Annotated in this window: 49 protein-coding genes and 1 pseudogene (2 of these 50 running past the window's edge); 28 read left to right on the forward strand and 22 right to left on the reverse strand. The window is 71.5% G+C overall.

What is annotated here, in order from left to right; translation table 11 throughout:
* Positions 1-184: the end of an FBP domain-containing protein gene (locus ACFVX9_RS00515; RefSeq protein WP_387979611.1), read on the forward strand. It extends 302 nt beyond the left edge of the window; the window shows 184 of its 486 coding nt (coding positions 303-486); the start codon falls outside the window, past its left edge; the stop codon is at positions 182-184.
* Between the two features lie 189 nt (positions 185-373).
* On the opposite strand, the gene ACFVX9_RS00520 is transcribed toward ACFVX9_RS00515, so the two are convergent.
* Together ACFVX9_RS00520 and ACFVX9_RS00525 are read right to left on the reverse strand one after the other, a co-directional pair.
* Positions 374-1591: a hypothetical protein gene (locus tag ACFVX9_RS00520; RefSeq protein ID WP_387979613.1), complete on the reverse strand. Its 1218-nt coding sequence runs from the start codon at positions 1589-1591 to the stop codon at positions 374-376.
* A gap of 591 nt (positions 1592-2182) precedes the next feature.
* Complete coding sequence (locus tag ACFVX9_RS00525; protein ID WP_387979615.1) at positions 2183-3436, reverse strand: MFS transporter; 1254 nt, start codon at positions 3434-3436, stop codon at positions 2183-2185.
* 200 nt (positions 3437-3636) lie between these two features.
* On the opposite strand from ACFVX9_RS00525, the gene ACFVX9_RS00530 reads away from it, so the two are divergent.
* Entirely contained in the window at positions 3637-4503 is an 867-nt protein-coding gene (locus ACFVX9_RS00530) for an amidohydrolase family protein (protein ID WP_387979617.1), read from the forward strand.
* 12 nt (positions 4504-4515) lie between these two features.
* Here ACFVX9_RS00530 and ACFVX9_RS00535 read toward each other — a convergent pair whose 3' ends face one another.
* On the reverse strand, positions 4516-5418 hold the full coding sequence (locus ACFVX9_RS00535; protein WP_387979619.1) for an alpha/beta hydrolase: 903 nt from the start codon (positions 5416-5418) through the stop codon (positions 4516-4518).
* Between the two features lie 42 nt (positions 5419-5460).
* Between ACFVX9_RS00535 and ACFVX9_RS00540 the strand changes: the two genes are divergently transcribed.
* Positions 5461-5934, forward strand: coding sequence for a MarR family winged helix-turn-helix transcriptional regulator (locus ACFVX9_RS00540; RefSeq protein ID WP_380375771.1), 474 nt, complete (start codon positions 5461-5463; stop codon positions 5932-5934).
* A 528-nt stretch (positions 5935-6462) separates the two neighbouring features.
* Here ACFVX9_RS00540 and ACFVX9_RS00545 read toward each other — a convergent pair.
* Positions 6463-7557 carry an FAD-dependent monooxygenase gene (locus ACFVX9_RS00545; RefSeq protein ID WP_380375801.1) on the reverse strand — a complete coding sequence of 365 codons (1095 nt, stop codon included), beginning with the start codon at positions 7555-7557 and terminating at the stop codon, positions 6463-6465.
* On the opposite strand from ACFVX9_RS00545, the gene ACFVX9_RS00550 reads away from it, so the two are divergent.
* The 9 genes from ACFVX9_RS00550 (at position 7465) to ACFVX9_RS00590 (ending at position 20007) form a co-directional block, all read left to right on the forward strand.
* Positions 7465-8088, forward strand: coding sequence for a TetR/AcrR family transcriptional regulator C-terminal domain-containing protein (locus ACFVX9_RS00550; protein WP_387979621.1), 624 nt, complete (start codon positions 7465-7467; stop codon positions 8086-8088). The genes ACFVX9_RS00545 and ACFVX9_RS00550 overlap by 93 nt on opposite strands.
* Positions 8089-8196: 108 nt before the next feature.
* Positions 8197-9108 (forward strand): phosphotransferase family protein, encoded by a 912-nt coding sequence (locus ACFVX9_RS00555; RefSeq protein WP_387979623.1) that lies wholly within the window; start codon positions 8197-8199, stop codon positions 9106-9108.
* 240 nt (positions 9109-9348) lie between these two features.
* A complete protein-coding gene (locus tag ACFVX9_RS00560) occupies positions 9349-12012 on the forward strand; it encodes an aldehyde dehydrogenase family protein (RefSeq protein ID WP_387979625.1) in 2664 nt (887 codons plus the stop codon).
* Positions 12013-12026: 14 nt separating this feature from the next.
* Positions 12027-13715, forward strand: a complete 1689-nt coding sequence (locus ACFVX9_RS00565; RefSeq protein WP_387979627.1) for a thiamine pyrophosphate-binding protein — start codon at positions 12027-12029, stop codon at positions 13713-13715.
* A gap of 25 nt (positions 13716-13740) precedes the next feature.
* Positions 13741-15018, forward strand: coding sequence for a beta-ketoacyl-ACP synthase II (gene fabF / locus ACFVX9_RS00570; protein ID WP_387979629.1), 1278 nt, complete (start codon positions 13741-13743; stop codon positions 15016-15018).
* 10 nt (positions 15019-15028) lie between these two features.
* A complete protein-coding gene (locus ACFVX9_RS00575) occupies positions 15029-17011 on the forward strand; it encodes a condensation domain-containing protein (RefSeq protein WP_387979631.1) in 1983 nt (660 codons plus the stop codon).
* A complete protein-coding gene (locus tag ACFVX9_RS00580; protein ID WP_380375785.1) occupies positions 17008-18255 on the forward strand; it encodes an aminotransferase class I/II-fold pyridoxal phosphate-dependent enzyme in 1248 nt (415 codons plus the stop codon). Before ACFVX9_RS00575 ends, ACFVX9_RS00580 begins: the two co-directional genes overlap by 4 nt.
* A gap of 117 nt (positions 18256-18372) precedes the next feature.
* Positions 18373-18615 (forward strand): acyl carrier protein, encoded by a 243-nt coding sequence (locus ACFVX9_RS00585; RefSeq protein WP_063351933.1) that lies wholly within the window; start codon positions 18373-18375, stop codon positions 18613-18615.
* Positions 18616-18750: 135 nt separating this feature from the next.
* Positions 18751-20007 (forward strand): MFS transporter, encoded by a 1257-nt coding sequence (locus tag ACFVX9_RS00590; protein WP_387979634.1) that lies wholly within the window; start codon positions 18751-18753, stop codon positions 20005-20007.
* 736 nt (positions 20008-20743) lie between these two features.
* Here the strand turns inward: ACFVX9_RS00590 and ACFVX9_RS00595 are convergent.
* Positions 20744-20914 (reverse strand): hypothetical protein, encoded by a 171-nt coding sequence (locus ACFVX9_RS00595; RefSeq protein WP_380375789.1) that lies wholly within the window; start codon positions 20912-20914, stop codon positions 20744-20746.
* A gap of 182 nt (positions 20915-21096) precedes the next feature.
* On the opposite strand from ACFVX9_RS00595, the pseudogene ACFVX9_RS00600 reads away from it, so the two are divergent.
* A pseudogene (locus ACFVX9_RS00600) lies at positions 21097-21252 on the forward strand (transposase); the annotation flags it as partial.
* Between the two features lie 313 nt (positions 21253-21565).
* Here the strand turns inward: ACFVX9_RS00600 and ACFVX9_RS00605 are convergent.
* Entirely contained in the window at positions 21566-23848 is a 2283-nt protein-coding gene (locus ACFVX9_RS00605; RefSeq protein WP_387979636.1) for a DPP IV N-terminal domain-containing protein, read from the reverse strand.
* A gap of 89 nt (positions 23849-23937) precedes the next feature.
* Between ACFVX9_RS00605 and ACFVX9_RS00610 the strand changes: the two genes are divergently transcribed.
* Complete coding sequence (locus ACFVX9_RS00610; protein ID WP_380375793.1) at positions 23938-24606, forward strand: TetR/AcrR family transcriptional regulator; 669 nt, start codon at positions 23938-23940, stop codon at positions 24604-24606.
* Positions 24607-24820: 214 nt separating this feature from the next.
* Here ACFVX9_RS00610 and ACFVX9_RS00615 read toward each other — a convergent pair whose 3' ends face one another.
* Positions 24821-26176 carry a hypothetical protein gene (locus ACFVX9_RS00615; protein WP_387979639.1) on the reverse strand — a complete coding sequence of 452 codons (1356 nt, stop codon included), beginning with the start codon at positions 26174-26176 and terminating at the stop codon, positions 24821-24823.
* Positions 26177-26694: 518 nt separating this feature from the next.
* Positions 26695-27267 carry a hypothetical protein gene (locus tag ACFVX9_RS00620; RefSeq protein ID WP_380375797.1) on the reverse strand — a complete coding sequence of 191 codons (573 nt, stop codon included), beginning with the start codon at positions 27265-27267 and terminating at the stop codon, positions 26695-26697.
* Positions 27268-27492: 225 nt separating this feature from the next.
* Between ACFVX9_RS00620 and ACFVX9_RS00625 the strand changes: the two genes are divergently transcribed.
* Positions 27493-30411 (forward strand): BTAD domain-containing putative transcriptional regulator, encoded by a 2919-nt coding sequence (locus ACFVX9_RS00625; RefSeq protein ID WP_387979641.1) that lies wholly within the window; start codon positions 27493-27495, stop codon positions 30409-30411.
* Between the two features lie 13 nt (positions 30412-30424).
* On the opposite strand, the gene ACFVX9_RS00630 is transcribed toward ACFVX9_RS00625, so the two are convergent.
* From ACFVX9_RS00630 to ACFVX9_RS00640, 3 genes are all read right to left on the reverse strand, one after another.
* A complete protein-coding gene (locus ACFVX9_RS00630) occupies positions 30425-31219 on the reverse strand; it encodes a hypothetical protein (protein WP_380478732.1) in 795 nt (264 codons plus the stop codon).
* A gap of 180 nt (positions 31220-31399) precedes the next feature.
* A complete protein-coding gene (locus tag ACFVX9_RS00635) occupies positions 31400-32875 on the reverse strand; it encodes an ATP-binding protein (protein WP_380478734.1) in 1476 nt (491 codons plus the stop codon).
* Entirely contained in the window at positions 32868-33542 is a 675-nt protein-coding gene (locus ACFVX9_RS00640) for a response regulator transcription factor (protein ID WP_380380060.1), read from the reverse strand. Before ACFVX9_RS00640 ends, ACFVX9_RS00635 begins: the two co-directional genes overlap by 8 nt.
* A 131-nt stretch (positions 33543-33673) precedes the next feature.
* Between ACFVX9_RS00640 and ACFVX9_RS00645 the strand changes: the two genes are divergently transcribed.
* The gene (locus tag ACFVX9_RS00645) at positions 33674-35128 is read left to right on the forward strand and encodes a DUF2079 domain-containing protein (protein ID WP_387979644.1); all 1455 of its coding nucleotides are present in this window, start codon (positions 33674-33676) and stop codon (positions 35126-35128) included.
* Positions 35129-35319: 191 nt separating this feature from the next.
* Here the strand turns inward: ACFVX9_RS00645 and ACFVX9_RS00650 are convergent, their stop codons facing one another.
* Positions 35320-36744 (reverse strand): MFS transporter, encoded by a 1425-nt coding sequence (locus ACFVX9_RS00650; RefSeq protein ID WP_380478826.1) that lies wholly within the window; start codon positions 36742-36744, stop codon positions 35320-35322.
* Between the two features lie 229 nt (positions 36745-36973).
* On the opposite strand from ACFVX9_RS00650, the gene ACFVX9_RS00655 reads away from it, so the two are divergent.
* Entirely contained in the window at positions 36974-37492 is a 519-nt protein-coding gene (locus ACFVX9_RS00655; RefSeq protein WP_387979913.1) for a MarR family winged helix-turn-helix transcriptional regulator, read from the forward strand.
* Between the two features lie 9 nt (positions 37493-37501).
* On the opposite strand, the gene ACFVX9_RS00660 is transcribed toward ACFVX9_RS00655, so the two are convergent.
* Both ACFVX9_RS00660 and bla read right to left on the reverse strand, forming a co-directional pair.
* Positions 37502-38563 (reverse strand): MBL fold metallo-hydrolase, encoded by a 1062-nt coding sequence (locus ACFVX9_RS00660; RefSeq protein WP_387979646.1) that lies wholly within the window; start codon positions 38561-38563, stop codon positions 37502-37504.
* Between the two features lie 111 nt (positions 38564-38674).
* Entirely contained in the window at positions 38675-39610 is a 936-nt protein-coding gene (gene bla, locus ACFVX9_RS00665; protein ID WP_387979648.1) for a class A beta-lactamase, read from the reverse strand.
* A gap of 115 nt (positions 39611-39725) precedes the next feature.
* Here bla and ACFVX9_RS00670 point away from each other — a divergent pair, with 115 nt between their 5' ends.
* Positions 39726-40673, forward strand: coding sequence for a LysR substrate-binding domain-containing protein (locus ACFVX9_RS00670; RefSeq protein ID WP_363367787.1), 948 nt, complete (start codon positions 39726-39728; stop codon positions 40671-40673).
* Positions 40670-41632, forward strand: a complete 963-nt coding sequence (locus ACFVX9_RS00675; protein ID WP_387979650.1) for a serine hydrolase — start codon at positions 40670-40672, stop codon at positions 41630-41632. Before ACFVX9_RS00670 ends, ACFVX9_RS00675 begins: the two co-directional genes overlap by 4 nt.
* 49 nt (positions 41633-41681) lie before the next feature.
* On the opposite strand, the gene ACFVX9_RS00680 is transcribed toward ACFVX9_RS00675, so the two are convergent.
* Complete coding sequence (locus ACFVX9_RS00680) at positions 41682-41891, reverse strand: hypothetical protein (protein WP_387979652.1); 210 nt, start codon at positions 41889-41891, stop codon at positions 41682-41684.
* Positions 41892-42019: 128 nt separating this feature from the next.
* On the opposite strand from ACFVX9_RS00680, the gene lysS reads away from it, so the two are divergent.
* Positions 42020-43681, forward strand: a complete 1662-nt coding sequence (gene lysS / locus ACFVX9_RS00685; protein WP_387979654.1) for a lysine--tRNA ligase — start codon at positions 42020-42022, stop codon at positions 43679-43681.
* Between the two features lie 87 nt (positions 43682-43768).
* On the opposite strand, the gene ACFVX9_RS00690 is transcribed toward lysS, so the two are convergent.
* From ACFVX9_RS00690 to ACFVX9_RS00720, 7 genes are read right to left on the reverse strand one after another with little or no spacing between them, the layout of a single operon-like run.
* A complete protein-coding gene (locus ACFVX9_RS00690; protein WP_387979656.1) occupies positions 43769-44308 on the reverse strand; it encodes an AAA family ATPase in 540 nt (179 codons plus the stop codon).
* A 27-nt stretch (positions 44309-44335) separates the two neighbouring features.
* Positions 44336-45181: a class I SAM-dependent methyltransferase gene (locus ACFVX9_RS00695; RefSeq protein ID WP_387979658.1), complete on the reverse strand. Its 846-nt coding sequence runs from the start codon at positions 45179-45181 to the stop codon at positions 44336-44338.
* Positions 45178-46944 carry an amino acid--tRNA ligase-related protein gene (locus ACFVX9_RS00700; protein WP_387979660.1) on the reverse strand — a complete coding sequence of 589 codons (1767 nt, stop codon included), beginning with the start codon at positions 46942-46944 and terminating at the stop codon, positions 45178-45180. The genes ACFVX9_RS00695 and ACFVX9_RS00700 overlap by 4 nt, the downstream gene beginning before the upstream one ends.
* Positions 46941-47594, reverse strand: coding sequence for a hypothetical protein (locus ACFVX9_RS00705; protein ID WP_387979662.1), 654 nt, complete (start codon positions 47592-47594; stop codon positions 46941-46943). The genes ACFVX9_RS00700 and ACFVX9_RS00705 overlap by 4 nt, the downstream gene beginning before the upstream one ends.
* Positions 47587-48126, reverse strand: coding sequence for a dCTP deaminase (gene dcd, locus ACFVX9_RS00710; protein ID WP_387979664.1), 540 nt, complete (start codon positions 48124-48126; stop codon positions 47587-47589). The genes ACFVX9_RS00705 and dcd overlap by 8 nt, the downstream gene beginning before the upstream one ends.
* On the reverse strand, positions 48123-48626 hold the full coding sequence (locus tag ACFVX9_RS00715; protein WP_387979666.1) for a deoxycytidine deaminase: 504 nt from the start codon (positions 48624-48626) through the stop codon (positions 48123-48125). The genes dcd and ACFVX9_RS00715 overlap by 4 nt, the downstream gene beginning before the upstream one ends.
* Positions 48623-49837, reverse strand: a complete 1215-nt coding sequence (locus ACFVX9_RS00720) for a cytochrome P450 (protein WP_387979668.1) — start codon at positions 49835-49837, stop codon at positions 48623-48625. Before ACFVX9_RS00720 ends, ACFVX9_RS00715 begins: the two co-directional genes overlap by 4 nt.
* A 313-nt stretch (positions 49838-50150) precedes the next feature.
* Between ACFVX9_RS00720 and ACFVX9_RS00725 the strand changes: the two genes are divergently transcribed.
* The 8 genes from ACFVX9_RS00725 to ACFVX9_RS00760 all read left to right on the forward strand — a co-directional run.
* Positions 50151-51008: a helix-turn-helix domain-containing protein gene (locus ACFVX9_RS00725; protein WP_387979670.1), complete on the forward strand. Its 858-nt coding sequence runs from the start codon at positions 50151-50153 to the stop codon at positions 51006-51008.
* Entirely contained in the window at positions 51005-51304 is a 300-nt protein-coding gene (locus ACFVX9_RS00730) for a DUF397 domain-containing protein (protein ID WP_387979672.1), read from the forward strand. Before ACFVX9_RS00725 ends, ACFVX9_RS00730 begins: the two co-directional genes overlap by 4 nt.
* A 154-nt stretch (positions 51305-51458) precedes the next feature.
* A complete protein-coding gene (locus ACFVX9_RS00735) occupies positions 51459-52811 on the forward strand; it encodes a helix-turn-helix domain-containing protein (protein ID WP_387979674.1) in 1353 nt (450 codons plus the stop codon).
* The gene (locus ACFVX9_RS00740) at positions 52808-53695 is read left to right on the forward strand and encodes a phosphotransferase enzyme family protein (RefSeq protein ID WP_387979676.1); all 888 of its coding nucleotides are present in this window, start codon (positions 52808-52810) and stop codon (positions 53693-53695) included. Before ACFVX9_RS00735 ends, ACFVX9_RS00740 begins: the two co-directional genes overlap by 4 nt.
* A 295-nt stretch (positions 53696-53990) precedes the next feature.
* Entirely contained in the window at positions 53991-54380 is a 390-nt protein-coding gene (locus ACFVX9_RS00745; protein WP_387979678.1) for a roadblock/LC7 domain-containing protein, read from the forward strand.
* A complete protein-coding gene (locus tag ACFVX9_RS00750) occupies positions 54377-55843 on the forward strand; it encodes a hypothetical protein (RefSeq protein ID WP_387979680.1) in 1467 nt (488 codons plus the stop codon). The genes ACFVX9_RS00745 and ACFVX9_RS00750 overlap by 4 nt, the downstream gene beginning before the upstream one ends.
* 36 nt (positions 55844-55879) lie before the next feature.
* Entirely contained in the window at positions 55880-56392 is a 513-nt protein-coding gene (locus ACFVX9_RS00755; RefSeq protein WP_387979682.1) for a LuxR C-terminal-related transcriptional regulator, read from the forward strand.
* Between the two features lie 220 nt (positions 56393-56612).
* Positions 56613-57671: the 5' portion of a LuxR C-terminal-related transcriptional regulator gene (locus tag ACFVX9_RS00760; RefSeq protein ID WP_387979684.1), read on the forward strand. The gene runs 465 nt beyond the window's last position; only the first 1059 of its 1524 coding nucleotides appear in the window; the start codon lies at positions 56613-56615; its stop codon lies beyond the right edge, outside the window.

Here is a 57671-nt window from a genome sequence, read left to right on the forward strand (position 1 = left end):
CGGGAAGGCCGGCAAGCAGGGCAACTCCGTCGGCGCCTACATGTGCAGCGACCTCGCCTGCTCGCTCTACGTGCGCGGCAAGCGGGAGACCGGCACCCGGCTGCACGAGTCGCTCACCGTCGAGGAGAAGATCCGACGCACCGCGGCCAACGTCGCCGCCTTCGTCGCCAAGGTCACCGCGTGAGCCGCGGCGGGGCCTCACCCCGGGACGTCGTCCTCGCCCCGTGCCGGCTCCTCGCATCACCGGACACCGGGCCCGCTGCGGCGGGCCCGGTGTCCGTCTGAGCCGCACCTCACCCACGCTCCGGGATCAGGACTTCCGGCAGCCGTTGCGAGCCGTCAGCGCCCCACTGCCCACGGGCCGGCGCCGGTACTACATGCAGGCACCGGGGTAGGGGTTGGGCTGGTGTCCGGTAGTGAGGGGGGTTGCGGTGGTGGCGGCCGTGTCGAGGGTGTGGAAGAGGGCGCGTGCGGCGGCGCCGGTCACGGACATCTGGGTGGCGGCGGTGAGTTCGCTGCCGGTCATGGGGTTGTGGCCGGCCTGGACGAGGGCGCTCACGCCGTCGGCGCCGAAGGCCTTGACGGTGCCTTCGAGGTCGAACACCGGGATGGTGGTGGCACCGAGGCCGGTGAGCATTCTGATGTCGTTGACGACGGTGGTGAGGTTGTCGTACGGCGGGATCCCGGCATTGCCGATGGTGACCTGTCCCGCGGTGCCGAAGTAGCGCTGGATGTCGGTGAAGTAGGACGCCACGTAGCCGGATCCCAGGTCGATCCCGAAGGCGCGGTAGGCCTGAAGGAAGTACTGGTCGTAGCCGGTCGGCGGGAACGCCGTGATGCCGAGCGCGGCCTGCAGGGCGATGCTGCCGTTGTCGAGGTCGTCCAGCGCGTAGGGCACGGGCGAGCCCGAGATCCGCATTCCGTTCTGGTGCGCCCAGGCGATGGTGTCGGCGTAGGTGTGGATCGCGCGGCACTGTGCGGCGGGGTCGAGGCTATTGGCGTTCAGCAGGGCGTTGAAGCCGGTCAGGTCCTTCTGGGTGAGGGCCTGGGCCACGGCCTGGTCGCCGGTGGGGGATTCCAGGTCGAGTACGGCCTGGGAGAACTGGAGGTCGTGGGCGAGCGACCAGACGTGGAAGTCCTCGACGGCGCTCTGGACGAGGGCGGCGTTCTGCTCGGTGTCGAAGGTGCCGTCCGACAGCGGCACGGTGATCCAGGCGCTGACCGGCACGCCGCGGGTGTTCGCCTGCTCGACCAGGGCCAGAGCGTCGGTGCGCTGGTTCTCGCCCGGCAGCGCGGGGCCGAAGTCCGAGCCGTACACGAGGTCGAGGTAGAGCGGGCTGTGGCCGGCGGCCAGGGTGTTCCACACGGTGTCGGTGAACGCGCTGAGGTCCCGCGGACAGGTCAGCGGGTCCACCGCCAGACACGGCTGGACCTCCTGCCCCGCCCAGAACGCCACCTGCGCGGCGAGGCCCCGGCCGGCGGGTACGGCGGCGGCCCCGGCCGGCGCTGCGCCGGCGCTTGTGAACACCGAGCAGACGAGCGCGCTCGCGGCAACAAAAGCGGACGCCCTGGCGGACAGTGGATTTCTCATGGGTCTTCCTGTTCGCGGTCGTTGTCGGCGACGTGCGCCGTCACCGTCGGGCAGCGACGTCGAGAGAGGCGGGACTGGTCCGAGCGGGGCGGGCCCCTTCGCGACGGAGTCGGGGAGCGCGTCGCGAAGGACCGCTCCGGCCCCGGTGGAGGCGACCTCGGACGGGTCGGATCCCCGCGTGGCCGAAGAGGCGTCCACCGTTTTCACGTCCGGGCCGGGAGGCCCGGCCTGCCGGTGGGCGGGGCTCAGACCTCGATGAGGCCGAACCGCCCTCCGCTGCCATCGGCCAGGCAGACCAGCAGGTAGAACGGCTGGCGGTAGTGCCCGGTAGGGCCACCACACGATTCCTATCCCGACCTGGCCGCTCCCGCCCTCGCCAGGCACCTAACGGGTGACTACTCTCCGCAACATTGGATTGAACTGCCCCACGCTTCACGGAGTTCGCCGTCGTGCCATCCTGAAGCCCACGGAAACCGTCCCGGCTGCGCGAACCGGCCCGACGGCTTCTCGCTCTGCGGGACACGGCGGCCGCCACGGGACGGTTGCCTGGTGTACGGGGAGGAGGAACACGCCCGGGCCGAAGGGGTGTGGTCAGCCGGCGATGTGCTCCGGACGGGCGGCGGGGGCCGGGTCGTGGGGCAGTTCGCGGTTGCGGGTCTCGGGGAGGCAGGTGGCGGCGATGGCCGCCAGCGCGTAGGCGAGCCCCGCGAAGAGGGCGATGCTCGCCGCGAGTCCGAGGCGTCCGGAGAGGTAGCCGACGAGGGCGGGGAACGCGGCGCTGACGATGCGGCCCAGGTTGTAGCAGAAGCCCTGCCCGGTACCCCGGACGCGGGTGGGGTACAACTCCGCGAACAGGGCGCCCAGTCCGCCGGGGATGCCGGCCGAGAAGAACCCGAGCGGCGCGCCCGCGATGAGGGTGCCGAGATCGCCGAGTGGCAGCAGCAGGTAGGGAACGAGGGTCACGAGGCAGCACAGGGCGAAGAGGACGACGTTGCGGCGGCGGCCGATCCGGTCGGAGAGCCACCCGGATGCGAGGTAGCCGAGGAACGAGCCGGCGATGAAGACCGCGAGGTGCCCGCTGCCGCTCATCACCGACAGGTGCCGGGTGGTGTGGAGGTAGGTGGGCAGGAAGGTGGTGAGGGCGTAGTAGCCGCCGTGGCTGCCGAGCCCGAGTAGCGCGCCGAACACGGTGACCCTCAGCAGGCCGGGGCGGAAGATCTCCGTCGGCGACGCCTTCTCCCGCCGCCGCTGGTCGGCCGTGGGGTCGGCGATCCCACGGCGGAGGGCGAGCACCAGCAGGGCGGGCAGCACGCCGAGCCAGAACATCGCCCGCCACGCCCAGGCCTGCGGCAGGACGGTGACCAGCACCGAGTAGGCGGCGAGGGTGAGGGCCCAGCCGACGGCCCACCCGCTCTGCACCGCCCCGAGGGCCCTGCCCCGGTACCGCGTGGTCACGTACTCGCTGATCAGCACCGCGCCCGCGGCCCACTCACCGCCGAAGCCGATGCCCTGCAGGCAGCGGAAGGCCAGCAGGGACTCGAAGCCGTTGGCGAAGCCGACGAGCGCGGTCGCCACCGCGTACCAGGCGATGGTGAAGCGCAGGACGGCCACCCGGTCCCACCGGTCGGAGGCCGCCCCGGCCAGCCAGCCACCGAGCGCGGTGCTGATCAGGGTGACCGAGGAGGCCAACCCGCCCTGGCCGTTGGTGAGATGCCACAGCGCGGTGAGGGTCGGCAGCACCAGGCCGTAGATCTGCGCGTCGGCCCCTTCCAGCGCCCAGCCGCCGAAGGTGGCCCAGAACGCCCGTCGGCCCGCGGGCGTTGCCGAGCGGTACCACTGGCGCATGCTCGCTCCTCACCTGAGGTCCGTGCGGTGCCGGAGGGAACCAACGACCGGCGCGGCGCAGCGGCAGCGCCTCCGCGGCGCCGACCGACCTGAACGTGAGCACGTCAGTACGTCGTCGAACATGCAGGCCAATATGACAGTCGGTCAGGTGAAGGTCCAGGGGGCCCCCGGACCAGAGGCCCCCGGCCTACCATCCGCGGGTGATCTGCGAATCGGCCACGTCGGTGGAGTTGGCCGCGTCGGTGGAGTCGGTGGACACCCACGCCCACGTATTCCACCGCGGCCTGCCCAGGGCCGACCGCCCCCGCTACGTGCCGGAATACGACGCCCTCCCGGCAACGTACCTGGCACTGCTCGACCGGCACGGCATCGGCGGCGCGGTCCTCGTCCAGCCGAGCTTCCTGGGATCGCGCAACGACTTCCTGCTCGACTGCCTGGCCCGGCACCCCGCCAGGTTCCGCGCCGTCATCGTGCTGGACCACGACCGGCCCTGCCGGCCGGACGCGCTCGCCCCGCTCGCCCTCGACGGCGTCGCGGGCATCCGCCTCAACCTGATCGGCCGCCGGGTGCCCGACCTGGCCGGTCCGCACTGGCGGCAGGTGGCCGCACTGCTGGCCGAGCGCGGGCAGCACCTGAAGGTACACGCGGCGGGCGAACAGTGGGCGGCGATCGCACCCGCCCTCCGCAGCTGGCCGTCTTCCGTGGTGATCGACCACCTCGGCCTGCCGGGCGCATCCGAGGGCGCCGACCGCGCGGTACTGGATCTGGCCACGCGCGACCACGTGTGGATCAAGGCCTCCGCGCCCTACCGCTGCGCCCCCGACGCGCCCGGCCGCATGCTGCGGCGCGTGCTGGAGGAAGCGGGCCACCAGCGCCTGCTGTGGGGCAGCGACTGGCCCTGGACCCGCCACGAACACAACAGGACGTTCGCCGACTGCCTCGCCTGGCCGGCCGCGCACGTCGACCCGTCGGTCCTGCACGCCGCCGTCACCGTGAACCCGGCCCGGCTGCTGAACTGGCCCCCCCGGCGAGGAGGGCCTGGAGGCCGGCAGGCAGGCGGCCGGTGAGGGCGCGGGGCGTCAGGGAGTGGCGATGCGCTGGGTGAGGAAGAGGGCGGCGCGGTCGAGTGCCTGGTCGGCTTCGTCCAGGGTGCCGCCGGCGAAGGCCTGGAAGACGTGGGGGGCGTCGGCGGTGATGTCGAGGATGACGTCGACTCCGGCGTCGCGTGCGCGGGTGGCGAGGCGGGTGGAGTCGTCGAGGAGGATCTCGTTGGCGCCCACCTGGATGAGGAGCGGGGGGAAGCCGGTCAGGTCGGCGAAGAGGGCCGGGCTGAGGAGGGGCTGCTCGGGGTCCTGGCCGGCGAGGTACATGGCCCCGGTGTGCGTGACGGCCTCGCGGGTGAAGATCGGGTCGATGCCCTCCTTGGTCGTCATGCTCTCCCCGCTCCGGGTGGCGTCCAGGCCCGGGGAGAAGACCACGATCGCGGCGGGCAGCGGCAGGCCCGCGTCGCGGGCGGCGAGGGCGGTGGTGACCGCGAAACCGCCGCCGGCGGAGTCCCCGGCGAACGCGATGGCGGACGGGTCCAGGCCGCTGTCGAGGAGGGCGCGGTAGGCGCTCAGGTTGTCTTCCAGGCCAGCCGGGAACGGGTGCTCGGGGGCCAGCCGGTAGTCCACCGAGTACGCGTCGAGCCCGGTCTTCGAGACGAGCTGCGCGGTCAGCGACAGCGCGGTCTCGGGAGAGCCGAAGACGAAGCCGCCACCGTGGAAGTACAGGATCGTGCCCGGGCGCGCGCCGTTGTCCGGTGTGACGTGCAGGGCGGGCCGGCCGCCGAGCGCGGTCTGATCGGTGCGGACGTCGTCCGGCACGATCATCGTGTCCATGAGCGCCCTGAACCCGGCGCGCAGCTCCTCGACGGAGCGTTGGCCCTCCGGTCGGGGCCGGCGGAGCATCGCGTCGATCTTGGCGAGCTGTTCCTTGCTCATCTGCGTTCCTCCTATGAAATGGCTTCCTCTACACTATATGCTGTGGAATATACATCGGATGGCGCCGCCGACCTCCAGGGATTCTTCGCGGATCTCGTCCGCTGCGAGACACGCCTGTACAACGCGCTGAACGACCGCCTGCGCGAGCGGCACGGCATCGTGACGTCGCAGTTCGAATTCCTGCGGTTCCTGCGCGAGCACCCGGGGGCCCGGGTGGCCGACCTCGCCGCGGAGTTCGCCATCGGAGCCGGCGCGACCAGCAAGGGCGTCGACCGCCTGGAGAAGCAGGGCTGGATCGTCCGCCAGGCCAACCCGGCGGACCGCCGGTCCTCACTCCTGGCCCTGACCGACGACGGCTCCCAGCTCCTCGCCGCCGCCGAGGCGACCTTCACCGCGGGCCTGAGCGAACTGGTCGAAGGCACCCTCGACCAGTCCACGACGGCAGCCGCCGCCCTGGCCCTCCGCCGGCTGCGCTCCGCGCTCGAACGCGACCAGATCGGCACCCCCACCGGCTGAAAGCCCAAGCCCGGTCAACTGTTCGCCTACGCGCGGCCCGGCGGCGCCGCGCCCTTCCGCCGTCACCTTCGGCGAAGGCCCTGCTGGGGTTGCCTCCGCGGCCGGCAAGGCGCAGGCTGGAACTGTCCCCTGGAAGCCGTGTAGGGCGAGAGCCCCACGGAAAGCAGGGAGCTCGGGAGCATCACCGCCCCATCCGGAGGAGCGGCCCCACCCCGAGCAAACCCGGGTGAAACGAACCGTCCGATCCGACTGCGCACGGACGGAGGCCCCAGCGGGGGTCGCTCTCGGAACAACATCACGCCGCGTCGTACGCGACGCTCCGTCCGGCCAGTGAGCACGGACGGCACCAACGCAAGCATTGCAGGCGTCAAGAACGAGAGTGTAAGTCGCAGGAGCAGTAGAGGCCCCCTCCTGGTAGAGGGGGCCGACGCCTGCGCCGGGCAGGCCTCGACGCACCGCGCGAACAGCGGCACTCGCGGCTGCTTCAAGCCGTCCCCTGTCGGCCTCGGTGTCCGTTCGGGGCAGGGCTCAGCCGTCCAGTGAGAGTGCGTTCTTGGCGTGCGCGACGGATTCGTCCGAGGCGGGCCCGCCGGGGTTCTCAGTGGCCAGGGCCTGGTTGAGGGTGACCAAGGGGCGCATCCGCCGCTCGTAGCGGGCATATGCGGCGCGGTGGTCGCCGCCGGCCCGGGCAAGGCAGTCGGCCAGCACGTGGGCGCCCACGAGGGCCAGGCTGGTGCCCTGCCCCGAGAGAGGGGAAGGGCAGTAGCCGGCGTCTCCGAGCAGGGTCACCCGGCCCCGCGACCACGGGTCCATGCGGATCTGGGCCATGGCGTCGCAGTAGAAGTCGGGGGCCTTCCGGGCGGCCTCGGCCAAGCGGGTCCCTTCCCATCGCATCGACGCGAGCTTGTCCACGACGAGCTGCCGGAGGGCGCCGCCGCCGCGGAGGTCGTGGGTGAGGGGGGCGGACTCGAAGCCGAAGGCGATCCTGAGTTCGGTGTTGTCGCGTACGGGCATGATGCCGAAGCCCGCGTCGCCGTCCCGCAGCCACACCTGCCAGTTGTCCAGGGCGAGGAAGTTGTCCGCGCTGAACACCGAGAGGCAGCTGCCCAGGTGGTGGGCGAAACGCTTCTCCGGCCCGAAGGCCAGGCGCCGTACGGTGGAGTGCAGGCCGTCAGCCCCGACCACGAGGTCGAAGCTGCGGGACGGTCCGTGCGCGAAGTCGACACGCACGCCGGTGTCGTCCTCGTCGAGCGCGGCGATGCTGTCGCCGAAGAGGTACTCGACGCCTGCGCGCGTGTGCTCGTACACCATCCTCACCAGGTCCTCGCGCAGCACCTCGATGTCTTCGCTGTCGAGCCGTCCGCTGCTGAAGGTCGCCTCGGTGGAGCGGTCGACCTCGCGGCCGTCGGGGCCGAGGATCGACATGCCGCGCATCCGGGTCCGTACGCGGCTCGCCTGGTCCAGCAGGCCCATCCGCTCCACGACTTCCAGCGCGACACCGCGGATGTCCACGGCCTGTCCGCCGGGGCGTTGGCCTGGAGCGCGTTCGACGACAGTGGGCGCGAAGCCGTGGCGGCGCAACCAGTAGGCGAGGAGTCCTACCCCGCGGACGCCCCCGAGGATTGGCGTACCCGCATCGAACTGGGCGCCCGGACCCTGTGGAGCCTGTACCGGCAGCACCCGTGGCTGGCCCAACTCGGCTCCCTCACGCGCCCGCTGATCGTGCCCAATCTGATGGTCCACGGCGAGTGGGTGCTGGGCGCCCTCGACGGCCACGGACTCGACCCCACGACGCTGTTCGACATCCACGTCCTGCTCTACAGCCATGTCCAGGGCCTGGCGGTGCACCTGGAAATGGAGGCGCACGCCGAAGCCGCCACGGGCCAGTCGGAAGACCAGTGGATGGACAGCCTCGCCCCCGCCCTCCAGGAACTGGTGGAATCCGGCCGCTTCCCGGCCTTCACCAAGGCGGTCGGAGCCTTCGAGGACGGCTACGACCTGCGTCTCGACGCGCTCTTCGAATTCGGCCTCAAGACACTCCTCGACGGCCTGACTTCCATCGTCGAAGGCCAGGAAGCTGTCACGGACGGTACCGCCGCGATCGGGGGACCTCACCGTCCGGCGGCATCGCGGCGGCCTGCGGCTGACCGTTGACCGTCATGCCGCCGAAGTCCTTTGCGCGTGCTGCCGCCCGGATGATGAGGTGGAACGGTGACCGACCATGACGAAGCGTCAGCCGTCCGACCGTTGACACTGGCTTGGGTGAGCCGGCACCTGAAGGCCGGCGAACGGATCGTCGGAATCGAGGCGCTGCACGGCGGCATCACCGCCGAAATGCGGAGGCTGACCATCGGCACGCGGGACGGAGGCACCCGCGACCTGGTGCTGCGGAGTTTCGTCGACCCGTCCTCCGTGGAGCGCGCCGAGGACTGGCTGGGCAGGGAGGCCGGCGCCCTGACCCTACTGGCGGGGACCGGCGTGCCGGCTCCCGCGCTGGTCGCGGTTGATCCGAGCGCCGCGCAGTGCGAGTATCCGTCGCTCCTCATGACACATCTGGCGGGCCGGACGGTCCTCGACGACGAGGGGGTGGAGGCGCGTCTCCCCCTCCTGGCCCGTCAGCTCGTGGCGATCCACGCGCTGCGACCGGCCGAACGGCCCCGGGATTATGTGACGTTGACGACCGCCGACACCGTCGTGGTGCCGAAGGACGCCGACGCGGCGGCATGGGCCGCGGCGATCGACGTGATCCGCAGGCCAGTGCCGCCCGGTGAAGGGCGGTTCCTGCACCGGGACTTCCAACCCGGCAACGTGCTGTTCGACGTACCGCCCCCGGGGCCGGCTGGTGCGCGAATCACCGGCGTCGTCGACTGGGCGGCGGCCTCCTGGGGCCCGGCGGATCTCGACGTGGCGCACTGCTCCACCAATCTCGCGCTGCTGCACGGCCCGGCGTGGGGTCAGCGGTTCGCCGAGGCGTACGAGGAGGCCGGCGGGGTGCTGGCCGCGACCGCGAGCGAGCGGCTGTACTGGCGGGTGCGGGACGGACTGGCGTGCTCGGAGGAGGTGCGGTCGGTGGCGCAGCCCTGGCGGGAGGCAGGGAGGACGGAGCTGACGACACGAGCCGTGGAGCAGCGGCTGGACACCTACGTCACCGCCCTGGTGGATGCCCTGGGCTGAGCCGAGGCGGGCCGGAGCGCGGCCCGGGGTGGCGGGGCCAACCTCGCCCTCAATAGCCATATAAAATTATTTCTATTGAGAATACCTCAATCCTCATATGCCCCTTTCGTCACTGCACACCCAATCACCCTGCACAGGTAGCGGAATTTCGTCGAAGCACTCGACACCGTTCTGCAGTTATGGGACAGTCAATTTGAACCACCTGGTTTTGAGGAGCACAAGTTGCCCGTTTCCAGGAGAATGATCTCGCCCGACGGGCGCATCTGGGAGACCGACGAAATCGTGGCCCGCGTATTCGCCGCCACCGAACTTCTTGCACGCCGTGGCGTCGAACCCGGTTCGCGGGTGATGATGAGCGGGGCCAATTCCCCGGAATGGGTCGTCGCGCTGCTCGCGCTCATTCACCTCGACGCTTCGGTGGTCCTGGCCGATCATCGCGCCACCCCGTCACAGCGGTCGAAGATCCGCGCCCAGGCGCGCGTGGTGCTCGAAATCGGCGACGGTACGGGCCGCACCGCCGCGCCGCGCCCCGCTTCGGACACCGCGGCCGTGCCCGATGTCGCGAGCTGGGCACGGCGCCAGGACGCCGCGATCTCCTGGTCGTCGGGTACGACCGGCAGCCCCAAAGGCATCGTTCGCTCCGGCCGTTCGATTCTGGACAACCTCGCGCTCAGTGCGGAACGCATGGGGTACCGGCCTGACGACGTCTTCCTGCCCATCCTGCCGTACTCCCACCAGTACGGTCTGTCACTGGTCCTCTGCTGGTGGCTGGGCGGAGGCACGCTCGTGGTCTACGGGCCGACCACGCGCCTGGACCATGCGCTCGCGGTCGGCGTCGACCACGGCCTCTCCGTCGTCGACGGGGCCCCGTCGACCTACTACAGCCTGCTCAACCTGCTCGACCGTCGCCCGGCCCTCGTGAACGCGCTGGAGACGGTACGGGCCTGGTGCGTGGGCGGCGCGCCGCTGGGGAGCAGCCTGGCGGTCCGGTTCCACGCCCGCACGGGCCGGCACCTGCTCGACGGCTACGGAGCGACCGAGGCCGGAAACATCGCGCTGGCGCCCCCGACCGATCCGGTCGGGTGCGGCACGCCGCTGCCCGGTGTGGTCGTCGAAGTCCACGACGACCACGGCAGGCAGCTTCCCCACGGCCGGCTCGGCGAGCTCGTCGTCCGCAGTGACGGCCTGATGACCGGCCACCTCGGCGCCGACGGTGAGATCGTTCCGGTTTCGAGCCCCGTTCACCGCACCGGCGACATCGGCCTGGTCGACGACGCCGGCCGCGTCTTCCCGGTCGGGCGCAAGCACGCCGCACACCGTGACGGTCACACGCTCTATCCCGACCACCTTGCCAAGCTGGCCGAGTCGGCCGGCGCGCAGACGGAGGTCGTCGCGGTCCCCGACGCGCGTCTGGGCTGTCGCCTGGTGTTCGTGATCGCGGACCCGGACGCTCACGAGCCCGCGCACTGGAAACGGCTGCTGCGCCCTGTGCTCGCCCGCTACGAGCAGCCCGACCACATCGTCGTGCTTCCCTCGCTGCCCCTCACGAACACGGGAAAGCCCGACCGGGCCGTTCTGGAGAAGATCGCCATGAGCTCGCTGTCCGCATCGCCCAGGACGACCACCGACGGCACCGCGTCCGACCCGACCACCGACCCGACCACCGGTGCGGCCGCCGGTGCGAGCGGCTACCGCATCCCCTTCGCCGACCGGGTCGACGCGCTGCGCGCAGTGCGCCGGTACGTGGCCGACAACGAGGACGCGGTGATGGGAATCCTCACCGAGATCTCGCCCCACCACACCGCCGGCGCGGAGATCCGCTCGTTCCTCGCCACCCTGGACGGAGCTGAGGAGGAGATCCGTCGCGTCCGGCCCGGCTGCGTGCCTCGGGTCGCGGTCTTCATGCCCTCCAACATGCCGCTCCATTCCTACGCGCTCTACATGCTCATAGCATCCCTTTACAGCGAAAGAATCACCTTTCGGCCGTCCTCCGAGATCAAAAGCCAGGTGCAGCGCCTGCACGACCTGCTGGCACCGGTTCACGGCCTGCCCATCAGCCTTTCCGAGCTCAGTCAGCGCAAATTCGTGACAGGGCCGGTACGCGAGGCGGACCTTGTCGTCTTCACCGGCAATTACGTCAATGCCGAGACCATCCGCGAGGGGCTGGCGGAAGACCAACTCCTCCTCTTCTTCGGTAACGGCATCAACCCCTTCGTGATCGCACCCGACGCCGATCTCACCCGCGCCGTGCACGACCTCACGAGGATCCGGCTCTACAACTCGGGCCAGGACTGTTTCGGTCCCGACGTCGTGTTCACGCCGAAGGGCCGCACCGAGGACTTCGTCGACCTGCTGTCCGCCGAACTGGCTTCGCTGCGATTCGGACGGAACGGCGACCCCGCCGCCGACTACGGCCCGATCTTCTACGACTCGGCGCTGGTGAACTGCTCGGGCTACCTGGTGCACCACGCACGTCGCATCCGGCACGGCGGGCGCATCGACCTGCCGTCCCGCAAGATCGAGCCGACCGTGCTGCTCTGGGGCTTCGACGACAAGATCCCCCTCGAAGAGATGTTCGCCCCGGTGTTCAACGTCGTGGCCTATCCCAGCGCGAGGCTGTTGCGTGAACGGCTGTCGAACCCCTACTTCAGCGAGCGTGCGCTGGGAGCGATGGTCTACGGGAACGATCCGCAGACGGTGGATGTCCTGGCCAGGCGTCACCAGACCTGTGTCGACCACACGCTGCTCGACGCCGAGGACGGCAACCGCCCGTTCGGCGGATTCGGGATGCGGGCGAACTACATCTCCTACGGCGGCGAGCGGCACGCCGAACCGCTGCTCATGTCGCAGGCCGTGGCACAGACCCTCCCGACGGCTGCCCCCGTCACGGTGAGCAGGAAGTGAGCCAGGTGAGCCAGGTGAGCAAACGGTACGCCGACGCGTGGTCCGCGATCGTCGACCTGCTGGTGGCCAACGGGGTGGACACCTGCTTCGGGTTGCCCGGCGACGATCTGGAGCTGCTTCGCGCCCTCGACGCCGCCGGACTGGACCTCGTGCCGTGCCGTGACCAGCGCAACGCGATGTACATGGCGACCGGTTACGCACTGCAGTCGGGCCGGCTCGCCGTGTGCGCACTGGGCAAGGGGCCGGCTGTCACACACGCGGCCACGGGACTGCTCGAAGCGCGGGAGTCCGGTGCACCCGTGCTCGTGCTCGCCGCCGGCGTGCCGGAACGCCGCCGGGGCAGCGGCGGATTCCAGGAACTCGACCAGGTCGCCGTGACAGCGCCGCTCGTGCGGTGGGCACACCGGGTGGGGCATCCGGACCGGGTCGTCCCCGCGACGGTGACGGCGTTGACCCGGGCGTTGGGGCCGCCACCCGGACCCGTGTACCTGGAGGTACCCGATGACGTCCGCACGGCGGAGGTCCTCGTCACCGGAGCGTGGCCGACGCTGCCCGAACCACTGGTCCTCGAATCCGTTCCCGTGACGCCCGGGCCGGCCCTGGCGGCGATCCGCGAGAGCCGGCGTCCGGTGGTGCTGGTGGGCGGCGGAATGCGGCACCGCAACGGCGGCGGCGTGGTCGAGCGCTTCGCCGAACGCCTCGGCGCGGCGCTCTTCACCACCGCGTCCGGCCGCGGTGCCGTCGACGAGCACCACCCGCTGTTCTGCGGCGTGGCGGGCCTCTACGCCGCGGCCCCCGCCCGCGAACTGTGGTCGTCCTGCGACCTGGTGGTATCGCTCGCCGGGCGGCTGGAGGAGACGGTCGTCCAAGGCGGGACACCCTGGCCCCCGGTCGCGGTGGTGCAGGTCAACGTGGATCCGGGCGGCCTGTCGGCCGAGTTCGCGGGCCCGCGGGTGCTCGGGGACGCCCGGCACGCCGTGCTCGGCTGGTCGCGGGCGCTGGAGGAAGGCGGCGAGGCCGAGCGCGCGGCCGCGACCGAGGTGTGGGCGAACAGGATCGCCGACGCCCGCAAGGCCATGTCGCTTGAGGTGGAGGCGGAACTGGCCCGCGCGGCGACGCTGCCGGGGATCCGCATCGCCGAGCTGCTCGCCGCGCTCGATGCCACCGCGGGCGAGCCCCGCGTGCTGGTCCAGGAGAACGGGCTGCAGGACATGTGGTCCTACGGCTTCCCCTTCCACGTCGGTGGCGGGTCCGTCGTGCCGTCGGAGCAGACCCCCTTGGGCTTCGGCGCGGCCGCGGCCATCGGGGTCAAGCGGGCCGCCCCGGACCACGAGGTCACCGCGTTCATCGGGGACGGCGCGTTCCTCGCGGCCCGCGCGGACATCGCCGTCACCGCTCCGGCCCACGGCGGCGTGCTGTACGTGGTGCTGTGCAACGGCGGCTACGGCTGGCTGGACGCCCAACGCGCCCGCCTCGGTCTTGACGCCGAACGCCACCCCTTCGCCCGCCCGGGCGCGCCGCCGCCCGTGGTGGACGGGCCGGACGTCCACTGTCGAGTGCTGCGCGACAAGGCCGCGCTGACCGCTGAGATCCTTGCCGCGCGGCGGTTCTGCTCCCGGGGAGGCACAGCCGTGCTCATGGTGCCGGTCGCGCCCGACGACATCCTCCCCTGCATCCGCGACGCCGAGGTGGTTCCCCAGTGACGAACGCAGCCGAGGTGGTTCCCCAGTGACGAACGCAGGAGAGCGGGGCGACGCCGGGCGCAGCCGGCCCCGGCGCCAGGTGGTGGTCACCGGGTACGGGGCGGTGACGCCGCTCGGCCACAGTGTCGGCGAGACCTGGACGGCGATGCTCGCCGGCCGCAGCGGCATCGCCACCGTGGACGCGATCGACGTGACCGGTCTCGGAGTCCGGATCGGCGGCCAGGTGCGCGGCTTCACACCCGGCCGCTACATGCCGCCGACGGTCAGCCGCCGCGCCGACCCGTACGCGCAGTACGCCCTCGCCGCGGCGCTGGAGGCGTGCGAGCACGCCGGACTCGTCGTCGACGACCGTCTGGCGCCGCGGGTCGCCGTGATCATCGGCAGTGGCTACGGCCCGGTCGGGGCGATCTACCGCGCCGCGGACACGCTGCGCGACAAGGGGCCGCGGGGCATCAGCCCGTTCACCCAGGTCACCACCGCCATGGACAGCGCTGCCTGCGAGATCAGCATGCGTCTCGGCACCCAGGGGCCCAGCCGGGCCCAGAGCACGGCGTGCGCCAGCGGCGCGGACGCGGTGGGCGCGGGGATGCGCATGATCGGCAACGGGGAGGCGGACGTCGTCGTGGTCGGCGGCGCCGACGCCTGCGTCACCACCGTCGACCTCGCGGGCAGCGGCAACGCCCGCGCGCTGTCCAGGCGCAACGACGACCCGACTGCGGCGTGCCGGCCGTTCGACGCGCACCGCGACGGGTTCGTGATGAGCGAGGGAGCCGCCGTGGTGGTGCTGGAGGCCGCCGAGGTGGCCGACCGGCGAGGGGCGACGGCTCTGGCCGAACTCGCGGGTTACGGAGCGAGTTCCGACGCTCATCACTGGACCGCCCCGCACCCGCAGGGGCGGGGCGCGTGCCTCGCCGTCGAGGCGGCGCTGCGCGACGCGGGGATCACGGGGGCGGACGTGGACTACGTCAACGCGCACGGCACCGGAACGGTGCTGAACGACGCCACCGAGACGGCCGTCCTGCGCAAGGTGCTGGGTGATCGTGTCACCCGGATCCCGGTCAGCTCCACCAAGTCGATGACGGGGCACATGATCGGTGCCGCCGGAGCGGTCGAGCTCGTGGCCTCGATCCAGGTCCTGCGCACGGGTGACGTCCCGCCGACCATCAACTGCGACGAGCCGATCGACCCGGACATCAACTTCGTGCCGCACCGGGCGCAGCACCACGAGCGGATGCGGATCGCTCTCAGCAACTCGTTCGGCTTCGGCGGCCACAATGCCGCTCTCGTGGTCCGAGCGGTGTGAGGGCCCGGCCGTGGACCGCCTCCCGGAGCCGACCCCGAGCGCCGCCGCCGTCACCCGCAGCGGGCCGCTGACCTGGGTCCAGCAGTGGCACTGGTTCGAACGCACCATTCCCGCAGCACGGCGGGTGAACCCGACGCCGCTCGCCGACCACTGCCACGTCCCGCCCCCGGCAACCCTCGCCGACGTCCACGTGGCACTCGCCTCCCTCACCGCCCGTCACGAGGCGCTGCGCACCACGGTCGACCCGCTCCGCCCGATCCAGCACGTCCACCACGCGGGCTGGGCCCCGCTGCCGGTCGACCACCTCGACGTCCCCGCCGTCGATGCCGGCACCCTGGAGGCCGCCACCGCGGCGCTGGCCGCCCGCCCGATCGATCCCGAGCGGAATCCGCCCTGGCTCGCCAGGGTGCTGCTCGTGGCGGGAAGGCCGCGTGCGGTCCTGCTGGCCGCCCACCACGTGCTGATCGACGGCTGGGGGCTGGCGGTACTGATCAACCAGTTGCACGACCAACTGCACGATCAACTGCGCGGCGTCGGCGCGCCGGCGGAGGCGCCCGTGCACCCGCTCGACACGGTCGCCGCCCAGCCCCTGGAACGCGCCCGCGCGGCGGAGCGCGAGTGGCTCGCGCGTCGCGCGAGCAATCCGACCGGCGTGCTGGCCCCGTTCGGCGGGGCCGACGACGGCGCCGGGCGCCACCGCCTCCAGCACCGCTCGGTGGGTGCGTACGACGATCTCCACCGCGTCGCCCGGCGCCATCGGGTCAGCCCGGAGGTCGTCGTGCTCGCGGCGCTGGCCCACGACGTCGCCGGCCGCACCGGTGAACACCGGTTCCTCGCGTCCGTGGTCGTCTCCAACCGGGCCCGGGCCGCTCTGCGCAACAGCGTCGGCGTCCGGGCCCTGACGGTTCCGGTGCAGATCGACCTCCGCCCGGGCGCGGCGTTCGGCGAGGTGGTCGCCTCGGTGGCCGCCGCCTCCGCCGCCGCCTACCGGCACGGTCAGTGGCGCCCCGCGGAACTGGTCGCCGCCGAGGCGCGGATGCACCGTCGCCTCGGTGTCGTGACCGTACCGACCATCGAGTACAACTGCTACTCGTGGCCGCGCGACTACCTGGTCCCCGGGTACCTGGTCCCCGCGCACGACACTTTGCCGGACGCGTCCGCCACCTGGATCCGCAGCGCGCCCGACGAGCCCTGCGACACGCTCTACGTCGACCTCAGCCTCGACGCGGGGTTCGTCACCCTCGATGTCACCGTCGGGGACCACCTGCTCGACGCCGGGCAGGCCGTGGCGTTGCCCGTCCGTCTGTGCGCCTTCCTGCGCGCGCTCGCCGGCGGTGCCGAGTGCCCGGTTCCGGCGCGCCCGCTGACACCGGCCGCCTCCGGATGGTGGCGCGCCCCGCAGGGGTGGGTGTGCCCGGCCAAGGTCGAGGACGTGCTGCGCGGCCATCCCGGAGTGCTCGACGTGACGGTGGCGCCCAGCGGGGACGCCGCGGGGCAAGGCGAACCGCACCTCGTCGCACACGCTCGCACCGCCCCCGGTGTCACCCCCGACGACTTGCACCGCCACGTCCTGGACCACCTCGACGAAGTGCCCGGCATCGCGGCCCCGGGCCGCTACGTCCTGTCCCCGGCCGGCCCCGGATCCGGCCGGTCCTCCACCCCCACCACCGACACGGGAACGCTGCGTATCCCGTCTCGCCCGCCCACGACAGACGCCGAACGGGCGCTGGCCGCCGCCGTGGCCGCTGTCACACCCGGCGGCCTGCCGGGCAGCCCCTCCGACAGCCCTGACGCCGTGGACATGAACCGTTGCCTGGCCGACCACGGAGTCACCCTGGTCGCCGTCCCCCGTCTGCTGGCGCTGCTCCACCGGTTCGGCTTCACCGGTATCGCGTCGGACGAACTGGCCGGAACGGCCTCGCTCGGCCACCTTGCCACCGCCCTGGAGCCCTCACCGCCCCGCGCCCATCGTGGAGGAGAGACATCGCCATGACCGCGTCCCGCACCGCCGGCCCGTCCGCGGACCGCCTGGCCCCGTGGGCCTTCGCCGCCTTCGTCGAGGCGAACACCCACGACACGGCATACCGCCCGCCGGTGGTGGACGGTCCGGTCGGGCCGACCATCGTCCGCAACGGCCGCGAGCTGGTGAACTTCGCCAGCATCAGCTTCCTCGATCTGGAGCGCCACGTCCCGGTACGGCGTCATTTCGCGGAGGGGGCGCTCGCCCACGGCCTGAGCACCAGCGGGTCCAGGATGACCCAGGGGATCTGCCGCCCGCACCAGGTGCTGGAGGCGACGATCGCCCGTCACACCGGCAAGGAACGAGCCATCAGCTTCGCCACGGGGCTCCTGGCCAACATCGGGTTCGTCCACGCCATGAGCAGTTCCGCGCACTTCGACGCCGGGATCGAGGTGCGCAACCACGACACCGTGTTCGTCGTCGACCGCGACGTCCACTGGAGCATCTGGAAGGGCCTCCAGGGACTTGACTACGGCCGCAACGTCCACGCGTTCCGGCACAACGACGTCTCCGACCTGGCACGCGTCCTGGACCGGGCCCGCACCCGCAAGACCGTGGTGATCGCCGAGAGCATCTATTCGGCCGACGGCACCATGGGGCCGATCGTGGAGATCCTCGACGAGTGCGACCGGCACGGCGCCGTCAGCATGATCGACGATGCGAACGGCTTCATGGTCTACGGACCCGAGAACCGTCCCTACGCCCGGGAGGCGGCCGCGATCCGGGAGCGGGCCGACTTCGTCATGGTGTCGCTGTCGAAGGCCATCGGTCTGGAAGGCGGCGCGATCGCCGGGCCGGCGGCGGCCATCGACGCCTTCGAACTGCTCTCCGGCACCTCGATGTTCACGGCCGCCATCCAACCGCCGACCGCCTACGCCGCCGACCGCACGATCGACGTCCTCGCCCGCACTCCGGGGATCGTCGACGACTACCTGGCGCATGCCGCCCGCCTTCGCCAACAGATGCACGAGGCCGGCACGGCGACGACGCCGACCGAGTCGTACATGCTCTCGGTGCCGATCGGAAGCGACGCCGCCGCCCTGCAGATGCGGGAGTGGTTCGTCGAGGACGGCTACCTCGTCCCCGTCTTCTCCTACCCGGCCGTCTCACGCAACCAGGCGCTCCTGCGCCTGTTCCCGCACGCGGGCCACACCGAGGAGCAGCTGGACGGCTTCCTGCGCACCCTCCTCGCCTACCGGCGACGCCTCGGGCTCTGACGTCCCCGCCGAGGCCAGCCGCACCGGGGCCCGCCCCACCGGGGCTCGCCGCACCGGGGCTCCTCACCGACCGATGATCGACGCCGACCCCATCCCCATCCCCAGAGAGAGGAACCCGTGGTGGACTACATCGACATCCTCAACGCCATTGCCGAGATCGTCGAGGAGGTCCTCGGCATCGACTCCGCCGAGGTGAGCGCCGAGACGTCGTTCACCGACGACCTCGACGTCGACTCCCTGGCCATGATGGAGATCGCCGTGGCGGTCGAGGACAGGTTCGAGGTGAAGATCCCGGACGACCGGGTCACGGGGTTGAGGACCGTCGGCGACGCGGTGAACTACGTCGCCGAGCACCGGTGACCGCCGCCGGGACGGCTCTTCGATGGGGGCACCCACGTCGCATAGTGACACCCGGCGCCGGACCCGCCGGCGTTGCCGGTGGGCCGCCGCCACGCCATGGCTGATGCCCCGTACCCGAGCCCCGGAGAGCCACCGATGACAACGGAGCCGACTGCCCCGCCCCTTCCGCGCGAACCGCTCGGCGATTCGCACCTGCGCCGCCTGATCGTGGGTCAAGGGCTGGCGGCCGTGGTCGATGCTCTGTTCATCGTCTGGCTCACGCTCTTCGTGCTCGACCTGTCGGAACCCGGATTCGCCACGGGGTTGGTTCTGGTGGCCGTGGCGCTGCCGCGAGCGGTGCTCCTGCCTCCTGCGGGAGTACTGGTCGACCGCCTCGGTCCCGCCCGTGTCGTGGCCGGCGCCGCCTGGCTCCGGGCCGCCGTCCTGCTCGCCCTCGGCGCCCTGGTCACCTTCACCTCACCGTCGTTGACGACGGTCGCGCTGCTCGGCGGCCTGCTCGGCGCCGCCGACGCCGCGTACTTCCCGGCGGCCCTGGCGTTGCTACCCGCCGTCGTGCCGACCGACAAGCTCTCCCGGGTCAACGGGCTGGTGCAGGGCGCGGAGTCGGGGGGCGACCTGGTCGGCCCGGCGGTGGCCGCCGGATGCATCGCCGCAGTCGGCTTCGCCGCGACGCTCGGTGGGATCGTGGCGATGGCCGTGTTGGCCGCCGTCGTCCTCAGCACGCTGATCCGGGTGGTACGACGTGGCGAAGGTGCCGGGGTCGACGCCGGTCCGGCCGCCGTCGACGGCGAGCAGTTCAGCAGTGCGCGTGCCCTCGGCGTGGGCTTGGGATACGCCTGGCACGAACCACTGGTGCGAGGGATGCTGGCCGCCATCGCCCTGATCAACATCGCGGTCGTGGGCCCCGTGCTGGTGGGCGGCGCGGTGCTCGCCGATCAACGCCTCGGCGGCGCGGGATCCCTGGGCATCCTGCTCTCCGGTTTCGGTGCCGGCTCACTGGCCGGCTCGCTGATGGCCGGGTGGCGGCCGCCCGCCCGGCGCGGCCGGACCGTGGTCGGCGGTGTCGCGGCGATCGGCGCAGGCATGGCCGCACTCGCCGCCGTCACCCACGTCGTCGCCGCAACCGCCGTCGTCTCGCTGATCGGCCTCGGATCCGGGTTCCTCGGAGTGGTCGTCGTGGCCACTCTGCAGGAGCGGGTGCCCGAGCAACTGCTGGGCCGAGTGCTCAGTCTCGTCGTGCTGGCCACGGTGGCGTTCGACCCGTTCTCCTACGTGATCGCCGGCGCCCTGCTCCCCTACGGCACCACGGCCCTGTTCCTGGTCTGTGGCAGCGCCGTCCTGGCGTGCGCCGGCCTGGTCGCCACGAGCCCGGCGATCCGCTCCCTGCGTTGACCGTGTCGATCGCCGGTCACCGGGCCCGGCAGAGGCCCCCGTCGGCGAAGATCTGCGCGCGGTCTCGGCACGTGGGTCGAGGCGAGTCTCTTCGAGTGAAAAACCGAGGCAAGGCCGCCTGAGCGGCGCTTCGCCGACTATTGAACTGTCTTCCGACCATATGTTTAACTCCGGCGCTCACAGCGGCGGTGCTCGTGCCCGGAGTGCAATCCCACGTGCCACAGACCACGAAGCCAAGAGGACCAGTCATGCGCTCCACCCGCCGCGCTCTCGCCGCTTCAATCGTGGCGGCCTCCGCCTCAGCCTTCGGTCTGGCCCTCTTCTTCACGGGCGGGACGGCCCAGAGTTCCGATGCCACCCAGGTCCGCACGGTCAACGCCCTCGGCACCTCGCAGAGCGAAGCCGAATCATCCTGGTCACCCTCCACCGATCCGGACTCGGACGACTCGGTGCCCCGTTGCTTCAGCTACGGCGGCCCCTACTGCGGCTGGGTGAGAGCCTACTGGGGCGGCTGCGACAGGGACTGGGGCCTGAGCTACGGGTTCAAAGACCCCGACGTGCTCTGCCCCCACGACCCCCGCCCGAGCCCCTCGGCCTCGGCCAGTCCCTCGGCAACGTCGAGCGCCTCCGCCAAGCCCAGCCCCTCCGCCAAGCTCAGTCCCTCCGCCAAGCCCAGTTCCTCAGCCTCACCCAGCCCGTCCGCCACGCCCACCGGCGCTCGGCCACAGCCGGCCCCTCAGCCGTACCCGAGCCGCTCGGACGAGTTCAGCCCCTCGGCCACGCCCAACCGCTCGGACGCGCTCAGCCCCTCGGCCACGCCCGCTTCCTCGGCCGCACCCAGCCCCTCGGCCACGCCCAACCGCTCGGACGAGCTCAGCCCCTCGGCCACACCCAGTCTCCCGGCCACGCCCGGTTCCCCGGCCGCGCCCAGCGCTCCGGGCGAGCTCAGCCCCTCGGCGGAGCCCAGCCCCTTCGCCGGAAGCAGCAGCTCCTTCTGATGAGCCCCGTCAGGCCGTGGGAGAGAGTCGGCGATTCGCCGACCTGATGACGGACCTGGAACTGGACACCTCCTACGGCCACCACCTCCCCGTCGCACCCGCCGACGTGCTCGCCGGCCCGGTCGAGGTCGAGGTGCCCCGAGACCGTGAGGGCAGCTTCGAGCCGCAGATCGTCAAGAAACGCCGGCGAAGGCTGACCGGCGTCGACGAGATGGTGCTGGTCGCAGGTGGGCTGAGCGAGGCCGAGGCGAGGATGAAGGCCGACGTCCGGATTCCCGGGCAGGCCGCGATCAAGAAGCACCTCGACGCGATCGAAGGCGACTCCCGGACCGACGATCCGGCAGACGGGTTCCACGGTCCGCCGGCGCCGTGTCCGCGGTGGCATGAGGTATCCACCTACGCGTTCCAGTCCGCGTTCATCGATGCGGACACGGCGTTCGGGAACTGGTTCGACTCGCCGGCCGGGCCGTCGTGTCGGCCGGGCCGGCGGCTACTCGCGGTTCAAGAAGAAGGGCCGGGCCCGGGCGGAGAAGGTGGGCATGGGGAAGGTCCTTTCCACGTCAGCTGAAGAGGGCTTCGAGCAGTTCCAGGGAGAGCGGGACGTCCGCCAGCCGGTAGCCGGCCGGCGGCTCGCGGTGCATGAGGTGGCGCACCAGGTAGTCCCAACGGCGGCGGGCGACGTAGCCGCTGCGGCCGAGGAAACTGTGCTCGACGCCGGGGACTATCAGCAGGTCGAAGTCCTTGTTCGCGTCGATCAGCGCGTCGACCAGCCGCATGGTCAGATGCGGTGTCACGTTGTCGTCCATGTCGCCGTGGACGAGCAGTAGTTTGCCGACCAGGTTCCCGGCCAGCTCGGTGTTGGACAGCCGGGCCCCGGCGTCCGGGTCGAACGGTCCGTCGTAGGACTCGGCCCACAGCGCGTGGTAGTGGCGGTTGTCGTGGTTGCCGGCCTCGGCCACGCCGACCTTGTAGAAGTCGGGGAACGCCAGGAGGGCGCGGGCGGTGGTGAATCCCCCGCCGGAGACGCCGAAGATGCCGACCCGGTCCAGGTCCAGCCACGGACGCGCTTGCGCGAGTTGGCGCAGCGCCGCGACATGGTCTTCGAGCGCACCCGCGCTGCCCATGTTGCGGTGGGCGTGGTCGTGGAAGGCCTTGTCCCGGCCGGGCGTTCCGCGGCCGTCGACGGCCAGCACCGCGAAGCCCAGCGCCGCCACCGCCTCGGCGTCGTAGCCATAGGCGCCCGGGTCGAAGGAGGCCGCCACCCGGTGGATCTGCGGGCCCGGGTAGGGGTGGTCGATCACCGGGTAGCGCTGCGCGGCGTCGAAGCCGTGGGGCTTGTAGAGGACGCCGTAGATCTCGGTGACGCCGTCGGCGGCCAGGGTCCTGACCCGCTCCGGCGGTGTCCAGCCGGCGGCCAGCAGCGGTGTGATGTCGGCCTGTTCCAGCTCGACCAGCACGGCTCCGCCCCGGTCACGCACGGTGATCGTCGGCGGGGTGTCGACGGTCGACGCGGAGTCGACGAACCAGCGGCCGTGTTCCGGCGCGGTGATCACGTGGTCCAGATCGTCGTCGGTGAGCTTGGCGATCCTGCCGCCGTCCAGGCCGACCCGGACCAGCGACCGTCGGTACGGGTCGGCCTGGACCAGTCCTGAGACGACGGCGTACGCGACCCGTTCCGCCTCGTCGACGTGCACGATCTGCTGCACCGCGAACGGCCCTCGGGTGAGCTGTTCGACCAGTTCCCCGTCCTCGTAGCGGTACAGGTGCCCCCAGCCGTCGCGCTGGGAGTACCACAGCGTCTCGCGGCCGCCGGCGAGCACGTGCACGATCGGCTTCTGGGTGATCTCCTGCGCGGCCTCCACCCGCGTGTCGCCGTGCTCCTCGACCAGGGTGCGCACCTCGCCGGTCGCCGGGTCGAGTGCGTGCAGCCGCAGCGTCCGGAGGTCACGGGGCTGATCCAGGTAGTAGACGGCCGTGCTGTCCTTGGCCCACCACGCCTTCTTCAGCGTGACAGGTGACATGTAGGGCAGCAGGAACGGGTCGGTCTTGGCGGGTGTCACAGTCCGGGACGCGACGTCGAAGACGATCCACTCGCCGCAGGTCATCGGCTCGCCGGGGACCGGGTAGTGGTAGCTGCGCAGGCGCGGCCGGCCGCCATCCGGCGGGACGGCTTCGACCAGGTGCATCAGGGCGACATCGCTCTGGTCGGTGCGGTGGGTGAGGATGCGCGCCGAGTCCGGCGACCACAGCAGCGCCGGCGGCATGTCCGCAAGACCGAGCTTGCCGAGCAGGTGCGTGGGGACCGCCGCGTCGGGGTGGGCCGCGTAGCTGCGATCCGCGGTGCCGTCGGCGGTGAGCGCGAATTCCTCGCCCGTCTCGGCCGAACGCACCCACAGGTCGTGGTCGCGGCGGAACGCCGCCCACTTCTTGTCCGGCGAGGCGACTTCCAGCGGTGAGGGTTCGGCGTGCTTCTCGTCCCGCGCGCACCGGTAGTCGGCCAGCCGGCAGGTCCAGCGCGCGCCGAACGCGTCGAACGCGACCGTCCCGTCCGCGAACTCGACCGCCCGGAACGGCAGTGCGTACGGCTGGACCGGCTGGCCGGCGGCGGACGCCAGCGCGGCGGCGAGCCGTTCGGGGTCGAACGCCGGCCCCCGGGTCCCGGCGGCGGGGTCGACCAGCACGAACTCGCCGCCCCGCTCGGTCTCGACCCGGTACCAGAACCTCTCGCCGCCGCCGATCCAGACGGGCTTCACCTTGGCCCGCAGGGCGAGCCGGGATCGGTTGTGCAGCAGCATCCGCTCAGCTCGGTCGTAGGCAACGGCGGGGAGTGCGTTCGTGGACATCCGGCCTCCTGGAATCAGTCTCGATCCAGGAACAGTACAGCGTACGGTACGCTAATGGAACTGCGGTCCCGAACGAATCAGGAACCCCAATGTCATCGCCCAGGCACAAGACAGCGCCCGCTCGCGCACCCCGCGGCACCCTCAGCCCCGAGGCCATCGTCCACGCGGCGATCGAACTGATCGACCGCGACGGACTGGACGCGGTGACCATCCGTCGGCTCGCCGACCACCTCGGCGTCCGCCCGATGTCGCTCTACACGCACTTCCGCGACAAGGACGCGATCCTCCTCGCCGTCACCGCGGAACTGCTGAGCCGATTCCAGTGGCCCGACCCCGACCTCGACGACGTCGCATGGCTCCGGCAGGTGATGCACGCCTACTTCGAGCTGTTCATCACGCACCCGGCCCTCCTGCAGATCAACGCCCCCTCCGACGGAGTCGGCGACGTCGAGGCCCGCATGTCCGAACAGATCTACGCCCGCCTGGCGCGACTGCAGGTCGACCACCGGACGGCGATCGGCCTGCTGGCCACGCTGATCCGCTTCGTCCTCGGCTGCGCCACGCTCTACCCCGTCCGCCGGGTCTGGGACGAGGACCCGCAGCACTGGGAACGGGTCCGCCAACAGTGGGCCCGCCTCCCGGCCGAGGTGTACCCGGCGATGCACGCCACCACCGTCGACTTCCCGACCTTCACCCAGCGGGACGTCTTCGAGTTCGGCCTCGACGCCATCCTCGCCTCGCTCCCACGATCGCCCTGACGCCCTGACGCCGGCGGCGCTCATGAGCTGCTCTTCCGTGATTGGGAGACACACCGGTCACCGGGCGCTGCCCCGTAATCCCGAAAACACCACACTCACAAGCTCGTTGACATCTCGCATGAGCTGTCAGCGACGCCGTCACGCTTCGCTACCACTGATGATGGGACAGGGCCTCTTCAGGGCCGGGCCGTTTCACCGTCGGTCTGGTTGGGGGTCAGCTGGCGGGGGTGCCGACGATGTTGGTGAGGTCGACGGTGGCCCACTGACCGTTCGGCTGGAGGGCGGTGAGGTTGATGTGGCCGCCGTTGAGGGAGCTGCGGGAGTAGATGGCGAGGGTGCCGTCGGGGTCGGTGGTGGCGCTGACGGCACCGTCGGTGGCGGGTGTGCCGACCTGGTTGGTGAGGTCGCTGGTGGCCCACTGGCCGGAGGTGTTCTTGTAGGTGATCTGCAGATGACCGTTGGCGGCATTGGCACTGACCACACCGACGGTGCCGTTCTTCTGGGTGAAGGCCGAGGGCGCGCCACCGGCGGAGACCGGCGTGCCGACGATGTTGGTCAGGTCGACGGTCGCCCAGCTGCCGTTCGGCTGAAGGGCGGTGAGACTCAGATGACCGCCGTCGGCCGAACCGCGGGAGTAGATGGCGAGCGTGCCGTCAGGGTCAGTGGTGGCACGGATCGCACCCCCGGTGACCGGGGTGCCGACCTGGTTGGTGAGATCGCTGGTGGCCCACTGGTCGGAGGTGTTCTTGTAGGTGATCTGCAGATGGCCGTTGGCAGCATTGGCACTGACCACACCGACGGTGCCGTTCTTCTGAACGAACGCGCTGGGCGCTCCGCCCGCGGAGACCGGCGTGCCGACGACGTTGGTCAGATCGGCCGTAGCCCAGTTGCCGGCCGCAAACTTGGCGGTCACCTGAACATGGCCGGCGGCGGTACGGGTGAAGGTGTAGGCCGTGCCGTCAGCACCACTCACCGAACCACCGTCACCCAACGCCGGAACCCACGCCGAACCCGGCGCCGGGTCGTTGACGACGTTCTTGTAGCGCAGCGCCTTGTAGTCGCCGTTCGGGTGCGAGTCGAGGGACGCGGCGTTGATCGAGACGCCGGTCCGGTGCTTCACCGGTGTGCTGCCGAAGGAGTAGTACGAGAAGGTGGTGTGGGCGGCGTCGTCCCACTTCTCGAAGAGGATGACGTGGTCGTAGTACGAGTTCAGGATGTCGCCCGGCATCAGGTCGCTGCGGCTGATCTGGTAGGTGAAGCTGTCCGCGAGGCCCTGCGTGTTGGCGCTGGTGCCGAGGTGCCAGGCCATCGAGACGTAGCCCGAGCAGTCCGTGCGGTAGCCGCGGCCGGAGGAGTCCGGGTACGAGCCGCCCTGGTCGTAGCCGATGTTCTTGCCGTACCAGAACTGGGCGCGGGCGAGGATCTCCGAGCGGGTGATCTGGCCGCCGACCGAGGAGGTCGTCGCCGCGTACGAACTCCCGGCGGTGACGGCCGTGACGACCACGGCACCGGAGGCGGCGATGGCGGCGGCGAGCGTGACGCGCAGCAGCTTGGACGTCTTCGAAGGCATGACGGTGCTCCAGCGGGGAGAGAGGGGTGGGATCGGCCGCGCGTGGTGCTCGGCACACACCGGGCCGTGACGGCTGCCCTCCAGGAGCAGCGGTCGGTGACACCTGGTCCGGTGCGCTGCCCCGGGCAGGTGCTCCCTGGCGGCGGTCACCAGTCTCACCACAGGTCAGGAGCCTCGAAAGGGCCTTCGGCTGGCCTGAATCGGCCCAGGCCCGTTCCGGCCAGCCCGGAGGTTCCGGCGCTCTCCCTCGCCGGACTCGACCCCGCCGGCGGCCCCACCTCGACAGCGCCAGCGGCGCCGCTGGCGCCAACGCCCAGAACGCCTCCGGAGCCCGCGGGGCGACGGCTACGTCCTGATCACCTGGTGACCAGTTCTGCACCAACGGCTCTGTCCCGTCATCGCTGGTGGCGATGCGGGACAGGTACCGCTGGCAGGTCATGCGCCCCTGCCCCGGCCTTGCCCCTGCGGCTGCGGGGGGGGTTGCCGAGGTTGCCGGGGAAGGACGTCGGGACCGTGGCTCAGCCGAGCGTCAACGACTTGGAGTGGGTCCGCCAGGCCTCGTCCACCGAGACGGTCTCACCCTTGTAGCTGGGGCTCTCGTAGCCGGTGGCCTGGAATCCGGTGAACAGGTTGAACCAGCAGTTGGCGTACGGGCGCACCGAGTAGACGTGGTCCTGGAGCGGGGCGGGGATGTCGAAGGAGTAGTCGGCGGCGTTCCCGTTGTAGCACGCGTGCGGGCCGGTGAAGGTCACCGATTGGCCCCCGAAGAAGAAGTCCTGGTAGATCGTCCCCAGGACCACCAGGTCGGAGAGGCCGGCCGGGCTGTTCAGCTCCTTGGCGAACGCGCTGTCGCGGGCGGCCTCGGCGGCGGTCGGCGGAGCGTCGGCGACCCGCCCGCCGGTGGCATGGCTGATGGCCTCCCGGTAGGTGCCGAAGCACTGCGCCTGGCCGCCCTGCGCGTTCACCACGCAGTGTCGGGTCGAGTCTCCGGCCGTCGTGGGTCGAGCGACGGCCGTGGCCGCGCCGGACAGGGACAGTGCGATCGCCGTCGCCGCGAGGACGGCTCCGATGCGCTTGAGGGAGCGTGCCATGGTTGATCAACTCCTGGGTCGAAGACCGGCGCCTTTCGGCCGGTGCACGGCAACCCTCTCAATCGGCTGCACGATTCTGGCATGATCTGATCACTGCTTTATCGTGACGCGCGCTGCCGCGTACCGGCACGTGACAGCTCAGGTGACACACCCGGGCGCGGGGTGACGCTTCGTCAACACCGGCGCCTCTCAAGGGGGGTGCCTCGGTATCGCCGGTGGGGGGACATGGAGTTCAGGATCCTGGGGTCCCTGGAGGTGTGCGCCGGGGCCGCTCCCGTACGGTTGGGCGGGCGCCGTCAGCGGAGTCTGCTGGCGATGCTCGTGGCGCACTCGAACCGGACCGTCCCGGTCGCCCGACTGGTCGACACGGTCTGGGACCAGGACCCTCCGGCCACGGCGGACCGCCAGATCCGCAACATGGTCGGCCTGCTGCGCCGCATGCTCGGCACGGGGGCGGCCTCCCCCATCGTGACCGACGGCGCGGGCTACCGGCTGGTGGCGGACGACGCCCGGGTGGACCACCGCCTGTTCGCCTCCCGGGTCGCGACGGCAGCGGACCTGGACGCGGCGCAGGCCGTCCCCCGGTTGCGCGAAGCCCTGGAGCTGTGGCGCGGCCCCGCGCTGGACGGGTTGCCCGGCCTGGTCTTCGCCGCTCTCGCGGCTGGCCTGGAGGAGCAGCGGATGGCCGTGCTGGAGCGGCTCTACGAACTGGAGCTGGAGGCGGGGCGGCACCGCGAGGTCGCCGCGGAACTGACCGGTCTGGTCGCCGATTTCCCGCTCCGTGACCGCCTGGTGCGGCAGCTGCTGACTGCCCTGCACCGCTCGGGCCGACACGGCGACGGGCTGGAGGCCTACCGGCGCCATGCCTCCCGACTCTCCGAGGACCTCGGGCTGGACCCGACACCTGAGGCCCAGGCCCTCCAACGGGCCCTCCTCCTCCCCTGTCCGGCACCGACACCCTCACCGGCGCCCACCGCCCGTCCGACACCGACCGCCCGTCCGGACCGGACCGCCCCGACCACCGGCGTCGCCCCTGCGGCGGCGCCGGCGGACCCGCGACCCGAGCAACTCCCTTCCGACCTCTCCGTGTTCGTCGGCCGCGCCCCCGAACTACTCATACTGGACCGGGTGCTGGCCACCGGGGAGCCCGGCGCCCGCCCAACGGCGGCACCGTGCGCCGTGATCACGGGTGCCGCCGGAGTCGGGAAGTCCGTGCTGGCGCTGCACTGGGCCCACCTCACGCGGGAGCGGTTCCCCGACGGACGGCTCTTCGCGGACCTGCGGGGCTGGTCCGCCGCCGGCCCCCGCTCCCCGCACGGGGTGCTGGCGGCGTTCCTGCGCGCGCTGGGCGTGACGGCCGAGTCCATACCGGCCCAGCTGGACGAGGCGTCCGCGCTCTACCGGTCGCTGCTGGCCGGGCGGCGGATGCTCGTCGTCCTCGACGACGCCGCCGGCCCGGAGCACGTCAGGCCACTGCTACCGGGTGGCAGCGGCTGCGCCGTCGTGATCACCAGCCGGGACCGTCTCACCGGACTCGTCGCCCGCGAGGGCGCCCACCGGGTCGCGCTCGACGGCTTCACCCCCGCCGAGGGGCAGGCGCTGCTCGCCCGCATCCTGGGCGCCGACACCGCCGGCACCGCCGACACCGCCGACACCGCCGAGGCGCAGCGGCAGGCCGGCGCCCGGCTGCTCGACGCCTGCGGGCACCTCCCGCTGGCGCTCGGCATCGCCGCGGCCCAGCTACGCGATCGGCCGCAGCGTGATCTCGTCGCCTTCGCCGACGAGTTGGCCTCCTCCACCGACCGCCTGGGCGCCCTGGAGGCCGACGGTGACGACCGATCCTCCCTGCGATCGGCCTTCGGCGTCTCCTACCAGGCGCTCGACCCCGCCGCCCGACGCCTGTTCCGCCGGCTCGGCCTGTTCCCGGGGGTGGACATCAGCGCCCCCGTCGCCGCGGCCCTGTCCGCGTACGCCGTCGACGCGTGCGAACGGCTCCTCGGCCGCCTGACCACCGCCCACCTGCTCGCCGAGCCCTCACGGGGCCGCTACCGCTTCCACGACCTGCTGAAGCTCTTCGCGGCCGAGCTGGGCGCCCGCGAGGAGAGCCCGGAGGAACAGCGGGAACTACACGAGCGCTGGCACGCGTGGTGCCTGCACCACGCGCACGCCGCTGCCCGGGTGCTGACCCCCGGGCGGCGGCGGGTCCCCCTCGGCCCGCCGCCCGACGGCCTGCGGGTGGCCGACCTCACCGGCCCCGAACAGGCCACCCGGTGGTGCGACGACCAGCGGGCGAACCTGCTCGCCACCGTCCGCCACGCTCACGAACGCGGGGACGACGAAACGGCCTGGAAACTGCCCGCGCTGCTGTGGAGCTACCTCCACCGCGCTTCGCCGCAGACCGAAGGGGTGGCCCTGGGCCGGACGGCCGTGGCCGCCGCCCGCCGCCTGGGCGACCTGAGCGCCCAGGCGCACGGCCTCAACGACCTGGGCCACGTCTGGGGCGCCCTGGGCGAACTCACCCTGTCCCGGCGGACATTCCAGCGGGCCAGGGTCCTCGCCCACAACGCCGGCGACCGGTGCGCCGAAGGCCGGGCCCTGGCCAACCTCGGCGCTTACCACTACTTCACGGGCCGCTACGCCGACGCCGGGGAGTACTACGAGCAGGCCCTCGACCTGCTGACGGCCGACGGCCCGGAGACCGATGACTGGACGGCCGACCTCTGCCGTACCAGCCTGGCCCCGACCTACCTGCTCCTGGGCCACTACCAGGAAGCATCGGACCACGCGAGCCGCGTGCTCGCCCGGCCCAGGGCCCAGCGGAACGGGCCGATGGACTGCTCTCTGCTCAACACCCTGGCGGCGGCGGAGCACGCCCTCGGGCGGCCGGAGGAGGCGGTCGGCCATTACGAACGATCCCTCGCCGTGAGCAGCCGCCTGACAGGCTATCCCGCCCAGCGGGCCCACGCCTTGGCGGGACTGGCCGCCGCCCACCGGGCACTGGGGCGCGAACAGCGCTCCCGTCAGGCCTGGGACGCCGCGTACGAGATCTACGCGGAGCTGCCGGCGCACCAGCTGACCTCGAACCTGCCGATCCTGGCCGCAATGGGTTTCACTCCGCCCGCCACGACCGACCGGCGGCGCTAGCCTCGGCCGACTGTCACGTGTCGGAACGACGTCGGAGCCGTGCCGTGGCCAGCACTCCCAGAACCACCAGCAAACCGCCGACCGCGATCCCGACGTGCTTCGCGCTCAGCAGGCGGTTACTCCTGCCTTCGGCCGCGGCGGAGCGCGGAGGAGGGGGGATGGTGGCCCCGGAGCTGGGGGTTTCCGACGCAGACTGGCCGTCTTGAGGACGGTCCGTCGCCTGGGGTGACGGGGAGCCGGACGGGTCGCTCCCGTCGGCGGCTCCACCCCCGTACAGAAGAGCGCCGTCACCGCGGTCGCCGTCACCACGCTCACCGCCGTCGTGCTTGTCGATGCAGTGGGTGGCCGGGAAGGAGAAGACTCGTTCGTGGCGGTCGAACGCCTTCACCACGAAGAGCGGGTGCTCCCTGAAGAAGTCACGAATCTGCCACTCGTACTGGTTGCTGGTCTGGGTGGGATAGTTCACGTCCAAATACGTTGAAGGAGCGAAGTTGTCCCATGGTGCTGCCGGCGACGAGGACGGGGATGACGTGGACCCCTGGAGAACGAGAGCCTCCGGCCCGTGCCGGCCGTTCTTCAGGATGATTCGGAAGCTCTGGTCGATGAGGATGACACGGCGGGCACTGTGGCAGTCACGCGGGGGATTGTGGTCGTGGTGTCCTCCCTCCCCCACGCCGTCCCCGTCCTGAATCCACAGGGAGCCGAACGCATGCCGTGCGGACGCCTGCGCGGCGACGTCCGCCGACGGGGACGCGAGGGCGATGACCGCGCCCGCCAGCGAGGCTGCGACCCGGGGACGGCGATTCATCCAACGACCTCCATGGGTGGCGAACACGCTGGACCGCCCGCTGGGCGACGCGTCCGAATCTCAGGAGAAGTTAAGAGGAGTCGACTCGTCACATCGTGAGCCTCCCTGGGGAGCCCTCCTTTTGTCACTCAGCCGCAGCAGTCGGTTGACGACCTGGTCAAGCGCTGGGCCGGGCGGGGCTCACGGAGTGCGGGCGGGGTGGGGTGGCAGGGGGAGGCGGAGGAGGAAGCGGGCGCCGGTGGGGGAATCGGCGAGGGTGAGGGTGCCGTGGTGGCGGGTTGCCAGGTCGCGGGCGATGGCGAGGCCGAGTCCGGCGCCGCCGGTGTCGCGGGTGCGGGCCTCGTCGAGGCGGGTGAAGGGGGCGAAGACGCGTTCACGGTCGGGGGCGGGGATGCCGGGGCCGTCGTCCAGGACTTCGAGGACGGCCCAGTGGCCGTCGGGGCCGGGGTCCTCGGTGAGGGTGACGGTGACGCGGTCGGCGGCGTGGCGCAGCGCGTTCTCCAGCAGGTTGCGGAGCAGGCGGTGGAGTTGGGCGGCGTTTCCGGGGACTTCCAGCGGGCGGTCGGCGTGGACGGTGATCCGGCTGGTGCCGTGCGGGAGTTCGGCGGCGACGTCGCGGGCGAGGTCGGTGAGTTCGACCCGGGTGTGGTGGGCCGGTGCGGCGACGGGCGGGCGGGCGAGCAGGAGCAGGTCGTCGGCGAGGTGCTGGAGGCGGACGGTGTCGGCGCGGGCGGCGCGGACGACGGTGGGCCAGTCGGTGCGGTCGGGGTGGGTGAGGGCGACCTCCAGGGAGGTGCGCAGTCCGGCGAGGGGACTGCGCAGTTCGTGGGAGGCGTCGGCGACGAAGCGGCGCTGGGCGGTGACGGCGTGGTCGAGCTTCTGGAGGGTCTGGTTGGTGGTGGTGGCGAGGTGGGCGATCTCGTCGGCGGTGGGCGGGACGGGGACGCGCCGGTCGAGGTGCTGGGCGGTGATGGAGGCCATCTGGGCGCGGATCGCCTCGACCCGGCGCATCGCCCGGGCGGTGACCGCCCAGGCGATGGCGGCCACCAGCAGGACGGCGAAGGGCCCGGCGACCAGCAGCAGCCGTTGGACGGACTCCTGGACGCGTTCGGCGTCCCAGGGCGGTACGACCAGGTAGGCGGTGACGGTGCGCTCGCCCCGGTCGGGTTCGCCGAAGCCGGACTGGATGGAGTAGCCGCTGATGCCGCCGGCGCTCTGCCCGTACAGGGGGAGGGTGTGGTGGGCCAGGCGGCTGGCGGTGGCGGTGGCCGGGGCGTCGAGTGTGAGGGTGCGGGAGACCTGCTCGTCTGCGGGCAGCGGCGTGAGCTGGGCGGCGACCTGGGCGCGGAAGGGTTCGAGGTCGGGGCTGACCTCCAGGAGCCGGCCGGAGTCCAGGACGAGGGCGTAGGTGCGGTCGCCGCCGAGCAGTCCGCTCGCCGGGACGTGGCCGGTGCGCATGTCTGCGACCGCCACGTCGAGGCGGGCCTGCGCGGCAGCCTTCGCGTCGTCCAACTGGGAGTCGTAGAGGCTGTGGCTGAGCCAGAACGCGCCCGCGGTGAAGGCGGCGGCCGCGGCCAGGCCGGCCGCCGCCGCGGAACGGGCCCGCAGCGAGCGCAGTGAGCGCAGCAGCCGGGGCAGCCGCGGCGGCCTAGCCACGGGAGTCCAGCCGGTAGCCGGTACCGCGCACGGTGAGGATGGAGTTCCGGCCGAACGGGACGTCGATCTTGCGGCGCAGGGCGCTGACGTACACCTCCACGATGTTCGGGTCGCCCTCGTAGCCGCTCTCCCAGACCTGGTCGAGGATGGTGGTCTTGGCGACGACCTCGCCGGGGCGTTCGGCCAGGCACTCCAGGACGGCGTACTCGCGGGGTGTGAGGGCGACCGGGGTGTCGGCACGACGGCAGGAGCGGTCGGCGGGGTCGAGGACCAGGTCGCCGACGGTCAGCGCGGGCGGGCGTTCGGCGCCGCCGCGGCGGACCAGGGCGCGCAGCCGGGCCACCAGGACCGGGTAGGAGAAGGGCTTGGCGAGGTAGTCGTCGGCGCCGGTGTCCAGGGCCTCGATCTCGTCGTACTCGCCGTCCTTGGCGGTGAGCATCAGGATCGGGGTGGTGACGCCTTCCTGGCGCAGTTGGGCGCAGACCCGGTAGCCGTTGAGGCCGGGGAGCATGACGTCCAGCAGGATCGCCCGGTAGTCGCCGGTGCGCGCGTACCAGAGGCCGGAGCGGCCGTCGTGGACGACGTCCACGGTGTAGCCCTCCGCTTCGAGCCCGTCCCGGAGAGCGTCGGCCATCCGGGTCTCGTCCTCCACCACCAGTACGCGCATGCGTCTCAGCATGTCACGGGGGGTGTCGCGGTTCCTGAAGGTGCTTTCAGGCTCTTTCAGCGGATCTTCAGAGGGCGGGTCGGACGCTTCGGGGGTCGCCCCACGTCCGCCCTACCGCGAGGTGAGCCCCCGTGACTCTGACCCTGACCCGCGCACCCCGCGCCACGGTCGAACCCCAGCTCCAGTCCCAGCCCCAGCTCCAGTCCCAGCCCCAGGCCCGGCCGGGCCGGACCGCCCTGCTGCCCTGGGCGCTCGCCGCCGCGCTGTTCGCCGCCTACAGCGCGCTGTCCGTCTCCCGCCACCTGCACCTGCGGACGTCCGGCTTCGACCTGGGGATCTTCGAGCAGGCCGTCCGCGGCTACGCCGAGGGCCGCGCGCCGGTCTCCGAGCTGAAGGGGCCGGGCTTCCACCTGCTCGGGGACCACTTCCACCCGATCCTGGCCACCCTCGCACCGCTCTACCGGGCGTTCCCCTCCCCGCTGACCCTGCTGGTCGCCCAGGCGGCGCTGCTCGCCGTGTCCGCCGTCCCGGTGACCAGGGTGGCGGCGCGGGCGGCCGGTCCGTGGGCGGGCGCGGGCATCGGCGTCGGGTACGGGCTGTCGGTCGGCCTGCAGCAGGCGGCGGCCTTCGACTTCCACGAAATCGCGTTCGCCGTACCGCTGTTGGCCTTCACCCTGGAGCGGCTGACGCTGCGGAGGTGGCGCGCGGCCGCGTGGTGCGCGCTGCCGTTGCTGCTCGTGAAGGAGGACCAGGCGGCGACGGTCGTGGCCGTCGGCTGCTACCTGTTCTGGCACGGCCGCCGCCGACTCGGCGCGGCCGTCGTCGCGCTCGCCGCCGCCACCGTGGCGCTGGTGGTGCTGGTCGTCATCCCGGCCCTCAACCCCGACGGCGTCTACACCTACCTGTCCAACGTGGACGGTCCGTCCGGCGACCCCGTGACCAGGCTGCTCCTGCCCGCCCAGAAGTGGGGGACCGTCGCCGTGCTGCTGGCCCCCACCGCGTTCCTGGCGCTGCGTTCGCCGCTGATCCTGCTCGCGCTCCCCACGCTCGCCTGGCGGTTCTGGTCCACCAACCCCGCCTACTGGGGGACGGGCTTCCACTACGGCGCCGTCCTGATGCCGATCATCTTCGTCGCCTTCGCCGACGCCCTGGCCCGGCTCCGCGCGCGGCACGGCCTGCGGCGGTGGACGGCCTGCGGCCTCGTGGCCGTCGGGCTCGCGGTGACGGCCGCCGCCCTGCCCTTCCGCCCCCTCGCCGAGCTGGCCCGGCCCGCCACCTGGCAGCGCGACGCGACGGCCGACGCCGTGCGCGGGGTGCTGCGGGTGATCCCGGACGGTGCGCAGGTGGCTGCCGCCAACGGCATCGCGCCCCAACTCACCGACCGCACCCGGGTTTTCCTCTTCCCGTACTACCCCGGAGGACCCGGCGCGAAGCCCGACTGGGTCGCGGCCCCCGACCACCCGCGGGACGGCCTCTTCCCCGCCCGCCGGGAGGCCGAAGCCCTTCGCGCCCTCCCCGCCGCCGGCTACCGTCCCGTCGCGAGCGCCGGCGGCGTCACCGTCTACCACCTCGGCGCGCGGGAATGACGGCCTCCTGCGGAAGCGTCGGCCACCGGGGTGCGGGCGAAGGACACGTGCGCTGCGGCAGGCACCAGGTAGCCGGCCCCGGCCACCCGGGCCGACTCCAGGCCGCCAGTGACGTAGTCGTTGTGCACGTGGGTCTCGGCACCGACCTGGCCGCTCAGGTCGCCGGTGCGGCGCGGTCTCCCGCCCCGTCGTCAGACGGCGAGGTGCCTGGTGCCGGGGTCGGTGGCGGCCTCGGGGGTTGCGCCGTGCTGCTCCTCGTCGGGGCGGGCCTCCCTGGGCAGGAGGAAGGTGATGGCGAGGAATGCCACCAGCAGGCACGCCTGGACGATCAGCGCGTGGTGGAAGCCGGTGGTGAAGTCGCCGGTCCTGACCTGGTCGAAGAAGACCGAGCCGAAGACGGCGACGCCGATGGAGCCGCCGACCGCCTGGACCGCGGTCAGGACTCCGGATGCGGAGCCGATCTCGTGGTCGTCGACGGCGGCGAGGATGAAGCTGAACAGGGCGGCGATCACCATGCCGGCGCCGATGCCCGCCACGACGGTGCCGGGAACGACGTCCCAGATGGAGAAGGTGGCGGTGTCGAGGCCGTCGAGTTCGAACCACAGCGCGGCCGCACCGGCGAGCTGGACCAGCGGTCCGATCTGGAGCACGCCACGGCCGATCCTGTTCACGAGGAAGGCGCCGCTGACGGCGCCGCCGATCGCGGTGCCCACCGCGAGGGGCAGGTTGCCCAGTCCCGCCTCACCTGCGGTGAAGTGCCTGCCGATCTGGAGGTAGAGGGTCAGGACGAGCTGGGTGCCGATCATCCCGCCGAAGAACAGGGCGATGCCGCCGAGCCCGACGGTGAAGGCGGGCTTGCGGAGCAGGGCGGGGGTCACCAGCGGTTCGCGGCCCGCGGCGGCCGTTCGGCGCTGCTGAAGGGCGAACAGGGCGAAGCCGATCACGGAGGCGGCCATGCTCAGCCAGGTCCACAGCGGCCAGCCGTCCTCCTGTCCCTGGTTCAGCGGCAGCACGAGCAGGGCACACGAGGCCACGATCAGGGCCGCGCCGGTGATGTCGACCCGTACCGTGCGGCTGCCCGCCCTGTCGGGGACGAACTTCGCGGCGACGATCAGGGCCGCGAGTCCGATGGGCAGGTTGATCAGGAACACCGATCGCCAGCCGAGGCGGAAGAAGTCGCCCTCGACGAGGAAGCCGCCCAGGACCGGACCGATGATGCCGCCCAGACCGAGGACGGGCCCGAAGATCGCGAAGACCTTGGTGAGCTCGGGGCCGGAGAAGTTCTCCCGCAGCAGGCCCAGGCCCTGGGGCAGCAGCAGCGCCCCGGCGGTGCCCTGCAGCAGGCGGAAGGCGATCAACGACTCGATGTTCGGCGCGAGCGCGCACAGCAGCGAGCTCGCGGTGAAGGCGGCCAGGCCGATCAGGAACATCCGGCGCCGGCCGTACCGGTCGCCGAGGCGGCCGCCGAGGACCAGGCCGGCGCCCAGGGTGAGGGCGTAGCCGCCGATGACCCATTGCAGTCCGACGGGGCCGGAGCCGAGGGATTCCTCCAGGTCCGGGCCGGCGACGTTGACGATCGAAGCGTCCAGGAGGTCCATGATCTCGGCCGTGATCATGACCGCCAGGATCAGCCACCGCCATCGGTAGGGCTCGGTGGTGGTGCCGAGGGTAGGGGCAGGGGCGGACACGAGCAGATACCTCCATGGTGAAGTAATTTCACAGTGAAGGTAAAATGATGGAGATAGGTTGTCAACCTGGAATGCCGATGTGACCGCGCGGCGGACGACAAGGGTGGAGGGTCCCGTGGAAGAGGCCAAGCGCGACAAGGCCGCGGAACAACGCGACATGGTCGCGGAACAGCGCGAGCGGCTGACTGAAGCGCTGAGGATCTACGGCACCCACTACACGGAGCTCGGCCGCCGCTTCGCCGCCTGGCTCGGCCTGCACTCCACCGACGCCACCGCGCTGCTCCAGATCACCGCCGCCGAGGAGCGCGGAACCCCCCTGTCACCGGCACGGCTCAGCGAACGGATCTCCCTGTCCACGGGAGCGACCACCGCACTCCTGAACCGCCTCGAAGCCGCGGGACACATCACCCGCGCCCGTGAACACACCGACCGGCGCATCGTCACCCTGCGCGGCGGCGGGCACATCCGGGAACGGGCGGAGGAGTTCTTCGACCCGGTCGCCCACCGCCTCGACGCCGCGATGTCGAACTACCCGCCCCGGCTCCTGGAGCAGTTCGAAGCATTCATGGCCGACCTGAACACCGCCTTGGACACCCACCTCGGGGAACAGGACTCGAAGGCGCCGCACTCCCCCGGCACGTCCGCCCCCGGCACGTCCGCCCCCGGTCGGGAATGATCCGGACGCTCAGCAGCAGGTGAGCGGTGCCGCGACGGCCCGGGCCGTCGGAGCCTCGGCGTCGGTGATCCGGCCGCGCAGCATCGCGTCCATGACTGCCATGTACCGCTGCGTCCGGGGGCCGCCGAGGAGGAAGGGGTTCGCGGCGCCGGGCGGCTGGTGGCGCAGTTGTTCGGCGCGTTCGAGGCCGTGGTCGTTCGGGTGGTTGGAGAGCTCGACCTCCACGTTCGCCCGGCGCATGACGGCCCGGAAGGCCTGGACGGACGCGAGGAAGGTGCGCAGTTCCTCCACCGTCGAGGGCGGGTTGAGGCCGCCCCACAGCATCGCGCTGTGGTGCCGGCGGCCGGCCCGGACGGGGATGACCGGCGAGACGGTGCCGGGGGTGTGGCCCGGGGTGTGGTGCAGCTCGATCGTCGTGCCGCCGAGCGTGAGCTGCTCGCCGTCCGCGATGTCGAGGTCCCGGGCGGGGGCGTCGGCCGGGCGGGTGCGGGCGAGGAGGTCCCAGTCGGCCGGGGACATGTGCACGCGGGCGCCGTAGCGGTCGGCGAGGGTTTGCGCGCCGCCGAAGTGGTCCGAATGGCCGTGGGTGAGGACGACGTGTTTGATCGCCGCCGGATCGGCTCCGACTGCGCGCAGCCCGGGAACGATGATGGCGTCGGCGTCGGCCGGGGAGGTGAGTGCGTCGATCAGCACGATGCCGTCGTCCGTCAGCACCGCCATCGCGGAGACCCAACCCGCGCTCAGGAGCACGAGGTTGTCGAACAGCTTGACGGGCGCAGGCGCGGGCAGTTGGGGAAGGTCGGAGCCGGGGGTCAGCGCCGTCACCAGGGCGCGCAGCACGGGGTCGTCGCCGGCGAGGCGGCGGGCGCGGTCGTAGTGCGGGCGGGAGGCGGACGGCGTACCCGCGGAGGTGGACGCCGGGGCCGAGGCGGAGGCCGGGGCCGAGGCGGAGGCCGGGGCCGAGGCGGCGATCGGCGCGGCTCCGGCGGCGATGCCCAGGGCGGCGAGCTGGGCGAAGCGGCGTCTGGTGAAGTCGGCGTCCGTGGCGGTCCGGCGGGTGGGGTGGATCACGGCGGTCGGGGCTCCTGGTGGTCGGCGCTCTTGGCGGTCAGGGCTCTTGGCGGTCAGGGCTCTTGGCGGTCAGGGCTCTTGGTGGTCGGGGCTCTTGGTGGTCGGGGGTGTTCAGCCGAGGGCGCCGACGACGGTCTTCGTGGCCTGGGCGATCAGCGCGTCGTCGGAGGTGGCGTCGGCCTTGCCGCGGTCGGACAGGACGACGATCACGACCGGGCTCCGGCCGCCGGAGGGCCATGCGACGGCGGCGTCGTTGCGGGTGCCGTAGCCGCCGTTGCCGGTCTTGTCGCCGACCTTCCAGTCGGTGGGCACGCCCGCGCGGATGTAGGGGGCGCCGGTGGTGTTGCCGACGAGCCAGTCGGTCAGCAGTCGGCGCCGGTCCTCCGCGAGGACGTCGCCGAGGGCGTAGCGGCGCAGGTCGGCGGCGAAGGCGCTGGGGGTGCTGGTGTCGCGGGTGTCGCCCGGGGTCGCCTCGTTGAGGGTGGGCTCGGTGCGGTCGACGCTGGTGGTCTGGTCCCCGAGGTCGCGCAGCGACTGCTGGACGGCCGCCGGGCCGCCGAGCTCGGCCATGACGAGGTTGGCTGCGGTGTTGTCGCTGTACTGGATCGCGGCGGCGGCCAGATCACGCACCTTCATGCCGGTGGCGACGTGCTGCGAGGTGATCGGCGCCCACGACAGCACGTCCTCCTGGCGGTACGCGACCACCTTGTCCAGCTCCGCGTCGGAGGCCTTGCGCAGGAGGGCGCCGGCGGCGAGCGACTTGATCGTGGACGCGAACGCGAACCGCTCGTCGGCCCGGTAGGCGATCTCCCGGCCGCTGCCGGTGTCCACCGCGTACACGCCGAGGCGGGCGCCGAACTGCTGCTCAAGCCCCTTGAAGGAAGCGCTCGTCGTATCTGCCGCAGGCATCGCGCTGGATGCCGCGGCGGGCGTGCCGGCACCCGCATGGCTACTGAGTCCCGCAGAGCCGCACCCGCTCAGCAGGGCGGCCGCGAGCAGGGCCACGGCAGGCAGCACGGTACGGGGGCGGCGGAGGGCAGTCGTCATCGGTGGTCTCCCAGGTGGTTCGTGTCGTCACCCTCAGCTAAACAGGCCGACGGGCCACCAGTCCAAGACCACTATGGTGAAGAGATCGATATAAGAATGCCTATGATTGCTGGCCATGGACCTGTTGGGGCACCTACGCCACTTCCGCGCTGTCGCCGAGGACCGGCACTTCGGCCGCGCCGCCGAGCGCCTGCGGATCGCCCAGCCCTCGCTCTCCCAGCGGATCAAGCGTCTGGAGCGCGAGCTCGGCGTGACCCTGTTCGACCGCGGCCCGCGCGGAGTCGAGCTCACCCCGGCGGGCCTGCTGCTGCTCGCGGAGGCGAAGGAGGTGCTGGAGAGCACCGCCCGCCTCCTCGCCACCGCCGCCGACCTGCGCACCGGCCGAGCGGGCACCCTGCGCGCGGCCGTGCCGCCCGAGCTGGGGCCGGCCGTCCTGGCCGCGCTGCTCACCGGCTTCGAGAGCGCCTCCCCCGGCACCCGGCTCGAACTGCGGGAACTGCCGGTCGCGGTCATGGCGCGCGAACTCGCCCAGCACACGGTGGACGTCGCCGTCGTCCGCCACCCGTGTCCGGCCGCCGGGCTGGCGTTCGGGCCGGTCCTGCACCAGCCGCTCGGCGTCCTGCTCGCCGCCGGGAGCCCGGACGCCGACCGCCCGGAGCTGGCCGTGGCCGAACTGACCGGCCGGCGCCTGGTGTTCTTCCCCCGCGCCACCGCCCCCGCGCTCTACGACGAGATGCTCACCACCCTGACCCGGCACGGCTGCACTCCCGAGGCCGTCGTCGACCCGCCCGGCCCGGACGTCGCGGGCGCACTCGTGCTCACCGGCAGCGCCGTCGCCCTGGTGCCACGCACCGCACCGCCACCGGGTACAGTCTGGCGTCCGCTGACCGGCACCCCGCTGGCCTGGCGCACCTCCACGGCCTGGCCGACCGGAAGCGGCGGGCCCGCCGTCCGGCTGTTCGCCGAAGCCGCCCACGAGGCGCTGACCGAACACGGCGGCCTCCTGCCCCAGCCGCCCAACCCCCCGCTCTTCCCCCGGCCCGCAATGGAGTTCCCGCTGTGACCAGCGACCGCGCCTTCGGCAACCGCGCATCCGGCGACCGCCCCGCCGGCGCCCGCACCGCGCGCGCCCGCATCGCCGCCGCCTTCGCCGACGCCGGCGTCAGCGGCCGGCTGCACGTCCGCGACCTCGACACCGGCACCGAGATCGCCCTCGACGCCGACACCCCGGTCAGCACCTCCAGCGTCCACAAACTCTGCCTCCTGGTCACGCTCTTCCGCGAGGCCGCCGCCGGACGGATCGACCTCACCCGGCAGGTGGACGTCCCCGCCGCCGGCCGCACCTCCGGAGGCACCGGCCTGGCCGCCATGCTCGACGCCGCCCGGCTCTCCCTGCGCGACCTCGCCTACCTGACCGTCGCCGTCAGCGACAACGCCGCCGCCGACGTCCTCTGGGACGAGATCGGCCTCGACACCGTCAACCGCACCATGGCCGACCTCGGCCTGACCCGCACCGTCGCCGTCCACAAGCTCCGCGACCTCATCGCCGCCCTCGCCGAGGACACCGGCCGCGACTCCCCCGTCGACCCCGCCGTCGTCGCCCGCCTCAGAGTCCTCGACCCCACCTTCACCAACCGCAGCACCGCCCGCGACATGACCACCCTGCTCGCCGCCCTCTGGCACGGCGACGCCTGCCCCGGCGAACACGGCGCCGCCCTCCGCCGCCTGCTCGGCCTCCAGGTCTGGCCGCACCGCCTCGCCTCCGGCTTCCCCTACGACGACGTCCGCGTCCACGGCAAGACCGGCACCCTCCCGACCCTGCGCCACGAGGTCGGCGTCGTCGAATACCCCGACGGCGGCCGCTACGCCCTCGCCATCTTCACCCGCGCCGCCGCCACCACCATCACCCTCCCCGCCGCCGACGCCGCCATCGGCACCACCGCCCGCCTCGCCGTCGACGCCCTACGGGCGATGGCGACCGGGAGGGGCGGCGGCCCGCAAGCAGATCAGCAGGTCCGGTGACCTGCGAGGTCACGCAACAAGCGCGGCTCGCGGTTCAACTCCCGGTGCCCTACTGAACGCTGTAGTTCAGAACGATGGTGGTGTCGTCGGCAGTGGTGTACTCCAGGGTGCCGTCGCCGGACTCCTCGGCGCCACCCACGACTCGCAGGCCCGGCCGCTGATCGATCCCTTCCTCCATCACCCCGACCCAAAGGTGCGAGAAGAAGCCCGGCTCGCAGCAGCCGAGATCATCGCCGTCGAATCGGAGGGCCTCAGCCACAACTCTTGACTATTGCTCCCTAGTCGCAGCCGGGGAACTCTCACGCCCTGTCGCGGCGCGGTCCTAGCCGGGTTAAACCACCTCTACCCTATTAACAACTGAACGTCCATCAGCTGGAGGATCTTGACATGAGCGTGAAGCAAGGTGATTGGGTGGCCGCGGCTGCGGACCAGGTGATCGCCGAGGGCAAACGCCGTGGCGGGGCTCCACTGGTGTGCGCGTCCGGGATCAGTCCGTCCGGCCCAGTGCATCTTGGGAACCTTCGCGAGATCATGGTGCCGCACTTTGTGGCGGACGAACTTCGGCGCCGGGGACTGGAGTGCCGCCATGTGCTGTCCTGGGACGACTACGACCGGCTCCGGAAGGTGCCGGCCGGTGTCCCCGCGAACTTCGCCGAACACATCGGCCGCCCGCTGACCGCAGTGCCCGACCCGTGTGGAGAACACGAGAGCTGGGCGGAGCACTTCAAGGCTCCGCTCCGCACGGCGCTGGCCAAGCTGGGTGTCGAGGTCGACGAGATCAGCCAGACGCAGATGTATACCTCTGGTGCCTACCGCGAGCAGATCGTTCACGCGATGCGCCACCGGCAGCAGATCGACGGCGTCCTCGGCCGGTACCGCACGAAGAAGGTCGTCGCCGAGGATGACGTGGAGCAGGACGAGGAGGACCTGGCCGCTACCAGTGCCGGAGGTTACTACCCCTACCGGCCCTACTGCGAGGTCTGCGACCGGGATTCCACCATGGTCACCGACTTCGACGACGCCAGCACGGAAATCCGGTACCGGTGCGAGTGTGGCCACGAAGGCGGCTTCGCCCTGTCCGGGACCGACAGCGGAAAGCTGGTCTGGAAAGTCGACTGGCCGATGCGCTGGGCGTTCGAGGGCGTGACCTTCGAGGCAGGCGGCGTCGACCATTCATCCCCCGGGTCGAGCTTCACCGTCGGCTCGCAGTTGGTGCGCGAGGTGTTCGACGGTCTCCCGCCGTCCTACCTCGGTTATTCCTTCGTCGGTATCAGCGGCATGGCGAAGATGAGCAGCTCGAAGGGCGGTGTGCCCACCCCGATCGACATCCTGGAAGTCGTGGAGCCCCCGGTGCTGCGGTGGCTCTACAACCGCCGTCAGCCGCGACAGTCGTTCCAGATCGCCCTGGACGGCGAGATTCTGCGGCTCTACGACGAGTGGGACGCGCTCGGACGCAAGGTAGAGGCGGGCACGGCCACGGATCTTGAGTCAGCGGTGCGGGCCCGTTCGGTCGGTCCGGCGGCCGGGTCTCTGCCGTCCACCCCGCATCCGCTGCCATTCCGCACGCTCGCGTCGGTGGCAGACGTGGCGGCCGGCGATCCGGAACAGACCCTGCGCATCCTGCGGGACTTCACCATCGAGGAACCGTTGGCGAGCTTGGAGGAGGCCCGGCCCAGGCTCGACCGCGCGCAGGCGTGGGTGACCACCTACGTTCCGGCCGAGGACCGTACCCAGGTGCGCACCGAGCCAGACCGGGAGCGGCTGGAGCAGCTGGCTCCGGCCCAGCGGGAGGCGTTGAAGCTGCTGTTGGACGGTCTGGACGAGCACTGGTCGCTCACCGGGCTGACCTCCCTGGTGTACGGGGTGCCGAAGATCCAGGCAGGGTTGCCGCTGGACGTCGCCGCGTCGCCGGAGCTGAAGTTGGCCCAGCGGGAGCTGTTCGTGCTGCTGTACGAGCTGCTGGTGGGCCGGGACACCGGCCCCCGGCTTCCCACCCTGCTGCTGGCGCTCGGGGCGGACCGAATTCGCTCCCTGCTGACCGTCGCGTAGCCGGGGGCGGCTGGCACCGGCCTCGTGGCTGAAGAGGTAGAGGGCCGGGACGGAGCCTGTTGCTCTGTCCCGGCCCTCGGTGTGCGGTCAGACTGCGGGCCGGAGTCCGGTGCGGGTGAGGACCTCGTCGGCGATCTCGGCGGCCGGACGGTGTTCGGTGTCGATGTGGTCGGCGAATCCGGGCTGCCCCAGGGCTTCGAGGCAGCGTTCGACCTGGTTGCCCTCCCAGCTGAGCGGTCCCCACTTGTCAGGGCCTTCGCCGCGTTCGCGCAGGCGTTCGCGGATGGTGGCGGCCGTGGCGAGCAGGGTGAAGTGCCGGACGTCGTGGCCGGCGTCGCGCAGGGGCTGGACGATCCGGTCGAAGACTTTGCGACGGGCGATGGTCATGGGGACGATGATCGGGCGCCCGTAGGCGCGGGCGGCGTGGTCGAGCATGCAGTGGGTGAGCGGCGGCCAGACCGGTTCCAGCTCGAACTCCTCGGTGCGCAGGGGTTCGGGGAGTTGGGTCCAGAGCATGTGGCCGATGGCCTCGGGGTTGATGACCAGGGCCTGGGGCAGGCGTTCGGCGAGCAGGCCGGTGGTGGTGCTCTTGCCGACGCCGAACGGGCCGTTGACGAAGACGATCACTCGGATGTGGTGCCTTTCGCTGGGTGGTCAGAAGAGTTCGACGTAGCGGTCCGGGTGGGCGCCGGCGTCGTAGCGCAGGACGAGCACGGTGTAGCGCTGGTGGGCGCGCAACGTGTTGGTGGCGTGCTTGATCTCGCGCAGGCGATCGGTCATGGCGGTGCGGACGGCGGGGTCGGTGTTGCCGCTCTGGGCGCAGGCTCGGTCGACGGTGGACTGGCAATAGTGCTCGATGGCGTCGTCGGGCTCGGGGGTGAGGGTGTGGTCGGCCTGGTGGAGGACGTCGAGGCCGGCGAAGAGAGCAAGGGCCTGGTGGCGGGTTTCCATGGGGCTGGTGATGCCGAAGACGTCGCGGCGGACGGCGGCGGCGTGGTCGGGCAGGAACTCGGGGGCCCAGAACGGTGCGGCGAGGACGTATCCGCCGTTGTCGAGGAAGCCGAGCAGCCGGTTCGCCATGGCGGGCGGGTCGGGGAAGAAGCCGAGGGCCGCGCCGACGGCGATGTGGCTGTAGGTGTGGTCAGGCTGGTAGGTGGTGCCGTCGGCCTGGTGGTAGGTGAGCTGGAGAGTGGGGTCAAGGAGGCGGTGGTTGTAGCGGGCGAGGTTGACCGAGTCGTGGCTGAGGTCGAAGCCGGTGGTGGTGCAGCCGGTGAGGCGGGCGAGTTCGCGCGAGGTGAAGCCGGTGGTGCAGGCGACGTCGAGGAGGCGGTGGTGCGGGCCGAGGCGGGAGTGCAGGGCCCAGGTGTTGAGCGTGGCGTGGGCGCCGGGCATCACGTTGGTCTGGTTGATCATGGCGACGAAGTCGGGGTAGCTGGCGGCCCGGACGGCTTCGGCGGACCTGGGTACCGTGGGCAGGGGCCAGGTGGGCGTGGTGGTCATGGAGTCCTCTCTGTGGCGCGCAGCGCGGGGGTTCGGCCCTGGGCCGGTACGGGGGTGGGGCGGAGGCCGGCCAGGCGGGTGATGCTCATGCCGAAACCGACGCACGGGGGAAGTCCGTTGTCGTACAGGTCGATGACCTGCTGGTAGGTGCGGTGGGCGGGGTGGCGGTCGGCCGCGAACTGCGCGGCGAAGGCGTCGGCCAGTCGGTGGGGGTCGCGTTCGTTGGCGGCGATCTCGGCGAGTTCGAGGCCGTCGGAGTAGAGCCAGATGCGCTGGGCGCGCCGACCGATGCCGGCGATCAGCGGTGAGGCCGGGCCGGGGATGTCGGTGATCGCGGTCAGGCCGCGCAGTTGCTGGCGGACGCTGTGGCGCCACAGGCGCCGGGCGAGGCGGTCGAGGTCGTCGGTGTGCTCGGCGGTGTACGGGGTGCGCTCGGCAGCCAAGGCCCGGACTGCGGTGGCGTCGGTCGAGTCGATGCCGGTGATCTCGTGGAAGGCGTCGTCGAAGCTCTGGTGGGTCAGCGGGGCGGTGAGGCCGGTGGTGGCGGTGACGAGGTCGGCGAGGTAGACGGTGGCCTGGTCGAGGGTGAGGTCGGCGGCGTACGCCTCCAGCATCACGAACTCGGCGGTAGGACGACCGCGTTGGCCCTCGTTGCGGAAACTCGGGCCGATCTCGTAGCAGCGGGCGGTGCCAACCGCGATGACGGCGAGCAGGTCGAGTTCGGTGGTGACGCGCAGGTACTGGCGGCGTCCGGCGGCGTACGCCCAGGTGGTGAACGGCCGTGCGGCGCCGCCGAAGTAGCCGTCGGTGAGGACGGGGCTGATCGTCTCGCGGAAGCCGCCCGCGGCGAGGTGCGCGCGCAGCGGGCCGAGGAGCGGGGTGAGGAGGGCGCTGCCAGGTAACGGCGGTGGGACTCCGGGCTCGTGGTGCTCCAGGTGGCGGACGAACAGGGTCGGGCGGCCGGTGCGGCTGGTGGCGCAGGTGCCCCGGACGGTGACGAGGTCGCCGGCGTGCAGGTCGGTGGCGATGGTGGGGTCGAAGGCGAACTGGGCGTCGTGGCGGTCCCAGGCGACGTCGGCGAAGGCGATGTGGCTGTGAGTGCGGACCGCGGTGATGCGCCCGGACAGGGTGAGGACTTGGCCGGGGGCCGGCCAGAGGTCCCAGTCGGCGAGTGGGAGCGGTTCGGGGTGGCGTTCGCGGGTGTGGGTGCGGCTTCGAGGGGCCGGGGCGAGCGGGTCATCGAGGGCGGTGAGGGTCAGCAGCAGGGTGACCGGGTCGTCGGTGCGGGGGTCGAGGAGCCATGTGGTGCGGCGGATCAGGTCGCGGTGCAGGTAGCCGTCGGTGTCGGGAAGCAGGTGCAGGAGGTGGAGGACCGCAGCGGCGCGCAGAGCGGTCAGACGGCAGGGGATGGTGGCGGTGAGCGCGTGGGTGGCGGCGGCCAACCGGGCAGGATCGGCGGGGCCGTGGGGCCAGGGCGGTCGGCCGGGTTCGGCGGCGGTCGCGAGGGTGTGGTGGAGGATGTCGAGTTCACGCGGGCCCCGGGCGGGCGGGCCGGCGTGGAGGGTGACGGCGGGGTGGGGGCCATGGCTGAGAAGGCGGGCGATGCCTGCCAGGAGTTCATCGGCGCCGTCGGCGGGGTGGGTGGTGAACAGCACGGCGGCGGCGCCGAGCAGTTCGGTGGGCGCGTCCCACGTCGTGGGTTCGGTGGAGCTGTGCGTGGCGACGATGGCATCGGCCAGGGTGGCGAGGCCGGTGGTGGTCATGTCGTCTCCGATTCGGTGGGGCCGGGGCGCCACCAGGCGACGGGCGGGTCACCAGGGTTGATTGCGGCGACGAACTTGGACGCCTCGGTGGTCCCTTGGGCAAGGTCGGAGTCGTAGGGGGTGCCGGCGGCGTGGTGGGCGTCGCGGATGCGCTCCCGGATGGCGGGCGCGATGACTGTGCCCTTGGGGGTGGCGTGCCGGTCGAAGGAGTGGACGGGCTGGAAGAGGAGGAAGGTGGAGTCCGAGCCGTGGGTGGAGCGGGGGGAGGTGTCGGGGTAGCAGGAGGCGAAGACGACGAGGAACCAGCGGATGTCGGCCAGCCACAACCACCAACCGTCGGCACCCGCGTGCGCGAGTTCGGCGGCCGGGTCGGCGCCTGTCGCGGCCAGTAGGCCGGTGACGGTTTTCCGGACGGTGGTGGCGACGGCGTCGAGGGTGGCGCCGAGACCGGGGTCGGTGAGCTGGAGGACCAGGCCGTCGAGTTCCTCGTCTTCGACGCGGCGCGCGAAGTCGGTCAGGACGGGCCCTGCCTCCAGGCCGGCCTCGTACGGTTCGGCCCCCGGGTAGGCGGGAGCGGCCTCGATGCGGGCCCGGGCGGCGAACGAGCATGCGGATCCGCGCCGGATGGGGGCGAAGCCGTCGTCAGCCACGGGTGGCCACCGCCCAGGCGTCGAGGTGGCTGCGCGAGGGCATCGGACCGTCCGCCCCCTGGTACTTGCCGCTGTACAGCTGGTCGATCTCACCGAAGGTCTCCCACCAGCTGACCTGCGCCACCAGCGTGCCGGGGTAGAGGACCGTGGGGAGGGTGGCGTACAGCTGCAGGGTGGAGCAGCCGTAGAAGCCGAGGTCGATGAGGTCAGCGGTGCAGTGGACGAACGTACCAAGGCGGGCGAACCCGGACTTGGCGTGCACGATGGGGACGAGCGCGTCGCTGCCGAAGCGCTCGACGGTGTGGCCCAGGACGAAGTCGCCGCGTTCGAGGAGGTACCCGGTCGACGGGATCTCGCGGTATTCGACCTTGGGCTCGCGCCTCGGGTCGAGGATGTCGTCCAGGTAGACACCCACGCGGCTGCCCAGCGTCAGGTCGTAGCTGTTGGTGGTGCAGCGACGGGGGTTGAACGGGTCGATCTTGATGCGGCCTTGTTCGACCTCTCGGGCGATCTGGGGTCCGGTGAGGATCACGATGGTGCTCCGATCAGCGGCTGGGACTCGCAGGCGTGGTTGAAGCGGGCGTAGGTCGCCGAGGTCGGCCGGATGAGCCCGGTGTTGCACCAGAAGGAGACCTGGCCGGCGACCATGCCGGGGTAGATCCGGATCGGCAGTGCCGCGACGATCTCCAGCGTCCAGCGGTGGCAGGACGTTGTGTGGCCGAGGTCAGCCGAGAGCTGGAGGAACAGCCCGCGGCGGCCGTTGCTGCTGCATCCGATCAGCCGCATCGCGAACAGGCTGCTGCCGATCTGCTCCTCGGTGTGCCCGAGGTACATCCGGTGCGGCTCCAGCACGTAGCCCTCGTCCGGCAGCTCCGTCTCCACAAACGTGCCGGTGCGGTCCTGGAAGACCTTCAGCCCGCGGCCCAGGTGGTAGTTGACGGAGTTGGGGTTGACCCCGGCCGGATCGTAAGGGGAGAAGACGATGTCACCCTGGGCGATGAACCGCCGGATGGCCTCGCCGGTCAGGATCACCGTTTCGCCCCCCGTTCGACCTGCACCGGCAGGAACGTCGCCGAGCGGATCACCTGCGATGCCTTCCAAGTCACCCCGTCCTCCACGTGAAGCTGACAGCCGCGCCGCAGGACGGAGCGCATCACGGCGGCCGCCTCCATGCGGGCCAGCGCGGCACCGAAGCAGGCGTGTGGGCCATGCCCGAAGCCGACGTGCGGGTTCGGGCGGCGGCCAGGCCGGAACTCCTGCGGTTCCTCGAACACCTCGGGGTCGCGGTTCGCCGATGCCTGGAGCAGCACAAGCCGTCGGCCCGCCGACACCGGAACTCCGAAGACCTCGCAGTCCTCGGCCGCCGTCCGGGCGGTGATCAGCGCCGGCCCGTCCAGGCGCAGAACCTCCTCGACGAACCCGGCGACGGACTCCGCCGACCCAGCCGCCGCTTCCGCCAGTTCCGGGTGATCCGCAATCGCGATGAGCAACGCGCCGATCAGCCCCGTCGTCGTCTCGTGGCCGCCGATCAGCAGGGCCATCAGGTTGGCCACCGCCTCCTCCAGCGTGAGGCGCTTCCCCTGCTCCTCCACCTCGACCAGGGCCGAGACGATGTCGTCGACCGCTCGGGCGCGGCGGTGCCCGATGAGGCCTGTGAAGTAGTCCCATAGGCCGGCCCAGGCGGCGGCGAGCCGATTCTCCTGGTCGCCGGTGAGGGCGGGTTCGGTGAGCAGGATGACGTCGTCGGACCACCTCTTGACGAGGCCCTGGTCGCTGTCCGGGATACCCAGCAGCGCGCAGATCGTGTGGACCGGCAGGGGTTCAGCGATACTGCGCACCGCGTCGCCGCCGCCGGCCGCCACGAACCGGGACACGAGCGCGTCCGCCGTCGCTGCGATCTGCGACTCCAGAGCGGCGATCCGCCGAGGTGCGAACGCCTTCGCCAGCAGGCCCCGCAACCGCAGGTGCTCCGGGGCATCCGCGTAGAGCACCCACGACGCGACCGGTTCGAGCACCGGGCGGAGCACCGGGCTGATCTCGTCCAGCAGGCCGGCGGCGGTCGGCGCGCACACGAAGCCCGGATGCCGCAGCAGGTGGCGGACCTCCCGATGACGCGGGAAGACGAGCCGCCCGCTGCCCAGGTCCGGACAATCGATGGCCCGAGCCCCCTCGGCCAAGGTCGCGAGCGCGGGCTCGCGCTCCGGGTCTGTGGAGAGTGCCGTCAAAACGATGCTCTGATCCATAAGTTGCCTCCCGTCCGCCCGGACGTCCGCGCAGGCCCGTCCTGGCCCGTCGCAGAGCGGACGGCTGTAGCGCCAGGTATCGGACCCGACGAGCGGCAATCGGGCTGTGGTGTAACGAGGTTCGATGGCCGACGGGGGCGCCTGCTCCGCGTTGGGTGGCGCTCGGTCCCGGTCCCGACCGTGAACCGATGATGACGCTCAGTCAGGTGAACGGCAAGAGGGTCGAAAAGGAATCTCTGTCCTTTTCGCTTAATCGGCATATGCGTGCTGCTGCCCAAGCGCTAGCCTTTCCTTGGAAAGGGGAGGTGTGCAGGTGGCCGTCGAGCCCACACCGCGGCGACGCCGACTCGGCATGGAGGTTCGACTCGCCCGGCTGCATCGCGGCTGGAGCGTTGAGGAGGCTGCCAACGAGCTGGGGTACAGCTCCGCGTCCACCATCTCGAAGATCGAGAACGGCACGCAGGGCATCAAGCTGCAACAACTGCCGCATTTTTTCGCCGTATTAGAGATCACAAGCCCTGTTGTCCAGGAAGCCTGGCGCGAGATGGTCAGGAACGCACGCGACCGCACCTGGCACCAGCAGTACCCAGGCGTCGCGGACGACCCCCTCGGCGACTACCTCGCCAACCTGGAGATCGCCGACGGCCTGTTCATCTGGTCCCCGGTGGCCGTCCACGGCCTACTCCAGGATGATGACTACGAGTTGGCCGTGATCATCGCCGGCCGTGCCTGGAAGAGCGACGCCGACATCCAGCGCTTCATCACCGTACGCCGGAACAGCCGCCGTGCCGCGCTCTCCCGCAAGACCCCGCTCCCAATCTGGGCGGTACTCACAGAGGCCCAACTGCGGCAGGAGGTTGGCGGCCGGGCAACGGTCCGCGCGCAGGTACTGCACCTGATCGAACTCGCCAGCACCCACCGGAACATCGTCATCCAAGTCATCCCGCTGTCGCACGGCGCACACGCCGGCTGTGACGGTCCGTTCATGGCCTGGACGTTCCCGACCGGCCACGATTCGGTCACCATCGAGGGCATGAAAACCGCCCTCCACCTCAACGACCCCGCAACGGTCGCGGACTACCGCACCACAAGCGATCACCTGAAGACGGACGCCCTTCCGCCGAGGGAATCGCTCGAACTTCTCGCTCAAATCGCCAAGGATCTCTCGTGACCCACGACGCCCACACCTCCTCTGCTGACTACAGCAGCATCATCTCCGCCGACGAGAAGAACCACCTCGATCCAACGTGGGTCAAGGACCAGCTGGAACGAGCGGAGTGGATGACGGCCAGCACCGGCGGAAGCAACTGCCTCGAAGTTGCATTCCTGGATCGCGGGATCGTCAGCTTCCGCGACTCCCTGAACCCGGACAAGGACCCGCTGATCCTGGCATGGGGTGAGTGGGCTGACTTCCTCGTCGGAGCGAAGGCCGGCCGGTTTGATCGCACCACAGCCCCCACCGCCTAACCTCGGGCCGCGTCGCCCGTCACGCAGCGCCGTCGCAGCTTGCCCTCGGACTGCCACGGAGTGAAACCATTATCAATGCCCGGTCTACGGGTAAGTCCATCCCTGCCGATGGGGACACAGCGGTCGTCCCCTTCGACAGGCCGAAGGGGACGAGATGGCGGCACGGCCCAACGCACTGCATCCGGAGCGTTCGCCTGAGGAGTGGCTGGGCAACGAGATCCGGCAGTGGCGCATGTTGCGCGGGTACGGACAGGACCAGCTGGGTGCGTTGGTGCACCTCAGCGGCGATTTGATCGGCAAGATGGAGCGCGGAGAACGCACCTGTCTACCGGAGCACGCCGAGGCGCTCGACGTCGCACTGGATACCGGCGGGGCGTTGACTCGCAGCCTGGTGCTGGTGCAGATGCGGTTGGATAAGCTGCGTGATGGGGACAGTTTTGCCGCCGAGGTCGCGCAGACTCCCCAACTGCCTCCGCCGGTCAGCACACTGGAACCCATGGGGCGACGCGCGTCCGTAGCCGCAGGCGGGCTGTTAGCCGAAGCCTTGACCCCGATCACCGCCTCAACCGTGCTCCCTCTGCTGGAGGCAGGGACGCCAGTGCGTCCGGGGGACGTGACCCATGTCCAGTCAGCTGCCGTGGCCCTGCGCGGTTCGGACAACCTGTACGGCGGAGGCGGCCTCGTGCGAGCAACCGCCATCGCACAGTTCCACTGGGCCCGCAGCCTGACGTCGGCGCCCTGCGACGAGGCGCTGCGAGCCAAGCTGCTCACCGCGGCCAGCCGCCTCGCCTCCGCCACCGGGGCCGTCCTGTTGGACGCCGGCGAACACGGCGACTCTCGCCGGTGCCTTCATTGGGCGACCGAGCTGGCGGAGGAAGTAGGAGACTGGTCCGCGAGAGCCGTCTCCTACAACCTGCGTTCCCGCCTGGCCAGTTGGTGCGAACGGCACGACGACGGCGTCACTTTGGCGGAGATGGGCCTGGTTCGATCTGACCGCCTCTCCGCGGCCGAGCGCGCCATGCTGCACAACGCGGCCGCCCGCGCGCACGCCAAAATGGGGAACCGCCAGGCCGCGCTCACAGCCATCGGGATGTCCGATGAGGAGTACACCCGACTCCGCACGGACCAGGAAGTGTCGTGGATGGCCTACTACGACAGTGCCCAGCACCACGGCGACACCGGCCACGCCGCCTACGACCTCGCGCTCGCCGGCTACCAGGTCGACGACGCAATCACCAGACTCAGGACTGCTGTTGACGGTCACGCGCAGTCCTTCGCCCGATCTCGTACGTTCAGCCGAACCAAGCTGGCAGGCCTGCTGCTGGCCATCGGCAACCCCGAGACCGCGCTGCCGGAAGCCGAGCTGGCCGTGGCCGAGGTCGCCCAGCTCCGTTCACAGCGGGCCGTACAGGATCTGCACGACCTGGCGGTCCTCGCCAGCCGGTACGGCCGGAACGCTGGCCTCCAGGGCTTGCGTGCCCAGATCGCCGCTACGGTGGACGGGTGACCACAGCCAGCAGCTCCCATGCCGTCCTGCTCAAGGCATGCGCCGGCGTCGGCCTGTCCGCCGAGGGCGCGGAGTTGATCCGGCTGGGCGAGAACGCGTTGTGGCGGCTCCGTGCGGGCCTCGTGGCCCGCGTCGCTAGGAGCGGCCAGTGGCCGGTGGCGGTGCGGGAGATCGCGGTGGCTCGCTGGCTCCACGAGAACGGCATGCCGGTCGTTCGGCCGGTGGAGGAACTGGCCGAGCCCATCGTCTGCGTCGACGGTCGCCCTGTCACCTTCTGGTACGAGCTGCCGCTCCACCGGCCGGGGACCGGCGTCGACATGGCGCCGCTCCTGCGCCAGCTGCACCAGCTGCCGGTGCCCGGGCACATCAACCTAGGTGTCCTCGACCCCCTTGTCCGGATCGCCGAACGGATAGACGAAGCAGTGACGCTCGAACCACAGCAGCGTGACTGGCTCCAGGGGCACCTCGCGGACCTCCAGGCTGCCTGGGACGAGATTCCTGATGAGGCTTCACACCGAGTGATCCACGGGGACGCCTGGGGCGGCAACACCGCGGTCGCCAAGACCACCACCTACCTCCTCGACTTCGAACGGACCTCCGTCGGCCCGCCCGAGTGGGACCTGGCGACGATAGCGACCGGCTTCACCTCGTTCGGCAGCGTGACCGCGAAGCAGTACGACGCCATCTGCACCACCTACGGCGCCGACGTCACCACCTGGCCGGGCTACCCGCTTCTGCGTAACCTCCGCGAGCTACGGGTCACCTGCTTCGCTCTCCAGCTCGCTACCGCAGACCCGACGCGGCACCGCGCTCAGGCGCACTACCGCCTCGCCTGTATCCAAGGACGCGAGGGCAACCGCCCGTGGGGCTGGACGGCCATCTGATCTCGCCGGGCGCGAGCCCGCGTCGCGCTCCGATCGTCCCCTGAACTCGCCGAGGGGCGTTACACCGGCTCGCGCCCGTACGGCCTTTCGAGGGCGCCGCCGTCACCCATGGGGACAGCCGACGCGTCCCCATCCACCCCCTCGCGCTCACACCACCTTCCTCGTCACTCTGGTCGTGTCCTGCCCGAACTCGGGTTTGGCGCGGGCTCCTTGCCTCGTCGCCAACCCGTGAATCGGCGCCTGCCGGGTCAGGCCCGTCCTGTCGGCCTCGATCCTCACCACCCGGAGGTTCACTGTGCTCCGCCCCCAGTTCCTGAACGACCTGGTCACCGGCACCGCCGGTGTCGTCGCCGCCATCCACGTCAGCCCCGAAGGCCTGGTGCTCGGCACCTCGCCCGGGATCGGCACCAGCGAGGCCGACCACTGGGCGGCGGTGATGGCAACCCTCAACGCCGCGAGCAGGCACAGCTCCGACATCATCGGTCGCCGCACCGGCGATTCCAGCCCCTGGGGCCACGCCGTGATCGAGGACCGCTTCGGCCGCACGCTGATTCTGGTCGGCGCCAGCGACGGCTCGATGCTCTCCGTGGTGTGCGCTACGACGGACAACAGCCACTTGGGAGAGATCGCCTTCCGCCTCGTCCAACTGGCGGACGACGGCCTCACCGTGACGGTCGCAGCATGAGCGGGACTTCGGCGGCGGTCACCTCCGAGACGGCGGCACGCCCCTTGCCGCTGCCCCCTGTCCTCTCGGCCGTCCACTTCCCCGACCCGCACAGTCCCGGCATGGCCGGGTTGACCTCCTACCTCGCCCGGCGGCACGCGAAGGTGACGGCCTCGCCGTCGCACGCTGGCCCTCGCCCAGAGCTGCTGCAGCGCCTCGAACGCGCTGGTCCCGAGCTGCGAACGGCGAACCCGGGCACGGCCTCGATGATCTGGGGCGGGGACAACGCTGCGGTCCGCGACGTGCTGGACCACGCCATTGGTCGTGGCCTTCCCGTCATGGGCTACGCGAGGGCGGTCGAGTTGGTGGCCGGCACGACACCGACCACCGTAGCCGTCGCGGGCAGCCGCTCCACGACCATGGCCGCCGCCGCGCTCACCCGTGCGCTCACCGGCCGCGATCCGGGGTGGATCCTCACCGAGGCGCCGGTGGGCGACTCCATCGGCCACGACGGTGACGGGGAGGTCTTGGTGGTGGACCTGTGCCCGGACAGCTCCTGCCATGAGGCCTCTCCACCTGGATGGCGCTGGCGCACCTTGGGCGAGGGCCTGAGTCCGACCGTCACGCTGGTGACTGCCGTGGACGCGGCACCACCGTGCTTCTGGAACCAGGCGGAGGCGATGGATCAGATGGAGGTCCTCGCCCGACGGAGCGCGGCAGTGGTGCTGTGGGCCACCCAGCCCGGCTGCCAGGAGCTCGCGGACCAGCTCCGCCGTCGGCCGGGGCCGAGGGTAGTGACCGTCGGCCGAGGTACTGATGTGGACGTGCAAGCCCTCGGGAGGCTCTGGACCGGGGAGGACCACCGAGTCACCGTTCGGGCCGGGGGCGAGCGCCACGCTTTCACCGCGCCGGTCGCCGGGACGAACTCCGCCATGGCCGTGACGGCGGCGTTCGCCGCAGGCTGGGCACTTGGCGTTCCCGGTGCCGAACTGATCGACGGGTTGGGTACGTTCACCGGCGTCGAACGGTCGCTGACCCGGCTCGGTTCGAAATGCGGCGTCGATGTCGTGGAGTCCAGGGCTGTGCACCCGAAGGAGATCGCCGCGGACCTCCAGGGTGCCCGGATGCTCACCGAGGGCGCGGTGGTCGCCGTGTACGAGCCTTCCGGCCACCTGCGGTCGAACGCCCTCGCAGGTCTGATCGCCGACGCCCTGACCGCCGCGGACCAGACCGTTCTGCTGCCTGTCCACTCGACGTTCCCCCGCCACCAGGACCACGCCGACGGGATCGAGACCATCCTCGGCGCCAGTTCCACGGGCTCGGTCATCCGCTACGAGTCCGGCCCTCACCAACCCGGCCCCGAGTCCTTGGTCACCTCCCTCGTTCAGAGCGGCGACCTGATCCTGACCATCGGCCCCCACGCCGCCCAGCGGATCGGCCCCGCGCTGATCGCCGCTCTCGACCGTCTGCGGTCCGCTCAGTAACCGCCTCCTCCAACCCCGTTCTCCCGGAGTTCCGCCATGCCTATTTCTCTTCCCATCAAGCCGGCCCTTTCCGACGTCGACGTCCTTCTCTTGCGACAGGTGGCCGGCGGCGGCCTGCACCCCGCGATCAGCCGCGCCACCGGGATCGATGAAGACGGCGTCGGAGCCGCCATCATCACGCTGCTGACCAAGATCGGCACGACGAGGCGTTTCCACGCCGCCGCCCTGGGCGCGAGCTGGGGGTTGGTGCGACGCGAGGACGCGCACGTGAGGAACCCCACTGGCAAGACGCTGCCGCCTCGCCACATGGAGATCCTGGCCGGCCTCGTCGCCGGGGAGGATGCGGTGGCCACGGCGAAGCGTTTGGGCCTGACCGGAAACACGGTTCGGACCTACACCCAGACCATCCTGACCACGCTCGGGGTCCGGAGCCGGGAGCAGGCGGCGGCGGTGGCTGTGCTCGACGACCTGGTGCCGTTGCGGGCCCTCGGCGACGGCTGGCCGGACATGAAGCTCAGCGAGGTTCCGCAACCGGCTGGGGCGCACTGATGCCGCGCGGCGCGAGGCGGCTCGCGGGTGTGCTCCTGGGGGCATCCCGCCTTCTGCTCGTGCTCGCGACCGGGGTGGCGACCGCAGCGGAGTTCCGCCACGGCCAGGCGGTGCTGCAGGGACCGACGGTCCTGCTGAGCGTGATCCTTGTCGGCGGCCTGGTCCTGGCGCTCGCAGACCCCCTCCTACCCGTCCCCATCGGAGACACGGGGGTGGACCGATGAAGGTCATCGGTCCGCCCACGACGTTGACCGCGCACCATGTCGCGGTTCTGGAGCTGGTCGGTGAGGGGATGAGGAACGCCGAGATCGCCAAGGCCTTGCAAGTAAGCGTCGAGACCGTCAAGCGGTACCTGTCCCAGTCGTACGACCGCCTGGGCGCGGCGGGCCGACTTCACGCCTTCGTACGGGCCTGGCAGTCCGGCCAGCTCACCCTCACCAGACCGGAGGGAGAGCCGCCGGTTCTGACGGGCGAGCAGGTGCTGGTCCTGCGCATATGGGCGGTCGGCGGGACCCGACTCGACATCGCCCGCGCGCTGGACGTCGCTGAGAGCGCGGCGGAGCGCTACGAGGAGAACGTGTTGAATGCCCTGGCCGTCCAGCAACGCGTCGTTGCCGTTCGACGGGCGCTTGCACACCAACTGATCGACCCCGCTGGCGACACCCTCGCCAGCCTCACCACACCCACGGCAGCTGTTTCGGGCCAGGGCCGCACCGATCCGCGAGAGAAAGGACCAGCGGGCCGTGTATCCATGCGCCGTACCGTCCGACCCGTAGGCGATGCCCCGCCCAATCCTGGGCATGGCTCCGGCCAGGTGCTCCAGCTCGGCGACACCCTGCGGTCCGTACACGGCCTCGTCGTCCATCTGGGGGTTCTGGCCGGGCTCCCATCAACTCCGCCTCTGCTGGAGGTCCTCGCCGGGGCAACGCCCCGAGAAGCCGCGCCGCCTGTCGTTCGTCTGGTGCACCAGGCGCTGGCCCTCGACATCCCGTGTGCCCTGGTGATGCCGCGTGCGGCCGCTGATCCGGTTGGCGCCGTCTCGGTGGTGGGCCTTGCCTGCGCCTGGTCGTCCGCCGTACGTCAGGGCACGGGTGACGGCACCGCCGCCTACGTGGCAGCCGCCCACCAACTCGGTGTGGCCATGGACGAGGTCTTGGTGGTGTGCACAGTCGATCAGGCCCCTGTGGCAGCAGCGGCCGGGCCCCGCCAGGTCCTGACCACCGCGACCGTCATCCCGAGGACGGAGCCCCGGCGTGCCCCGGTGCCCGAGATCACCGAG

The sequence above is a fragment of the Kitasatospora sp. NPDC058243 genome (assembly GCF_042882025.1).
In the GTDB taxonomy this organism is placed as follows: domain Bacteria; phylum Actinomycetota; class Actinomycetes; order Streptomycetales; family Streptomycetaceae; genus Kitasatospora.

Bases quoted from the DNA above. Each gene is read 5' to 3' on its own strand.
- ACFVX9_RS00525 (WP_387979615.1), bottom strand. From the start codon at position 3,436: ATGCGCCAGTGGTACCGCTCGGCAACGCCCGCGGGCCGACGGGCGTTC.
- ACFVX9_RS00695 (WP_387979658.1), bottom strand. From the start codon at position 45,181: ATGACCACCACGCCCACCTGGCCCCTGCCCACGGTACCCAGGTCCGCC.
- ACFVX9_RS00560 (WP_387979625.1), top strand. From the start codon at position 9,349: ATGATCTCGCCCGACGGGCGCATCTGGGAGACCGACGAAATCGTGGCC.
- ACFVX9_RS00625 (WP_387979641.1), top strand. From the start codon at position 27,493: ATGGAGTTCAGGATCCTGGGGTCCCTGGAGGTGTGCGCCGGGGCCGCT.
- ACFVX9_RS00610 (WP_380375793.1), top strand. From the start codon at position 23,938: ATGTCATCGCCCAGGCACAAGACAGCGCCCGCTCGCGCACCCCGCGGC.
- ACFVX9_RS00720 (WP_387979668.1), bottom strand. From the start codon at position 49,837: ATGGATCAGAGCATCGTTTTGACGGCACTCTCCACAGACCCGGAGCGC.
- ACFVX9_RS00755 (WP_387979682.1), top strand. From the start codon at position 55,880: ATGCCTATTTCTCTTCCCATCAAGCCGGCCCTTTCCGACGTCGACGTC.
- ACFVX9_RS00650 (WP_380478826.1), bottom strand. From the start codon at position 36,744: ATGATCACGGCCGAGATCATGGACCTCCTGGACGCTTCGATCGTCAAC.
- ACFVX9_RS00590 (WP_387979634.1), top strand. From the start codon at position 18,751: ATGACAACGGAGCCGACTGCCCCGCCCCTTCCGCGCGAACCGCTCGGC.
- ACFVX9_RS00630 (WP_380478732.1), bottom strand. From the start codon at position 31,219: ATGAATCGCCGTCCCCGGGTCGCAGCCTCGCTGGCGGGCGCGGTCATC.
- ACFVX9_RS00580 (WP_380375785.1), top strand. From the start codon at position 17,008: ATGACCGCGTCCCGCACCGCCGGCCCGTCCGCGGACCGCCTGGCCCCG.
- ACFVX9_RS00605 (WP_387979636.1), bottom strand. From the start codon at position 23,848: ATGTCCACGAACGCACTCCCCGCCGTTGCCTACGACCGAGCTGAGCGG.
- lysS (WP_387979654.1), top strand. From the start codon at position 42,020: ATGAGCGTGAAGCAAGGTGATTGGGTGGCCGCGGCTGCGGACCAGGTG.
- ACFVX9_RS00700 (WP_387979660.1), bottom strand. From the start codon at position 46,944: ATGACCACCACCGGCCTCGCCACCCTGGCCGATGCCATCGTCGCCACG.
- ACFVX9_RS00655 (WP_387979913.1), top strand. From the start codon at position 36,974: ATGGTCGCGGAACAGCGCGAGCGGCTGACTGAAGCGCTGAGGATCTAC.
- ACFVX9_RS00735 (WP_387979674.1), top strand. From the start codon at position 51,459: ATGGCGGCACGGCCCAACGCACTGCATCCGGAGCGTTCGCCTGAGGAG.
- ACFVX9_RS00520 (WP_387979613.1), bottom strand. From the start codon at position 1,591: ATGAGAAATCCACTGTCCGCCAGGGCGTCCGCTTTTGTTGCCGCGAGC.
- ACFVX9_RS00670 (WP_363367787.1), top strand. From the start codon at position 39,726: ATGGACCTGTTGGGGCACCTACGCCACTTCCGCGCTGTCGCCGAGGAC.
- bla (WP_387979648.1), bottom strand. From the start codon at position 39,610: ATGACGACTGCCCTCCGCCGCCCCCGTACCGTGCTGCCTGCCGTGGCC.
- ACFVX9_RS00640 (WP_380380060.1), bottom strand. From the start codon at position 33,542: ATGCGCGTACTGGTGGTGGAGGACGAGACCCGGATGGCCGACGCTCTC.
- ACFVX9_RS00615 (WP_387979639.1), bottom strand. From the start codon at position 26,176: ATGCCTTCGAAGACGTCCAAGCTGCTGCGCGTCACGCTCGCCGCCGCC.
- ACFVX9_RS00535 (WP_387979619.1), bottom strand. From the start codon at position 5,418: ATGAGCAAGGAACAGCTCGCCAAGATCGACGCGATGCTCCGCCGGCCC.
- ACFVX9_RS00620 (WP_380375797.1), bottom strand. From the start codon at position 27,267: ATGGCACGCTCCCTCAAGCGCATCGGAGCCGTCCTCGCGGCGACGGCG.
- ACFVX9_RS00750 (WP_387979680.1), top strand. From the start codon at position 54,377: ATGAGCGGGACTTCGGCGGCGGTCACCTCCGAGACGGCGGCACGCCCC.